The sequence below is a fragment of the Nocardioides marmoraquaticus genome (genome assembly GCF_054777915.1).
The window spans coordinates 1-56,611 of sequence record NZ_BAAHAA010000022.1 but is presented as its reverse complement, the minus strand read 5'-3'; the positions used below and the strand labels follow the sequence as shown (position 1 = coordinate 56,611).

Below are 56,611 nucleotides of genomic sequence, written 5' to 3'. Positions count from 1 at the left end.
GCCGTCCCGACGGTGTCGAGGGTGGCGACCACGTGGTGCCAGGCGCCGTCGTTGTAGGACGCCGTCGAGGTGGCGGTCCGCAGGGCGTTGGGGTAGACGCCGGCCACGAGCCGGCCGTTGTTGGTGAGGTAGACGTGTCGGTCGTACGACGTCGAGGCGGCCGCGGTGGTGGTGCCGTTGCCGAAGCCGACGAGCTTGCCGCCGGCTGTCGTCGTCGTGCGGAACCACACCTGCACCGAGAACACCTGAGGCCCGGTCGTCGGGCCGACGAGGGCGCCGGCCGGGCCGATCGCCGAGCCGGTGCTGCCGTTGAGGGTGATGGCGCGCGACGCGTCGCGCGGGCACGGCCCGGCCGCCGCGTAGGTGATCCCGGCCGTGCTGTAGGTCCCGCTGCGGCCGTTGCCGGAGACGTCGGTCACCGTCCCGAGCACCCCGCGGGACGTCTCGGCGAACGGGTAGGCGAGCCAGGCGCTGGTGCGGGTTGCTGCCGCGGTGCAGGAGAGCGGGTAGAGCCCCGTGGCCGCGGTGCTCGTCGTGTTGGTGATCCTGCCCGTGAGCACGCCGCTCGTGGTGGGGACTCCGACGATGCCGACCATCCCGAGCAGGAGCGCGAGGATCCCTGCGGCGAGCCTGGCCCGGGTCATCTGGTGTCCCCGTCGCGGTCCGGTCCGACGAGCAGCGAGAGGGCCATCGGCACCAGGCAGACGGCGACGAGCGCGGCCCAGCCCCACCACGCGAGGTCGAGGGCGGCGGTGACGGCGTACGCCCCGTCCGCCCGGTCGGCGAGGTGCATGGTGGCGAGCTCGCCGTCGCGCAGCCGGGCGGTCGCGCCCCCGTCGACCTGCTCGGCGCGCACCGGCAGCAGGCCGAGGGAGATGACGTCGACGAGCACACCGGGGCCACCGTCGTCCGGCGTGCGCTGGGCGACCTTCTCGAGGCCGACCCAGGGGGCGAGCAGCCAGTTGACGACGGCCAGGGTCACGCTCGCGCCGATCATCCGGGTGCCGCGACGGTGACGGCGGGCGAGCAGCAGGCTGACCAACCAGGTCGCCGCGCCGCCCACCACGAGCAGTGGCACGGCCTTCACCAGCCACCCGAGGCCTGGGGCGGACCAGGCCACGCGACCCACGAGGTCCGCGTCGCCGATGCTGCCGGAGTCGGAGGAGTCGTTGACGTCGCCCTTGGTCACCAACCGCGCGTCGTCGCCCTGCGACGCGACCCGCTCGACGACCCGGTGGGTGTAGACGGTGCCCGAGTCGGGAGCCCGGAAGGTCACGACGTCGCCCGCACCGACGTCGTCGGCCGTGGTGGGGGAGGTCAGGACGAGGGTGCCGACCGGCATCGCCGTGCCCATCGACGGCGTCTCGACGACGAACCAACGGCCCCCCTCCGAGCGCCACCAGAGCGCCGCCGCCAGGACGGCGACCACGCTCACGGCGATCGCCAGCGCGACGCCGATGCGTATCGCCGGGACCGGCGTCGCCGACGAGGGGTCGGGCAGCGCTGCCCGACCCCTCGTCAGCACCGACGTGTCGTCCACGGAAGTCGTCCGTCCGGCGCGTTACTGGCTGAAGTTCCACACCAGCGGCTGGCTGACCCGCTGGCCCTGCACCGCGGTCGTGGCGCTGCTGGGCAGGCTCACCACGAAGGTGTAGGCCTGCGAGGCGCTCTTGGCCAGCGCCCCCAGCTGGACGACGGAGGTGAAGCCGGCAGCGCTGCCGTTGTAGATCGGGGTGCCGGTGGCCGTGGCCGACTTGTAGACGGCGACGTTCAGGACCGAGCAGAGGTTGCTCGGGTCGGTGTTGGTCGCCGACGGGGTGACGGCACCGGTGACGCCGGTGCTCACCGCGGAGCACGCGCCGGGGGTCAGGTTGGAGGTGCCGACGTCGACCGACCCGGTGTTGGTGAAGGTGACCGTGGTCGTCTGCGAGCCGCCGGGCACCAGCGGCGTGGCGGTGCCGCCGTACTTGTTGATCGTGGCGCAGGTGCTGGTGCTGTCGTAGGTCCTGCAGGTCAGGTTGCCCGACGTCTCCTCGACGGCGAGGGCGGCGCTGGCCGCGTTGTTGGTGGAGTTGGTGATGGAGGCGGTGAAGCCCGAGAGGGTGGCGCCCATGGAGGCGGCGAGCGCGGCCGATCCGACGACACCGGTCGCCACGGTGGCGACGGTGACGCGGCTGGCACGAGGCGAGGCAGGACGAGGCATCAGAGGTGTCATCTTCCGAGGTGTTTGGCCGGATTTATGACACTAGTTTGAGCAAGATGTCCGTTTTGGACTAACGAATCGCCCAGTTCTGGAATTCGTGACTAGACCACTTGTGCGCCATCCGTGACACAACCGCGCCCACGGCGTTGACACTCGTTCGGGTTGCGCTCACAGGCCGACCCGGACCGGCTGCACGCGGGCCAGTCGCTCCAGGTCATCGGCGTCGAGGGCGAGGTCGCCGGCGGCGAGGTTCTCCTCCAGGTGCGCGACGGAGCCGGTGCCGGGGATGAGCAGCAGCCGCTCGTCCTGCGCCAGCAGCCATGCCAGGGCGACCTGGCTCGCGGTGGCACCGTGACGCTCGGCCACCGCCGCGATCTCGGGGTCGGCCGCGAGGGCGGTCGGCCCGCCGTTGAACGCCGAGCCGAGCGGGAAGAACGGCACGTAGGCGATCTCGAGGTCGGCGGCGACCTCCAGGGTCGGCCGGTCGCTCTGGTCGAGGATGCTGAAGGGGTTCTGCACCGAGACCACGCCGGCGTGCTCGACGGCGTGGCGCACCGTCTCGGGCCGGACGTTGGAGACGCCCACGTGGGCGACGAGGCCCTCCTCGCGCAGCGCGACAAGCGCGTCGAGCTGCTCCTCGACGGGGTGCTGGTCGCCCTCGGGGTGGTCGAGCTCGTAGCGGCGCAGGTTGACCATCGCCAGCTGCTCGACGTCGAGCGATCGGAGGTTGGCGTGCACCTGCTCGCGCAGCTCCTCCGGCGAGCCCGCCGGCAGCCAGGCGCCCTGGTCGTCCCGGCGGGCGCCGACCTTGGTCACCAGCCGCAGGCCCTCGGGGTAGGGGTGCAGCGCCTCGCGGAGCAGGTCGTTGACGACGTCGGAGCCGTAGAACTGGGCGGTGTCGACGTGGTCGACGCCGAGCTCGACCGCCCGCCGCAGCACCGCCCGGGCCGCGTCGGGGTCGCTCGGCGGGCCGAAGACACCCGGCCCGGCGAGCTGCATGGCGCCGAAGCCGACGCGTCGTACGGACAGGTCACCCAGGGTGGCGGTCTGGCTCATGCCTCCACGGTGCCCCGTGGGGCCGTGCTGCACCAGGTGGGGTCAGTGGTGGGAGCCGTGGTGGGCCGCGCGGTGCGCCGGCAGGTCGCGCATGACCAGGTGGAAGACGCCGAACCGCAGGGCGCCGGCGATCCCGTTGGCGAGGAGCAGGACCAGCACCTCGAGCGTCGTCGACGCCCCGGGGGCCGCGACGTGCAGCAGGGCCAGGGACCCGGAGGTGATCGCGAGCCCCGCCCCCAGGAGGGCGAGCCCGAGGGCCTGGTGGCCGAGGTGCAACAGCCGCGAGCGGCTCTGCACGTCGAAGGTGAGACCGCGGTGGGAGTCGGTGCTGCCGATGGTGGTCAGCACGAGCGAGACGGCGTTGGCGAGCTGGGCGCCCAGGGGGTCGCGGAGCACGGCGTACAGCACGAGGTACAGCAGGGTCCAGGCGCCACCGACGACGACGAACGTCGGCGCTCGGTGCCACCACGGCGCCTCGGGCGCGGGGTGGAGCACCCGGCGCCCGGTGTCGACGACGTCGTGGAGGGTGGGCATGGTTCCAGGATGCCCGCTCTCGCCGTGGGCCAACCCTGTCGTGGCTGTCCCCTTCCTGTGTGCGCCGACACCGCGCCCGAGACTGCGGTCGGTACATCGTCGACTGTACTCTCGCGGGCATGACGCTCCAGGCCGAGCTCACGCTCGACGCCCTCGCCCGCTTCGGGCACGCCCTGTCCGACCCGACGCGCGCCCGGGTGCTGATGCGGCTCCGCGAGGCCCCGGCCTACCCGGCCGACCTCGCCGCCGACCTCGGCACCAGCCGGCAGTCGATGAGCAACCACCTCGCGTGCCTGCGCGGCTGCGGCCTCGTCGTGACCGTCGCGGAGGGGCGGCGCACGCGCTACGAGCTGGCCGACCCCCGGGTGGCCCACGCCCTGGGCGACCTGCACGCCGTCGTGCTCGCCGTCGACCCCGACGTCTGCGGCCCCACGGCTGCCGAGGATCCCTGCTGATGGGCGCGGGGCACGGGCACTCCCACGGCCACTCCCACGGGCACTCCCACGGGCACGCGGGTGCCCGGCACCGGTGGCGGCTGGTGCTGGCCTTCGGCATGGTCGGCGTCTTCTTCGTCGTCGAGCTCGTCGCCGGCCTGGTCTCGGGCTCGCTCGCGCTGGTCTCCGACGCGGGGCACATGGCGGCCGACGTCGTCGCGCTCGGTGCGGCGCTCGTGGCGACCCGCGTCGCCACGCGCCCCGACACGACCGGCCGGCGCTCCTACGGCTCCTACCGGGCCGAGGTGTTCGCCTCCGGGCTGACGGTGCTCATCATGCTCGGGGTGTCGGCGTACGTCGTGGTGGAGGCGGTCGGGCGCATCGGCGAGCCGGTCGTCGTCGAGACCGGGCTGATGCTCCTCGTCGGTGGCCTCGGGCTGCTGGTCAACCTCGTCAGCATCCTGGTGCTGCGCAGCGGCGCCGCCGAGTCGATCAACGTCAAGGGCGCCTACTACGAGGTCGTCGCCGACGCCGCCGGCAGCGTCGGGGTGATCGCCGCCGGGCTGCTCGTCGTGGTGTCGGGCTCCACGGTCTGGGACACCGTGGTCGCCCTGGCCATCGGTGCCTTCGTCGCGGTGCGGGCGGTCGTGCTCGGACGACAGGTGCTTGCCGTGCTCGGCCAGCACGTGCCCGAGGAGGTCGAGCTCGCCTCGGTCGTCACCGACCTCGAGGCCGTCGACGGCGTCGCCGACGTGCACGACCTGCACGTGTGGATGCTGACGTCGGGCATGAACGTCGCCACCGCCCACCTCGTGGTCGCCGACGGCGCCGACGCCCAGGCGGTGCTGGTGCGCGCCCAGGAGGTGCTCCGCGCCGACCACCACGTCGAGCACGCCACCCTGCAGGTGGAGTCGCGCCCGACCCAGCAGTGCCACGAGGTCGACTGGTAGGTCCGGACGTCATCACCTCCGGTCGCCCGAGCGACCAGGACGCATGACGTCCCGCACGCGCCCGCGTCAGCCCAGGACGCCCGCGCCCTCGAGCACCAGCAGCACGCCGAACAGCGCGAAGAGCGCGGCGGCGCCGTACCTGATGACGTTCTCGGGCAGCTTCTTGCCGAGCACGGCGCCCACGACGATGGCGAGCGCGTCGGCGGCGACCATGCCGATGGTGGAGCCGATCCACACGCCGAACCAGTCCTCCTGGGTGGCCAGGGTGATGGTGGCGAGCATCGTCTTGTCGCCCAGCTCGGCCAGGAAGAAGGCCGTGCCGACCGCGACGATCGAGAAGCCGGTGGCGTTGCGTGCCTTGTCGGCCTCGGCGTCGGTGAGCTCGTCGCCGCGGAGGGTCCAGGCGGCGAAGCCCAGGAAGGCGAGGCCCGCGACGATCGCGATCGGGCCCTGGTAGTCGGCGAACGCGTCGCCGATGAAGAAGCCGATGCCGACGGAGGCGAGGTGCACGATCGCGGTGGCGACGGTGATGCCGACGAGCACGTCGCGGGCGCGGTAGCGCGTCGCGAAGGTCATCGCCATCAGCTGCGACTTGTCGCCGAGCTCGGCGACGAAGATGACCGCGGTGGACAGCAGGAAGGCGTAGATCACGAAGGACTCTCTCCCGCACCCGGTCTCGGCTGCGTGGACGCACCCTCGACCAGGCGCGTGACGACAGGGACACGGCTACTGGTCGAGAGTCTCGTCCGCCACCTCGCGGTGGCCTGCCGCACCGGACCCGCGGAGTCGCTGCGGCGTCAGTGTGTCGATGCGGCCGTTGGGGACTACTCCCTCTCGGCGTGCACGACCTTAGGGCACAGGGCGCGCTCGACCAACCGGACGCGGCGCGAGGTGCGTCACGCGGGGTCGAGCGGCACCAGCTCGGCGCCGGTGCGCACGCCGCTCCACCGACCGACCTCGGCGGCGAGGTCGAGCCGCTCCGTGGTGGCCGACTCGGCCATCTCGCCCCAGGCCTCCCGGGGCAGCATCCACATCACCTCGAGCTCGTTGCCGTCGGGGTCGGCGGCGTACAGGCTCTTGGTGGCGCCGTGGGAGGACTCGCCCCGCAGGGCGCCCAGCTCGGCGAGGGTCCGGCGCACCTCGACGAGGTCGTCGACGGTGTCGACCTGCCAGGCGAGGTGGTAGAGCCCGATCGAGCCCTGGGGGCGGGGCGGCTGCGCACCCACCCCGAAGAGGCCGAGGTCGTGGTGGTTGCCCGAGCGGGTCAGCCGCAGGAAGGCGGCCTGGGGCGCGGCGGGCGGGCCGACCTGCGTGACGACCTCCATGCCGAGCGCGGCCTCGTAGAAGGCGACCGCCCGTGCGACGTCGGCGACGAAGAGGACAGCGTGGTTGAGGCGGACGGCTGAGACGGGCATCGGCGCTCCAGAACTTGTAGGTACAAGCACATTCTAGGTCGATCAGTTCAACTGTCAACCATTCGGCGTAGGATGGGGGCATGGAACCGCGATGGCTCGACGACCGGGAGCGCGCCGCGTGGCTGCGCCTGGTCGCCGTCACCGAGCTGCTCCCCAGCGCGCTCGACACCCAGCTGCGCCGGGCGGCGGAGCTGACTCACTACGACTACTTCGTGCTCGCGATGCTCTCCGAGACCGACGACCGCACGCTGACCATGTCGACGCTGGCGCACCGCACCAACGCGACGCTGCCCCGCCTGTCGCACGTCGTACGACGGCTCGAGGCGCGCGGGCTGGTGGAGCGCTCGACCGACCCGGCCGACCGCCGCGTCACCCGGGCCCGGCTGACCGACGCCGGCATGGACCTCGTCGTCGAGGTCGCCCCCACCCACGTCGAGCACGTGCGCGAGCACGTGCTCGACGCGCTCACCCCCGAGCAGGTCGACCAGCTCGCCGACATCGCCGACGGCCTGGTCGCGCGGCTCGACCCGGAGGGCCGGATGTCGTCGCTGCTCGACTCGGCCCCGCGTCCGGGCGCGGGTCAGGCGGGGGAGACCACCTCGTCGACGAAGTAGCGGTGCACCCGCAGGTCACCGGTCAGCTCGGGGTGGAAGGCGGTCGCCAGCAGCCGCTGCTGCCGCACCATCACGGCGTGGCCGTCGACGGCGGCGAGCACCTCGACGCCCGGCCCGGCCTCCTCGACCCACGGGGCCCGGATGAAGACGGCGTGCAGGGGCTCGTCGAACGCCGTCACCTCCACGGCGCGCTCGCCCGAGTCGAGCTGGCGGCCGAAGGCGTTGCGTCGCACCAGCACGTCGAGGCCGCCGAGGGTGCGCTGGCCCTCGACGCCGTCGACGATGCGGTCGGCGAGCAGGATCATCCCCGCGCACGAGCCGTACGCCGGCAGCCCCTCGGCCAGGGCGGCGCGCAGGGGCTGGTGCAGCTCGAAGACCCGCAGCAGCCGGTCCATCGTCGTCGACTCGCCGCCCGGGAGCACCAGGCCGTCGAGCCCGGCGAGCTCGTCGGGGCGGCGTACGGCGACCGCGTGCGCGCCGACCGCCTCGAGCGCGAGCAGGTGCTCGCGCACGGCGCCCTGGAGCGCGAGGACGCCGACCCTCGGGGCGGCTACCAACCGCGCTCGGCGAGGCGGTGGGCGACGGGCAGGTCGGCGACGTTGATGCCGACCATGGCCTCGCCGAGCCCACGCGAGACCTTCGCGACGACGTCGGGGTCGTCGAAGAACGTCGTCGCCTTGACGACGGCCGCGGCCCGCTCGGCGGGGTTGCCGGACTTGAAGATGCCGGAGCCCACGAAGACCCCGTCGGCGCCGAGCTGCATCATCATCGCGGCGTCGGCCGGGGTCGCGATGCCGCCGGCGGTGAAGAGCACCACGGGCAGCGTGCCGGTCTCGGCGACCTCCTTGACGAGGTCGTAGGGCGCCTGCAGCTCCTTGGCGGCGACGTACAGCTCGTCGGTCGACATCGAGCGCAGCCGGTTGATCTCGGCGCGCATCGTGCGCATGTGGGTGGTGGCGTTGGAGACGTCGCCGGTGCCGGCCTCGCCCTTGGAGCGGATCATGGCCGCGCCCTCGGTGAGGCGGCGCAGCGCCTCGCCGAGGTTGGTGGCTCCGCACACGAACGGCACCTGGAACTGCCACTTGTCGATGTGGTGGGCGTAGTCGGCCGGGGTCAGCACCTCGGACTCGTCGATGTAGTCGACGCCCAGCGACTGCAGCACCTGCGCCTCGACGAAGTGGCCGATCCGGGCCTTGGCCATCACGGGGATCGACACCGCCTCGACGATGCCGTCGATCATGTCGGGGTCGCTCATCCGGGCCACGCCGCCCTGGGCGCGGATGTCGGCGGGCACCCGCTCGAGGGCCATGACGGCGACGGCGCCGGCGTCCTCGGCGATCTTGGCCTGCTCGGGGGTGACGACGTCCATGATGACGCCGCCCTTGAGCATCTCGGCGAGGCCGCGCTTGACGCGGGTGGTCCCGGTGACGGGCGTCTGCTCGCCCTGGTGCTGCGTGGTCATGCCCCCAGTTTCCCACCCGCGCCCCGTCGCCTGACCTCGCGGGGTGAGACCGCGAACCACCGACGGCAGGCCCGGGTCAGGGCCGACTGCTCCGAGAGCCCCAGCAGCCCCGCGATCTGCCCCATCGGGGCGTCGGTGGTCGTCAGGTAGCGCTCGGCCTCCGCCCGCCGCACGTCGTCGAGCACGTCGGCGAACCGGGAGCCCTCGTCGGCCAGCCGGCGCTGGAGGGTGCGGGGGTGCAGGTCGAGCAGCCGGGCCACCGCCGGCAGGTCGGGCGCGCCGGTGCCGAGCAGCTGCACCAGCGCACCTCGCACCCGCGAGGTCCAGAGCAGGCGCTCGTCGGCCGGTTGCTGCTGCGCCAGGAAGTCGAGGGCCAGGCGGCGCACGGCCTCGTCGCGACCGGCCAGCGGCAGCCGGCCGAGGTCGGCGGGCAGCCGCAGCGTCGCCACCGGCCGCCCGAAGCGCACGGCGACCCCGAAGAACGCCTCGTACGTCGCCACGGGTGCGAGCGGGCGCCCGGGCAGGTCGACGCTGCGCAGGCCGTAGTGACCGCCGACGAGGGCCACGACCGCCCGGTGCAGGGAGCCGAGGCTGAGGTCGACCCCCTGCCGGGGGACCGGGGTGCCGGGCTCCGCGACCTGGTACTCCAGGGCGGCCACCCCGTCGGCACCCTCGGGGTCGGGCACCAGGCGGATGCTCATCGCGGGGGCGTGCACGAACAGGTAGCGCTCGGTGCACTCCAGCGCCGCCGCGACGGTGGGGGAGTTCTCGATCGCCAGGGCCAGCGGACCCAGCAACGAGAGGTCCTGGCGGGCCGCGACCCGCAGGCCCAGGTCGGGGCAGCCGAGGTCGTGCGCGGCGAGCTCGAGCACGGCCGCCATCGCGACGTCGGGCACCAGCACGTCGTCGGCCCCGAGCGCGGCCGGGTCGAGGCGCGCCCGGCGGGCCAGGTCGACCGGGTCGCCGCCGAGCTCGGCCACCACCTCGCGAAAGCCCCGCAGGCCCGCCGACCGGATCACCGACATGTCGTCCAGGGTCAAGTAGTTGTCGTCCATGGTCAAGTGCGGAGCGCGGCCCCACGTCAGGCTGGAGGCATGAGCACGACCGCGGAGACCCGCCCCCAGCCCCTGCCCGACCACGTCGACGTCGTCGTCGTGGGTGCCGGCCTCTCCGGTGTCGGCGCGGGCTACCGGCTGCAGACCGAGGTGCCCGACCGCGACTACGTCATCCTCGAGGCGCGCGAGGCGATGGGCGGCACCTGGGACCTGTTCCGCTACCCGGGCGTGCGGTCCGACTCCGACATGTTCACCCTCGGCTACCAGTTCCGCCCCTGGCGCGGGGGCAAGGCGATCGCCGACGGCGCCGACATCCTGTCCTACATCCAGCAGACCGCCGCCGACTTCGGGATCGACGAGAAGATCCGCTACGGCGCCAAGGTGGTCGCCGCCGACTGGAGCAGCGCCGAGGCCCGCTGGAGGCTCACGGTCGAGCGCGACGGCAGCGAGCACGTGCTGACCTGTGACTTCGTCTACTCGTGCGCGGGCTACTACGACTACGAGAACCCCTACCGGCCCGAGCTGCCCGGCCTGGAGGACTTCGCCGGCGAGGTGCTGCACCCGCAGTTCTGGCCGGAGGAGGACGCCGACGCGCGCTACGCCGGCACGAAGGTCGTCGTGATCGGCTCCGGAGCCACCGCGGTCACCCTGGTGCCCAACATGGTCCGGGGCGAGGGCCGCGCCGAGCACGTGACCATGCTGCAGCGCAGCCCCACCTGGATCTCGGCGGTGCCGAGCCGCGACCGGAAGGCCGACTGGCTGCGCGCCCACCTGCCCGCGCAGGTCGCGCACACCGTCGTGCGCGCGAAGAACGTCGCCTTCGGCACCGCCGTCTACCAGTTCTGCCAGCGCTTCCCCGAGCGTGCCCGCAAGGTCCTGACCGACAACACCACGCGCATCCTCGGCGACCGCGAGATGGTCGCCGAGCACTTCACGCCGTCGTACGACCCCTGGGACCAGCGGCTCTGCGCGGCCCCCGGAGCGGACTTCTTCAAGGCCATCAAGGCCGGCGACGCGAGCGTCGTCACCGACACCATCGAGACCTTCGAGCCCGGCGGGATCCGGCTGTCGTCGGGCGCGCTGCTCGAGGCCGACGTCGTGGTGACCGCGACCGGCCTGCAGCTGCTCGCCTTCGGTGGCATCGCACCGTCGGTCGACGGCGAGGAGGTCGAGCTGTCGGAGCAGTTCGTGTGGCAGGGCACGATGATCACCGGCGTGCCGAACTTCGCCGTGTGCATCGGCTACACCAACGCCTCGTGGACCCTGCGGGCCGACCTCTCGCACCGGCTCGTGTGCAAGGTGCTGCGGCTGACCGAGCGCGAGGGCGCCGCCGCCGCGGTGCCGCAGCCCGACCGCGACCTCGCGGAGCGACCGCTGCTCGACCTCGCCAGCGGCTACGTGCAGCGCTCGATCGGCGCCTTCCCTCGCCAGGGGGACTCCGGTCCGTGGCGGGTGCGGCAGGACTACGTGCTCGACTCGCTGCTGACGCTGCGTCGAGACCTGCGCCGCACGCTGCGCTTCGTCCCCCGTCCCGAGGTGCGCCGCCCTGCCGCGGCGCCCGCCGAGAAGGTCCCGGCCTAGCGCCCGTCCGCCGGGACGGGTGAGACCCTGGGGCGGTGAGCGACGACCGCACCCCCGCCCGCCGCGGGGACAGGCGACAGCGGCACCTGCTCGACCCCGACGACCTGCGTCCGCCGCCGGTGCGGCCGGGCACTGAGATGTCGCTCGACAGCGTGCAGAAGTGGGTGCTCAGCGCCATCACCGTGATCCTGGCGATGGCGCTGGCCGGCGGTGCCTCGCTGATCGGCTACGTCGCCGAGCCCGACCGCCTCGACGCGCGCATCGGCGCCAACGTCATCGCTGGCCTGATCGGCGTGGCGGGCGTCGCGGCCGGCCGGCTCATCCACCAGTGGCACCCGGTCTCGGCCTGGGTGCTGCTGGGGGCGCTGCCGGGCGTCGTCGGGGCCGCGCTGACCTTCGGCTGGGTCTAGGCGGCCGCCCTCAGGCGGCGCCCGGCTCCTGGCCGCTGGCCTGGTCGAACATCCACGCCACGCCGAAGCGGTCGGTGACCTGGCCGAACCAGTCGCCCCACATCTGCTGCTCGAACGGCACGTCGACGGTGCCGTCGGCGGCGAACGCGTCCCACCAGCGCTTGAGGGTCTCGGCGTCCTCGGGGTCGGCGGTCAGCGCCACCGCGAAGTCGTTGCCGCGTCGGACGGGCTCGCCCGGGGCGCCGTCGGAGGCGAAGATGCGGAAGCCGTCGGCCGTGACGAGCCGGGCGTGCATCACGCCGTCGGCGGGCGGGCCGTCGTCACCCGTGGCACCCATGTCGCCGAAGGTCATCACGTCGAGCTCGCCGCCCAGCACGGACCGGTAGTGCTCCATGGCCTGGCGGGCGTCGCCGTCGAAGATCAGGTAGGTGGTCAGGTAGGTGCTCATGGTGTCTCCTCCTCGGGGGTCGTGCCGATCTGACCACCGACCTCCGACAAACTCATCGGGTGAGCTGGCAGATGCAGGGCGTGGGGTTGTTCATGAGGGCGACGCGCAAGCGGCGCTACCTGCGCGAGGACGGTGCGCAGGAGCTGCTCACCCGGGCGAAGGGCGACGCGACGCCGCCGCGGCGGGTGCGCGAGGCGGTCGACGTCACCACCGAGACGGTGCGCGGGCACGCCGTGCACGTCCTGCGGCGGGCCGGGTCACCCGCCGGTGACCGGCCGGTGGTCGTCTACGTGCACGGTGGCGCCTACGTCAACGAGGTCGTGCGCCAGCACTGGGACTTCGTGGTCGAGCTCGCGGCGGAGGTCGACGTCGAGGTCTGGCTGCCGGTCTACGGGCTCGCCCCGCAGCACGACGCCGCCCAGGCCCGCGCGCTGCTCGCCGAGCTGCTCGACCGGCTGCGGCGCGAGGGCCGGCCCTGCTGGCTGGCGGGCGACTCGGCCGGCGCGGCCCTGGCGCTGGTGGCGGCGCAGCAGCAGGTCGACGAGGGCTCCACGGTGCGCGGGCTCACCCTGATGGCGCCGTGGCTCGACCTGACGATGGTCAACCCCGACCTCGACGCGGCCGAGCGCGCCGACCCGTGGCTGGCCCGGGCGGCCCTGCGCGAGGTCGCGCGCACCTGGGCGGCCGGCACGCCCCTCGACGACGGCGCCGTGAGCCCGCTCTTCGGGCGCTTCGCGGGGCTGCCGCCCACCCACGTGCTGGTCGGCACGCGCGACCTGACCCACCCCGACTGCCGGCTGCTGGTGGAGCGGCTGCGCGAGGCCGGGGTCGAGACGACGTACGACGAGCTCCCGGGCGCCATCCACGTCTACCCCCTGCTGCCGGTGCCCGAGGGGCGTCGGGCGGCGGCCGGGATCCGGCGACGGATCGCCGCCGGGCTCGGCGTCGCGGCGCCGCGCGAGGACGGCACCGTGCTGTGGCTCCGGCACGCCCGCACCTTCGCGCTGCCGGTCGACGCGGCGTACGACGCAGTGCTGGCGGCTCCGCTCGAGCGCGTCTTCGACCGGCGCCACCTGCTCATCGCGCCCATCACCCGCACGGAGGGCCAGCAGGGGGAGTGGGGCCGGGTCGGGCAGACCCGCACGATCGTGCTGGGCGACGGCTCGACGATGCGCGAGGAGCTGGTCGACGTCGTTCCCGGTGAGTGCTTCGACTACCACCTCGACCGGGTCACCGGGCTGCTGCGCCCGCTGCTGAGCGAGGTCGACGGCCGGTGGAGCTTCGCGCCCGACGGCGACGGCACCCGGGTCACGTGGTCGTGGCGGGTCACGCTCGTCGGGCCCCAGGCACCCGTGGTGGCGCCGGTGCTCGCGCGGCTGTGGCAGGGGTTCGCGGACCGTGGGTTCGACCGGCTCGACGGCCTGCTGCGGGGCGGTCGCTGAGGCGGAAAGTGCGCCACGGCGGGGGCGCGTCGCGCGCCGGAGCCGGTTTTCATGGCAGAGTCCGCCGGGATGCGCGGCCCTGACGGGCTGCGTGAGGCCTGCCGACCCACCGACGGGACGGGTCGCCACCTATCCGTCAGCACCCCCGATCGACAAAGGAGCACAGCATGAACAAGAAGGAGCTCGTGGAGCAGGTCGCCAGCGCGACCGGCACCTCGCAGTCCGCCGCCGGCGACGCCGTCGACGCCGTCGTGGCCGCCGTGACCGGCGCCCTGAAGAGCGGTGACAGCGTCACCCTTCCCGGCTTCGGCACCTTCGAGGTGCGCGAGCGCTCGGCGCGCGAGGGCCGCAACCCGCAGACCGGCGAGAGCATCTCGATCGCCGCGAGCAAGGCCCCGGCGTTCAAGGCCGGCGCGGCGCTCAAGCGCACCGTCAACGGCGAGTGACCCCGGCGCCGCGCACCGCGCGGCGCCACCCGCAGGGCGGGCCCCCCACACCCGGGGTGCCCGCCCTGTGTCGTCCCCGGCCCGATCGGCCCGACCTGAGCCGCCCGACCTGAGCCGCCCGACATGACCTGGCCTGCCGGACCCACGGGGTCCGCCTGCCTAGGCTCGCCCCGTGATCACCCCCCGACCGGTCGTCCAGGGCGTCCTCGCCGCGCTGCCCGGGCTCGCCCTGATGGTGGCGGGCTACTTCCACCCGCAGAGCCTCACCGAGGACACCGCCCACCGGTGGTGGACGCTCCACGTGCCGGGCATGCTCGCCTTCCCGCTGGTCGGGGTGGCGCTGGTCGCGCTCTACCGCCGTCGGTTCCCGCGCCGCGACGACCCCCTGGCCTGGCTGGTGGTGCTGGCGTCGTTCGGCTACGCGATCTTCTACAACGCCCTCGACATCCTCAGCGGGATCGGTGCCGGCTGGGTCACCTCGCGGCTGCCGTCCGGGGCGGAGCGCCCCGACGAGGTGCGCTCGATCTTCGCGATCGGCACCCCGATCGGCGAGGTCGGGTCGTGGTGCCTCGTCGCGGCCGCGGTGCTCGTCACCGTCGACCTCGTACGCCGCTGGGGCGCGGCCGGCGCGCCGGCCGTCCTGCTCGTGCCCGGTGCGCTGGCGGTGCACGTCGACCACATCTACTGGCCGCTCGGGGCCCTCGGCATGGGGCTGATCGGCGTCACGACCGGGTACCTGGCGTGGATCCTGGCCCGACGAGACGACGCCCCGGCCAACCCGCGGTCCACCCGTTTGTCAAGTTCGTAGGTCGGAGCGGGCCTTCGTGATCTAGTCCAGACGGACTATGTCCGATTTCTCCTGGGTGCTCTACTGTCGTGAGTGACGCCAGCCACACCCCTCGGCGCACAGGAGGCCACCATGCAGGCAGTCGCACCGCTCTCGGTCCTGCTCGTCGGACTGCTCGGCGTGCTCGTGGTCCTCGTCGGGGTGGCCCGCATCGCTCTCGCCGAGCACCGGCTCTCCACTGCCCGCGTGGTCGTGCCGGCGCTGGTGCCGCCCGTCCCGCCGGTCACCGGCGAGGGCATCGCCGCCTGAGCGTCGTCTCCGCCGGATCCGTCGCCAGGTCTCTCGCGCCCGCCGGGCCGGGGGACCTGCTGCGTCCGCGGGTGGGGGCGGACCTCAGATCCAGCGGCGGAACCACATCCGCTGCAGCCACTCGGCGTTGGTGAGCAGCCCGTCGGTCCAGATCGGGTAGAACCACGCGAACGCCAGCACCGTCAGGCCCAGCACCGCGCCGGCGACGACGGCCGCCACCAGCCGTCGCCGGCGCGAGCGCCCGTCGCCCGCGAGCTGGCCGACCAGCAGGGTCGTCGCCAGGATCAGGAAGGGCAGTGACAGCGAGGCGTAGTAGCTGAAGATCGGCCGGTCGCTGTAGCGGAACCACGGCAGCCAGGTCGACGCCACCGCTACCAGCACGAGCAGGTGGCGCCAGTCGCGCCGCGTCACGCCGGCGACGAGGCTCCACAGCAGCGCGAGCGACCCGGTCCACCACACGACCGGGTTGCCGAGCAGGAGCACCTGCCGCAGGCACGTCGACCCCTCGGCGGCCTGGCAGCCCTGGACCCCGGGCTGGATGTCGAGCTCGGTGGCCACGCCGACGGGGCGGTTGAGCAGGAACCAGCCCCACGGGCTCGACTGGTAGGTGTGCGTGCTGTCGTTGAGAAAGTTGGTGTGGAACGAGTAGACGTCGTGGTGGTAGTGCCACAGCGAGCGCAGCGACTGCCCCAGCTCGGGCAGGAAGCCGGTGGCGTCGGTCTCGAGGTAGCTGCCCCAGTAGGGGCCGTACTGGGTGTCGGAGAGCGCCCGCTCGTACTCCGCGGCGTTCAGCAGCCACCCGGTCCAGCTGAAGACGTAGAGCACGAGCGGCAGCAGCACGACGTAGCCGAGGGCGGGCAGGGCGTCGATCAGCACCGACTTCGCCACCGCCCAGCGCACGCCGAAGCTGCGCCGGGCGCCGGCGTCCCACAGCCACATCAGCAGGCCGAACGCGGCCAGGGCGAACAGCGCGGTCCACTTCGTCGACACCGCCGCACCCCACATCACCCCGGCGGCCAGGCGCCACGGACGCCACCACAGCCGCGGGCCCCAGCTGCGGGGTGACAGCCGGGCGTCGCCGAGGCGGGCGGCGAGCCGGGCCCGCCCCCAGTCGCGGTCGGCGACCTGGCAGCTCACCGCGCACAGCACGAACAGCGCCAGGAAGATGTCGAGCAGCGCGAGCCGGGAGAGCACGAAGTGCTGGCCCTCGAAGGTGAGCAGCAGTCCCGCGAAGAGCCCCAGCGCCGTCGACCGGGTCAGTCGACGTGCCAGCCGGATCAGCACCAGCACCATGACGGCGCCGGCGACGGCGGAGGCGATCCGCCAGCCGAAGGGGTCCATGCCGAAGCCGCGCTCGCCGAGCGCGATCAGCCACTTGCCGAGCTCGGGGTGCACCACCATCGACGGCTCACCGGTCCACTGCCCGGTGGTCTGCCCGCCGAGGATGGCCTCGTCGGCCCCGTCGACGTAGCCCTGGACGTAGCCGAAGCGGAGCAGCGACCACGCGTCCTTGGCGTAGTAGGTCTCGTCGAAGGCGAACACCCGGGGCGTGCCGAGGTCCTTGACCCGCAGGAAGAACGCCAGCGCCGTGACGAGCAGGGTGCCGGCCCAGGCCAGCATCGGGTCCTTGTCGCGGGGCAGCGCACGGGCGCGCTCGTGGGCAGGTGGCCGGCCCCCCGACGGGTGGCGCGGCGTACGTCGCACCAGCTCGGCCGTGGTCACGTCGCCCAGGCTACGGGTCGCAGGTGGTGTCGGGAGCCGAGCGCGACGGGTCGGGCATCATCGGAGCCATGTCCGAACCGAGCACAGGGTCCCACGCGACCCCCGGTGGGGTGCTGGTGCTGGCGGCCACGCCGATCGGCCGCCCCGAGGACGCCTCGCCGCGCCTGGCCGCCGAGCTGGCCGGCGCCGACCTCGTCGCCGCGGAGGACACCCGTCGGCTGCGTCGCCTGGCCGACGACCTGGGCGTCACGCTGACCGGGCGGGTGCAGTCGTACTTCGAGGGCAACGAGCACGTCCGCACCGAGGCGCTGCTCGACGCGCTGCGGGCGGGCGAGCGCGTCGTGCTCGTCACCGACGCGGGCATGCCGAGCGTGTCCGACCCCGGCTACCGGCTGGTCAGCGCCGCCGTGGCGCACGACGTGCCCGTGACCTGCGTGCCGGGGCCGTCGGCGGTGCTCGCCGCCCTGGCCGTCTCCGGGCTGCCGGTCGACCGCTTCTGCTTCGAGGGGTTCCTGCCCCGCAAGGCCGGCGAGCGCGACCGACGCCTGGCCGAGCTGGCGGAGGAGCCGCGCACGCTCGTGCTGTTCGAGGCGCCGCACCGCACGGCGGCGGCCCTCGACTCGCTGGCCGGCGCCTTCGGGGGCGAGCGGCGCGCGGTGGTGTGCCGCGAGCTGACCAAGACCCACGAGGAGGTGCGTCGCGGCACCGTCGCCGAGCTCGCGGCCTGGGCCGCCGGCGGCGTGCGCGGCGAGGTCACGATCGTGGTCGAGGGTGCCCCGCCCCCCGAGGCCGTCACCGACCCGGCGACCCTCGCCGCCCTCGTGGCCGCGCAGGAGCAGGTCGGGGTGCCGCGCAAGCAGGCGATCCCCGACGTGGCGAAGCGGGCCGGTGTCCCCAAGCGGGTCGTCTACGACGCCGTGCACAAGCCCGGGGCCCAGAGGGGTGAGGGGGCGTGAGCGCGCGGCCCGAGGTCCCGGAGCCGCTGCCGCACCCGGTCGTCGACAACCACTGCCACCTCGACGTCTCCCGCGGCGACGAGCAGCCGCTCGAGGTCGAGGAGGCGCTGCGGCTCTCCGCCGCGGTCGGGGTGCCGCGGGTCGTGCAGGTCGGTTGCGACCTGCCCGGCGCCCGCTGGGCCGTCGCGACCGCCGAGGCCCACGACGCCGTGGTCGCCGCCGTGGCCCTGCACCCCAACGAGGCTCCCCGGCTCGCCGCCGAGGGCACCCTCGAGGCCGCGCTGGCCGAGGTGGAGGAGCTCGCCGCGCACCCGCGGGTGCGCGCGGTCGGCGAGACCGGGCTCGACTACTTCCGCACCGGCCCCGACGGCGTGGCCGCGCAGCACGAGTCCTTCCGCGCCCACGTGCGCCTCGCCCGGCGTCTCGACCGCACCCTCGTCATCCACGACCGCGACGCCCACGACGACGTGCTGCGCCTGCTCGACGAGGTGGGGACGCCCGAGCGCTGGGTGATGCACTGCTTCTCCGGCGACGCCGCCTTCGCTCTCGCCTGCCTCGAGCGCGGGGCGCACCTGTCCTTCGCCGGCACGGTCACCTTCACGAACGCCGACCCGCTCCGGGAGGCGCTGCGCGCGACGCCCCAGGAGCGGCTGCTCGTCGAGACCGACGCCCCCTACCTCACGCCGGTCCCGCACCGCGGCCGCACCAACGCGTCGTACCTCGTGCCGCTGACCGTGCGGGCCATGGCCGAGACCCGCGGCGAGGACCTCGCCGAGCTCTGCCGCGCCCTCGAGGCCAACACCTTCACCGCCTTCGGCGGCGCCTGGTGACCCGGCTCGCGGTCGTGTCGATGTCAGGATCGCGTCATCCGAGGGGCGGTCGGCCGACCCGGACCTGACATCGAGGTGCTGAGTTTCCGGCTGGCCGGAAAATCAGCGCCCCGGTGACAGGATCCGGTCGTGGCAGGCGGCCGACGCGGACCGAGACCGGACGCCGATGGGATGTGACACGGCCCACGTCGGTTTGCCAGGCTCGCGACGACCTGCTTATGGTCGTGCGCTGTTGGCCGGGAGCGGTACGCGGAGCAGTGGCGAGACGTCGCAGCGCGCACGACCCTGGCGGGCGCCTGTGGGGGGAGCTCGCGCGCAGTGTCGCGACGCGGGGAGGCGACGCCGGACCGTGGCCCGGGACCCCTGAACCCAGGAGAGACGTGCGCGCACGCCTTCAGTCCTTCAGTCGTCACCAGATCATCGCCCTCGGCCTCGTGGCCGCGCTGCTCGTCGTCCTCGCCGGCACCTCCGCCTACGCGGCCATGAGCCGCACCGTCACCCTCGTGGTCGACGGCAAGCCCACCGAGGTCCGCACCTTCGGCGCCACCGTCGGCGACGCCCTCGCCGACGCCGGTCTCGAGACCGGCTCGCGCGACCAGGTCGTGCCCGCGCCCGACACCCGGGTCGAGGACGGCTCCGAGGTCTCCGTGCGGTTCGCCCGCCCCCTCGCCATGACCATCGACGGCGAGGAGCAGGGCTTCTGGACCACCGCGACCGACGTCGACGCCGCCCTCACCGACATCGGCATGCGCTTCGTCGGCGCCAGCCTGTCCGTCAGCCGCGGTGCCGAGATCGACCGCTCCGGCATGGCCATCGAGGTCGTGACCCCCAAGGAGGTCACCCTCAAGGTCGGCGCCACGAAGGCCCGCACCGTGACCGAGCCGGTGCTGACCGTGCGCGAGCTGCTCGACGAGCGGGGCGTGGACGTCGACTCCGACGACAAGGTCCGCCCGGGCCTGAACCGTGAGGTCACCGACGGCCAGGAGGTCGTCGTCACCAAGTTCCGCACGGCCGAGAACCGCGTGGCCCGCGAGGCGGTGCCGAACCGCACCGAGGAGCGCGAGACCGACGACCTCGCCGCCGGCGAGACCCGCGTGGTGACCGAGGGCCGCGACGGCCTGCGCGACGTCACCTACCGCACCGTCTTCCGCAACGGCGAGAAGGTCCGCACCACCGAGACCGCGGTGCGCACGCTGCGCGCTCCCGTGACCCGCGTCGTCGAGGTCGGCACGCAGCCGGCGACCCCGTCGTCGACGGCCAACGCGGGCGTCTGGGACGCGATCGCGGCGTGCGAGTCGGGCGGCAACTGGGCCACCAACACCGGCAACGGCTACTACGGCGGGCTGCAGTTCTCGCTCGGCACGTGGCAGGCGTACGGCGGCTCCGGCATGCCGCACGAGAACAGCCGCGAGCAGCAGATCGCCGTCGCCGAGCGCGTCCGCGCCGCCGAGGGCGGGTACGGCGCCTGGCCTCACTGCGGGGCCGGTCACTGACGCCCCCTAGCCTTGCGCGCGTGACCTCCTCCGACGCCGCACCGACGCAGCCCCCGGGCTTGCTCGGTGCGGCGTCGGTGCGTCGGCTGGCAGCCGAGCTCGACCTGCGGCCGACCAAGCAGCGCGGCCAGAACTTCGTCATCGACGCCAACACCGTGCGGCGTATCGTGCGTGAGGCCGAGGTCGGTGCCGACGACGTCGTGGTGGAGGTCGGCCCCGGCCTCGGCTCCCTCACGCTGGCCCTGCTCGCGGTGTGCCGGCGGGTGGTGGCGGTCGAGGTCGACCCCGTGCTCGCGGGCCGGCTGCCGGCGACGATCGCCGAGCTCGCGCCCGGCCAGGCCGACCGGTTCGAGGTCGTGCTCGCCGACGCGCTGCGCGTCAGCGAGCTGCCCGGCCCGCCGCCCACCGCGCTGGTCGCCAACCTGCCCTACAACGTCTCGGTGCCGGTGCTGCTGCACCTGATGGGGCTGCTGCCGACCCTGGAGCGTGGCCTGGTCATGGTGCAGCTCGAGGTGGCCGACCGGCTGGCCGCCAAGCCCGGCGCCAAGATCTACGGCGTGCCGTCGGTCAAGGCCGCATGGTTCGGCGAGCTGCGTCGGGTCGGCACCGTCGGGCGCACCGTCTTCTGGCCGGCGCCCAACGTCGACTCCGGCCTCGTCGGCTGGACCCGCCGCGAGCCGCCTGAGACATCGGTGCCACGCGAGCGGGTCTTCGCCGTGGTCGACGCCGCCTTCGCCCAGCGCCGCAAGGTGCTGCGTCAGGCGCTTCGTCCGCTCGTCGGCAGCGCCGAGCGGGCCGAGTCGGCCGTGGCCGCGGCGGGCCTGCCGCCCACCGCGCGTGGCGAGGAGCTCGACCTGACCGCCTTCGTGCGCCTGGCCGAGGCGCTGGAGGAGGTCGCGTGAGCCTCACCGTCCGCGCGCCCGCCAAGGTCAACCTCCGCCTCGACGTCGGCCCGCCCCGTGCCGACGGCTTCCACCCGCTCTCGACCGTCTACCAGGCCGTCGGGCTCTACGACGATGTCACGGCGACCGAGGCCGAGAGCTGGTCGGTCACCGTCGAGGCGGCCGGCGAGGTCGACGTGCGCGAGGTGCCCCTCGACGCCGGCAACCTCGCCGTTCGGGCCGGCCAGGCGCTGGTCGCCCACCACGGGCTCGACCGCGCCGCGCGGCTGCACGTGCACAAGGGCATCCCCGTGGCCGGGGGGCTGGCCGGTGGCAGCGCCGACGCGGCCGCCACGCTGGTCGCCGTCGACCGGCTGTGGGACCTCGGCACCCCCGACGACGACCTGCTCGCGGTCGCGGCCGGGCTGGGCAGCGACGTGCCCTTCGCCCTGGTCGGCGGCACGGCCTGGGGCACCGGTCGCGGCGAGCTGGTCGAGCCCGTCGCCGACGCCGGTGCCTGGTGGTGGGTGGTGCTGCCCGACGTCCAGGGGCTCTCCACGCCGCAGGTGTACGCCGCCCACGACGACCTCGGGCTCGGTCGCGAGCTCGACCGGCCCGACGCCCTGCTGGCCGCCCTGTCGACCGGCGACCCCGACGCCCTCGCCGCGGCGCTGGGCAACGACCTGCAGGCGCCTGCGCTGCACCTGCGGCCCGCGCTGACGGCGACCCGTGACGCCGTGCTCGGCGCCGGTGCGGTGGCCGCGCTGCTCTCCGGCTCCGGTCCCACCTGGCTGGGCCTGTGCCGCGACGCGGCCCACGCCCGCGCGGTCGCCGAGCCGCTGCGCGCCGAGGGGCGCACCGTCCTGCTCGCCCCCGGCCCCGTCGCCGGCTCCCACCCGGTGGTGCACGCCTGATGGCCGTACAGAGGGCCAACCTGGTCAACCTCGAGCGCGTCTCGAAGTCGTTCGGCGTGCGGATCCTGCTCGACGAGGTCAGCCTCGGCGTCGGCGAGGGCGACCACATCGGGGTCGTCGGCCGCAACGGCGACGGCAAGACGACGCTGCTCGACCTCATCGCGGGGCGCACGCAGCCCGACTCCGGCCGGGTCTCGCGCACCGGCGGCACCACTGTCGGCTACCTCGCCCAGCGCGACGACCTCGACGAGGCCAGCACCGTGCGCGAGGCCGTGCTCGGCGGGCGCGCCGACCACGAGTGGGCGGGCGACGCCACCTCGCGCGAGGTGGTCGCCGAGCTGCTCGCCGACGTCTCGCTCGACCGCACCGTCGACGGGCTGTCCGGAGGTGAGCGGCGTCGCTGCTCGCTCGCCCGGCTGCTGCTCGGCCACGACGACCTGCTGCTCCTCGACGAGCCGACCAACCACCTCGACGTCGAGGCGGTCGATTGGCTGGCGCGCTTCCTGCGCTCGCGCGCGCAGCAGCGGCGTACCTCCGCGATGGTGGTGGTCACCCACGACCGCTGGTTCCTCGACGCGGTGTGCGAGCAGACCTGGGAGGTGCACCCGGCGAGCAACGGCGCGGGGGTCGTCGACGCCTACGACGGCGGGTACGCCGCGTTCGTGCTGGCCCGCGCCGAGCGGCAGCGCCAGGCCCAGGCCTCCGAGGCGCGCCGGCAGAACCTCGTGCGCAAGGAGCTGGCGTGGCTGCGCCGAGGCGCCCCGGCCCGCACCTCGAAGCCGAAGTTCCGCATCGACGCGGCCAACGAGCTCATCGAGGACGTGCCGCCGCCGCGCGACCGCCTCGAGCTGCAGCGCTTCGCCGCGTCGCGGCTCGGCAAGGACGTCGTCGACCTCGAGGACGTCGACGTCGCGCGTGGAGGGCGGTCGCTGTTGTCGCAGGCCACCTGGCGCCTCGGCCCCGGCGACCGGGTCGCCCTGATCGGCGTCAACGGCGCCGGCAAGAGCACCGTGCTGCGGCTGCTCGCCGGCGAGCTCGAGCCCGACGTCGGCCGGGTGCGCACCGGGCGCACCGTGTCGCTGGCCCACCTGAGCCAGCAGGTGCCCGACCTGCCCGTCGACGCGCGGGTCCTCGACACCGTCGAGGGAGTGCGCCGCATCACCCGCACCGCGGAGGGCAAGGAGCTCTCCGCCACCGCGCTGCTCGAGCGGTTCGGCTTCACCGGCGACCGGCTGACGGCGCGGGTCGGTGACCTGTCGGGCGGCGAGCGGCGGCGCTTCCAGCTGCTGCGCCTGCTGCTCGACGAGCCCAACGTGCTGCTCCTCGACGAGCCCACCAACGACCTCGACATCGAGACGCTCACCGTGCTCGAGGACTTCCTCGACTCCTGGCCCGGCACCCTCGTCGTGGTCTCCCACGACCGCTACTTCCTCGAGCGCACCACCGACGCGACCTGGGCGCTGCTCGGCGACGGACAGGTCTCGCAGCTGCCCGGCGGGGTCGAGGAGTACCTGGAGCGCCGCCGCTCCTGGGGGTCCGCCGCCTCGACCTCCTCGGCGGTCGTCCCTGTCGAGACCACCGCGGCTGACCCCGCCGCCCAGCGGGCCGCCCGCAAGACGCTCGAGCGGGTCGAGCGCCAGCTGGCCCGGCTCACCGAGCAGGAGACCGCCCTGCACGCCACCATGGCGGCCGCGGCGTCCGACGTGCCCCGCCTAACGCAGCTCTCCACCGAGCTCGACGACCTCACCGCCCGCCGGGAGGAGCTCGAGCTCGAGTGGCTCGAGGCCGCCGAGGTCGCCGGCTGATCGGTGGCCGCCGGCCGCGTGGTCTCGCAGCTCGACGTCGAGAAAGTCACTGGTTAACCAGTGACTTTGCCGCTGAGCCACGATTGCTTGCCGCGCTCAGCGTCAGACTTCTTGGCGCAGTGGAGCCGGTGGCTCTCGAGGCGTCGACGGGCCAGTGATCAGAGACGCCCTGCACGCAATCTGGGGTGGGCAGCCGGCGGACTTCCTGGGCCAGTGGGACGGTCTGGTCGAAGTCACTGGTCAACCAGTGACTTTGCCGCTGAGCCACGATTGCTTGCCGCGCTCAGCGTCAGACTTCGTGGCTCAGTCGCCGGCAGGGCGCTGCCGTGTCGGTGGGACGTGCTGTGATCGGGTGCGACGAGAGGAGCCACCGTGAGCGAGGGGCCGTACGCCGCACTGCTCGCCGAGGAGCGGCTGCACGCATCGCGGGCCGTGGCGTCGCTGGGCGCTGACCTCGAGGGGATCGTGGCGGGAGCCGACCTGACGGCGACCGACGACGAGCACGACCCCGAGGGGCACACCATCGCCTTCGAGCGGTCCCAGACCTCGGCCCTGCTCGCGGGTGCGCGGCAGCGGCTGGCCGAGGTCGACGCGGCGCTGGCGCGGCTGGGCGACGGCACCTACGGCCGCTGCGAGCGGTGCGGCGAGCCGATCCCGGAGGCGCGACTGCTGGCTCGCCCGTCGGCGCGCACCTGCGTGCCGTGCGCGGCGAGGTGAGGGTTCAGCCCAACGACTGCATCAGTCCGCGCAGCAGGGTGGCGAGCCGGTCGCGCTCCGTCGCCGGGAGGTCGCCGAGCAGCGAGCGCTCCTCCTCCACGAGCGAGTCGAAGGCCGCGTCGACGCGCTCGCGTCCGGCGTCGGTGAGCCGCACCAGGATGCCGCGGCGGTCGTGCGGGTCGGGCGAGCGCTCGACCAGCCCGCGCTCGACGAGCCGGTCGACGCGGTTGGTCATCGTGCCGCTGGTGACGAGCGTCTGGTGCAGCAGCGCGCCGGGGGAGAGCTGGTACGGCGCCCCGGCCCGCCGCAGTGCGGCGAGCACGTCGAACTCCCACGGCTCGACGTCGTGCGCGGCGAAAGCCTGGCGTCGCACTCCGTCGAGCTGCCGGGCCAGGCGGGTGAGCCGGCTGAAGACCTCGACGGGCGCCAGGTCGAGGTCGGCGCGCTCGCGGCGCCAGGCCGCGACGATCTCGTCGACCTCGTCTCCTGGCGCCCGCTCCACACCGGAACTGTAGCGACCAAAGATTCTCGACGTCGAGATAACCTCAGCGGCATGGCCGTCACCTGGGACCCCGACCGCTACCTGCAGTTCGGCGACCACCGGTCGCGACCGTTCCTCGACCTGCTCGCCCGGGTGGGTGCCGTCGAGCCGGCAACGGTCGTCGACCTCGGCTGCGGCCCCGGGACCCTCACCCGGCTGCTGGCCGAGCGGTGGCCGGCGGCGCAGGTGCTCGGCGTCGACTCGAGCCCCGAGATGGTCGCCCGGGCGGAGCCGACGTCGCGACTCGCCTTCGAGGTCGGCGACCTGCGCGACTGGGAGCCCGACGCCCCGGTCGACGTGCTCCTGACGAACGCCACGCTCCAGTGGGTGCCCGACCACCTCGACCTGCTGCCACGGCTGCTCGACCGCGTCGCTCCCGGGGGCTGGTTCGCGATGCAGGTCCCGGGCAACTTCGCGGCGCCCAGCCACGCCCTGCTGCACCAGCTCGCGGCCGAGGCGCCGTACGACGCCCACGTGCGGGAGGTGGAGCGGCCCTCGAGCCACGACCCGGCGACCTACCTCCGTACGCTGCGCGACCTCGGCTGCGAGGTGGACGCGTGGGAGACGACCTACCTGCACGTGCTCCCGGCCGCCGACGACCCCGACCCGGTCTTCGGCTGGGTCAGCGGCACGGGTGCGCGGCCGGTGCTGCAGGCGCTCCCCGACGACCTGCGGCCGGGGTTCGAGGCGACGTACCGTGCCCGGCTCCGGGCGGCGTACCCGGAGCGCGACGGTGTCGTGGTGCTGCCGTTCCGGCGGGTGTTCGCGGTCGCGCGGCGCCCCTGAGCCCGTGGCCGGGGCGCCGCGCGAGGCGTGCGGTCAGGCCGCGGGGCGGACCCCCGAGCGCACCCACGCGTCGCGGGCGCGGACGCCGATGTCGGGGTTGTCGGTGAAGTAGCCGTCGACACCCGCGTCGAGGAAGGCCCGGGCCTCGGCGACCATGTCGCCGACGGCGTTCGGGTCGGCGCCCTGGCGGAAGTCGGTCGCCATGAACTGGTTCTCCCGGCGCAGCGTGAAGACGTGCACGAGCAGCCCGACCCGGTGGGCGTCGCGCACCACGGGGGTGGGGGCCAGCAGCGAGCCGTCCGCGGCCTGCGGCAGCACCAGGGTCTTGTTGGGGCCGATGCCGTCGGCGTAGCGGGCGATCTTGCGCAGCTCGGCCGGCTTGGTCAGGTCGGCATAGGTGCGGTCGTCGCCCCGCGCGACCAGGTCGTACGGCGCCCCCGTGGAGTCCATGAGCTGGACGATCGGCAGCTTCGTGCGACGGTCGAGGTACTTCAGGTTCGTCGTCTCGAAGCTCTGCAGGAAGACCTTGGCGCGCGGCTTGTCGAGCCCCGCCTCGCGCAGGTCGCGCAGCAGCCGGTTCTCGAGCGGAAGCCCGATCGACTGGAAGTACGTCGGGTGCTTGGTCTCGGGGTAGACACCGATGTCGTCCTTGACGCCGGGTCGCCGGGCGTTGGTGCGGTTGACGACGGCGAGCACCTCGACGAAGGTCGGGACGTCGTAGCGACCGTCGTACGCCGTGTTCTGCGGCCTCACCTGCGGCAGCCGCTCCTTCGCGCGCAGCGTCCTGAGCTCAGCGAGCGTGAAGTCCTCGGTGAACCACCCGGTCACGGGCTTGCCGTCGATGGTCTTGGTCTGCTTGCGCGCCGCGAACTCCGGCCGCGCGCTGACGTCGGTGGTGCCACCGATCTCGTTCTCGTGACGCGCGACCAGCACGCCGTCCTTGGTCGGCACCAGGTCGGGCTCGATGTAGTCGGCGCCCTGCCGGATCGCGAGGCGGTACGCCGCCAGGGTGTGCTCGGGGCGGTACCCGGACGCTCCCCGGTGCCCGATCACCAGCGGCTCGGCCTGGGGCTTCGGCCCCGGACGGGCGCTCTGGGCCTGGGCGTCGGACGGCGCCGGCTGCGTCGGTACGGCGGTCGCGGTCACCGGCAGCGCGAGCGCGAGGCCGCCGCCGACGAGCAGGGTGAGGGCGCGGGGGAGCGCGCGGGTCTTCCCGAGTGATGTCATGCCGCTCACCCCACCCCGTCCCGGTGACAGCAGGCAACCCCCAGGTGTCGTGGAGGTGACGGTCCGCGCGCTGCTGGCCCGAGGTCGGCGCGTGCTCGCGGGGTCTCGAGGCTCGGGCCTGGCGGCCCTCGCACCTCGACCAGCGATGGAAGGCCGGGCTGGTCGAGGTGCCCCGAGCCCCGTGCACCCGAGGTCGGAGCGCAGGTCACCGCGGCCCCGCCGGCTGCGGGCGTTACCGTTCGCAGAGCAATCCCCGGTTGGTCTGCCGGCAGGGCCCGCCTGACTTTGAATCAGGACAAGCGACGTAGGTTCGACTCCTACCCGGGGAGCCCGAGACGTACGACGCCCCGGCCCCCGCGGGGCGGGAACCGGGGCGTCCTTCGAGACGGTTGCTGCGCAACCTCCTCAGGAACCGGGGCGTCGAGCCTCAGCCCTGCCGGACGTCGTAGCGGTCGAGCATCATCACCTTGTCCCAGACGGCCACGAAGTCGCGCACGAAGCGCGCCTCGCCGTCGGAGGCGGCGTACACCTCGGAGATGGCGCGCAGCTGCGAGTTGACCCCGAAGAGCAGGTCGTTGCGGGAGGCGTCGTACTTCTTCTCGCCGGTCGCGCGGTCGTCGACGGTGAAGGCGTAGCCGTCGTCGTCGACCTTGGACCAGGCGTAGTCCATCGAGGTGACCACGTCGAAGAAGTCGGTGGTCAGCTCGCCGACACGGTCGGTGAAGATGCCGGTGGCGGAGCCGTCGTGGTTGCACCCCAGCGCCCGGAGGCCGCCGGTCAGCGCGACCCACTCGGGCGCCGTGAGGCCGAGCAGCCCGGCCTTGTCGAGGAACATCTCCTCGGGCGCCACCTTCGAGACCGACGAGAACTCCGGCAGCACGTAGTTGCGGAAGCCGTCGACCACGGGGGCGAGCCACTCGATCTGCTCGGGGTCGGTCTGCTCGTCGGTGGCGTCGGTGCGGCCGGGGGTGAAGGGCACCGCCACGTCGTGGCCGGCGGCCTTGGCCGCCTGCTCGACCGCGACGCACCCGCCGAGCACGATGAGGTCGGCGAGGCTGACGTTCGCCGCGCTCTCGGACCTGACCTGGGCGAGCCGGTCGAGCACCTCGCCGCAGCGGGCGTTGACCTTCCAGTCCTTCTGGGGCGCGAGCGCGATCCGGGCGCCGTTGGCGCCGCCGCGCTTGTCGCTGTCGCGGTAGGTCACCGCGGAGGAGAAGGCGGTGTAGGCGAGGTCGGAGACCGACAGGCCGGTGTCGAGGATGGCCTGCTTGAGCGTCGCGACCTCGGCGTCACCGACGACGGGGCCCTCGTGGACGGGCACGGGGTCCTGCCACAGGAAGTCCTTCTCGGCGACCTCGGGGCCGAGGTAGCGCGACTTCGGACCCATGTCGCGGTGGGTCAGCTTGTACCAGGCCTCGGAGAAGGCCTTGGTGAAGTAGTCGAAGTCGGCGAGGAACCGCTCGCAGATCTCGCGGTAGACCGGGTCGACCTTGAGCGCGATGTCGGAGGTCATCATCATCAGCTCGTGGGTCTCGCCCTCGAGGTGCGCGTCGGGGGTGCGGGGCGCGTCGGGGTCCTTGGGCTTCCACTGGGTGGCCCCGGTGTCGGGGTTCTCGATCTTCTCCCAGTCGTACCTGAACAGGTTGGTCAGGTAGTCGTTGTCCCAGACCGTCGGGTTCGGCGTCCAGGAGCCCTCGATGCCGTTGGTCATGGTGTGCTCGGCGTTGCCCGAGCCCTGCGGGTTGCTCCAGCCGAGGCCCTGCTGCTCCATCGGGGCGATCTCGGGCGGGGGGCCGATCCGGTCGGTCGACACCTTGCCGTGGCTCTTGCCGAAGGCGTGGCCGCCGGCGATCAGCGCGACCGTCTCCTCGTCGTTCATGGCCATGCGGCCGAAGGTGATGCGGATGTCGACGGCCGACTCGGCGGGGTCGCCGTTCTCGTTCGGCCCCTCGGGGTTGACGTAGATCAGCGACTGGTGCGACGCGGCCAGCGGCTGCTCGAGCTCGTAGTCGGCGTCGCCGGGCTCGCCGGTCCAGCGCTGGTCGCGGAAGACCATGTCGTCCTGCGCGGAGGGGTGGGAGTTGTCGATCCACTCCGGGCCCCAGTACGTCGCGTCGTCGGCCTCCCACGCGTCGCGGCGGCCGCCGCCGAACCCGGTGGTGGGGAAGCCCATGATCTCGAGCGCGCAGTTGCCGGTGAGGACCATCAGGTCGGCCCAGGACAGCGCGTTGCCGTACTTCTTCTTGATCGGCCACAGCAGCCGGCGCGACTTGTCGGTGTTGCCGTTGTCCCACCACGAGCTGACCGGCGCGAAGCGCTGCATGCCGCGGCTCGCCCCGCCGCGGCCGTCGGCGATGCGGTAGGTGCCGGCGGAGTGCCACGCCATCCGGATCATCTGCGGGCCGTAGTTGCCGTAGTCGCTGGGCCACCAGTCGACCGAGGTGGTGAGGAAGGTCTTGATCTCGCCCTTGAGCGCGTCGAGGTCGATCGCGCCGAACGCCGCCTCGTAGTCCTGGTCGGACAGCGGGTTGGCCGCTGCGCCGTCGGTGTGCAGCTGCTCGACGCGGAGCCGGTCGGGATACCAGTCGGAGAGCGTCGGCTTGGAGGTGAACGCGCCGCCCACGCGGTTGCCGCCGAAGGGGCACTGTCCTTCGAGCACCTCGCTGTACTCGGTGTACTCCGCCATGACGATTCGGGTCCTTCCGGTGGGGAATGGGGGCTGGTCCGCAGTCGGCGCCGTCGGCGCCGTCTGGCTAGTTCCCCGTGCGACCCGGATCACCCCGCCGTCTCGACGAACCGTCCTCCCGCCATCACCCGCGCCACCGCAAGGTCCCGGTCGAGCACCACGAGGTCGGCCGCCGCGCCCGGCTCGAGCCGGCCCGCGGCGAGGCCGACGGCCTCCGCCGGCGTCGTCGTGGCGGCCCGTACGGCGTCGGCCAGGGGCAGGCCCGCCACCTGCGTCGAGAAGCGGACGGCGTCGGCGAGCACGAGGGTGGAGCCCGCGATCGCCCCGCTGTCGCTGAGGCGCGCCACCCCCTGGCGCACCTCGACGTCGAGCGCCCCGAGCCGGTAGTCGCCGTCGGGTGCGCCCGCCGCCGCCATGGCGTCGCTGACCAGCGCGAAGCGGCCCGCCGCGGAGCGCGCAGCCAGGGCGAGCACCTGGGGGTGCAGGTGCACGCCGTCGGCGACGAGCTCGACCACGACCCCGTCGTCGCCGAGCAGCGCCCCGACCGGGCCGGGGTCGCGGTGGTGCAGCCCGGGCATGGTGTTGAACAGGTGCGTGCCGACGCTCGCGCCGGCGTCGATCGCGGCACGGGTCTCCTCGTAGGAGGCGTCGGTGTGGCCGACCGCGACGGTCACGCCTGCGGCGACGAGGCGGCGTACGGCGTCGAGCGCGCCGGGCAGCTCCGGGGCCAGGGTGACCATGCGGATGGTGCCGCGCCCGGCCTCGAGCAGCGCGTCGACCTCGGCCGGGTCGGGCGCGCGCAGCTGCGCGACCTCGTGGGCGCCCGCGCGCCGGGGGCTGAGCCACGGTCCCTCGAGGTGGGTGCCGCCGACGGCCCGCGCGTCGGTCAGCGAGGCGAGCTCGCGGACCGAGCGCAGCAGGTCGTCGGGCGCGGCGGTGACCAGGCTGGCGAGCACCGTGGTGGTGCCGGCCGCGCGGTGGGTCGCGACGGCGGCCTCGACCTCTTCCGGCGGGCCGGTGAAAGAGGCCCCGCCGCCGCCGTGGACGTGCACGTCGACGAGGCCGGGGGCGACGGTCGCCGCGCCGAGGTCGAGGTCGGCGGGCCTCGGTGGGGTGCCCTCGCCGAGGGCGGCCACCTGCCCGCCGGAGACCTCGACCCAGCCGGGGGAGAGGTCACCGGTGCCCGTCAGCACCCGGTCGGCGCTCAGCAGCAGCGCGCTCACAGGCCCTGCCACGCCGGCTTCGCGCGGTAGGTGTCGCGGTAGTAGCCCGCCAGCTGCAGCCGGCTCGCCGCCGCCTCGTCGAGCAGCACCGTGACGTGCGGGTGGTGCTGCAGCACGGTGGCCGGCCACATCGCGCTGACCGGGCCCTCGACCAGCTGGTGCACCGCCTCGGCCTTGCCCCGCCCGCTCGCGAGCAGCACCACGTGGCGCGCGGCCATGATCGTGCCCAGGCCCTGGGTCAGGCAGTGCGTCGGCACCGCGTCGAGGTCGTCGTCGAAGAAGCGCGCGTTGTCGAGCCGGGTCTGACGCGTCAGCGTCTTGATGCGCGTGCGCGAGGCCAGCGACGACCCCGGCTCGTTGAATCCGACGTGGCCGTCGGTGCCGATGCCGAGCACCTGCAGGTCGATCCCGCCGGCGTCCGCGATCGCCTGCTCGTACGCCGCGCACGCCGCCGGCACGTCGTCGGCCAGGCCGTCGGGCCCCGCGACGGCGCCCTCGGGGAGGTCGACGCGGGAGACGAGCTCGGTGTCGATGACGTTGCGGTAGCGCTGCGGGTGCTCGGGGGGCAGGCCGACGTACTCGTCGAGGGTGTAGCCGCGCGCCCGGGCGAACGACACCTCGCCCGCGTCGCAGCGCCGGGCCAGCTCGTCGTACAGCGGGAGCGGGGAGGAGCCGGTGGCCAGGCCCAGCACCGCGTCCGGCGTACGACGCAGCAGCTCGCCCACCGCGTCGGCGGCCAGGGCCCCGGCCGCCTCGGGGCTGTCGCAGACCACGACCTCCACGGCTACCGCCCCGCCCCGGCGCCGACGGCCAGCAGCTGGCCGAGCGCCTCGACGTCGCCGCCCTGGGCGGTCACCTCGACGGTCGCCTTCTTGTCCATCACGACCACGGGCACGACAGGGTCGAGCCCGGCGGCCACCACGTCGGGCACGTCGTAGCGGATCACGGCCTGCCCGGCGACGACGGCGTCGCCCTCGGAGACGAGCACCTCGAAGCCGGCACCGCCCCGGCGGACCGTGTCGAGACCGAGGTGGACGAGCACACCGGCGCCGTCCTCGGTCACGACCACGAAGGCGTGGGGCTTCAGCGCCCGCACCGTGCCGCTGACCGGCGCCTTGGCGTAGACGACCTCCTGCGGCGGGGTGACGGCGGCCCCCTGCCCGACCACGCCGCCGGCGAAGGTCGGGTCGGCGACGTCCTCGAGCGCGACGAGCCGGCCCGGGACGGGGGAGAGGACCTGCAGTCCGGCCGTCGTGGTGGTGGCGGTGGTCGGGGCCGGCTCGGCAGGTGCCTCGGGCACCTCGCCGCCGTCGAGCCAGGTCTGCATGTCGGAGCGCAGGGCGTCGGCGCGCGGGCCGAAGACGGCCTGCACGTTGTTGCCGACCTCCATCACGCCAGCCGCGCCGAGCGCCCGCAGCCGGGCCTTGTCGACGCCCGCCTTGTCGGCGACCTCGACGCGCAGCCGGGTGATGCACGCGTCGACGGCGACGAGGTTGTCGCGCCCGCCGAAGGCGGCGACCAGGTCGGCGGCCTGCTGACGGCGGTCGGCGCTCGGAGCGGCCGCGCCGTCGTCGGCCGTCGCCAGCTCGTCGTCGGGCTCCCGGCCCGGGGTGCGCATGTTCCACCGCACGATCGCGAAGCGGAACAGCACGTAGTAGAGGACGAAGAAGATCGCGCCCATGGCGATGAGCAGCGGGATGTTCTTGGCCGCCGGCGCCGTGCCGTAGAGCAGCAGGTCGATGAGCCCGGCCGAGAACGAGAAGCCGAGGTGGATGTCGAGCAGGTAGGCGATGGCCATCGACAGGCCGGTGAGCAGCGCGTGGACGACGTACAGCGGGAAGGCCACGAACATGAAGGCGAACTCGAGCGGCTCGGTGATGCCGGTGACGAACGCCGTCAGGGCGGCCGCGGAGAGGATGCCGACCGCGACCTTCTTCTGCGACGCCTTGGCCACGTGCATCATCGCCAGCGCCGCGCCGGGCAGGCCGAACATCAGGATCGGGTAGAAGCCCGCGGTCAGGTGGCCCGCCGTCGGGTCGCCGGCGGCGAAGCGGGTCAGCTCGCCGGAGACCACGCCGTTCGGGCCGTCGTAGTCGCCGTAGATGAACCAGATGTAGGTGTTGAGGATGTGGTGCAGCCCGAGCGGGATCAGCATCCGGTTGGAGAAGCCGTAGAGGAACGCCCCCAGCGCGCCCGAGCCGCCGATGAACGCGCCGACCGAGGTCAGCCCGGCCTGGAACAGCGGGTAGATCCAGCTCAGCGCGAAGCCGAGCACCAGCGTCGTCAGCGAGACCACGATCGGCACGAACCGGCGGCCGCCGAAGAAGCCGAGGTACGCCGGCAGCTCGATGGTGTGGTAGCGGTCGAAGAGGTACGCCGTCACCAGGCCGACGGCGATGCCGCCGAAGACGCTGTAGTTGATCATCAGCTGCTCCCCGGCCGCGTCGGTCTCGCCCGCGAGCACGATGGGCGACATCGCCTCGAAGACCGCGGCGATGACGAGGTAGCCCGCGACCGCCGACAGTGCGGTCGACCCGTCGGACCTCCGGCTCATCCCGATGGCGACGCCGACGGCGAAGAGCAGCGGGAGGTTGTCGAAGACGGCCCCGCCCGCCGCGCTCATGGCGTCGAAGAACGCGCCGATGCCGGGGGTGTCGATCCCGCCGAGCAGGTCGTCCTGGCCCAGGCGGAGCAGGATGCCGGCGGCGGGCAGCAGCGCGATCGGCAGCATCAGGCTCTTGCCGAAGCGCTGCAGGCCCGCGAAGCCGGGAAGCCGACGGCGCGGGCGAGCCGGGGCCGCGGACCCGCGGTCGGTGGTGGCGGTGGTCATGTGGTCTTCTCCCCAGGATCGGGCCGGGACGTGGTTCTCGACAACTGGTACAGTACCTGTCTGTACCGCTACTCTGTCAATGGTCCTATCGCGACGACCTGGGAGCCCACGTGGAGGTGTCGACACCGCTGGTCGAGGGCGGAGCCGTGCCCAAGCACGCCCAGCTGCGCGAGTGGCTGCTCGGCCAAGCAGCAGCGCTCGACGCGGGCGACCCGGTGCCGTCGGAGCGCACGCTGATGCAGCGCTTCGACGTCAGCCGCGGCACCGTGCGCAAGGCGGTCGACGGGCTGATCGACGACGGCGTGCTCTCGCGCAGCCCCGGCCGCGGCACGTACGTCGCCGCCCCGGCGGCCCAGCCCCGGCTCGTCACCGACGTGCACCTCGCGTCGTTCACCCGCGACATGGCGGCCCGCGGCCTGCGGCCGGAGTCCGAGCTGCTGGGCCTGGCCAAGGTGAGCGCCCCGGCGGCCGCGCGCGGCCACCTCGGCGTGGGCGCCTGCTGGCACCTGGTGCGGCTGCGGCGGGCCGACGGCGAGCCGATGGCCTACGAGGAGAGCCACCTGCGAGCCGACCTGCTGCCCGACCTCGACACCACCTTCGCCGCCGGCGGCTCGGTCTACGACCTGCTGGCCCAGCACTACGACGTGCCGGTCGACGCCGCCGAGCAGGTCGTCTGGGCGGAGGGGGCCGACGAGCGCGTCGCCGGGCTGCTCGGCGTGGCCCCCGGCGCGCCCCTGATGGTCTTCGAGCGCCGCTCCACCAGCCGCGGTCGCCCGGTCGAGGTCGCGACCAGCTGGTACCGCGCCGACCGCTACTCCCTGCAGATGCACCTCGCGGCGGTCTGACCTGCCGCGACCTCGGGCCACGACCTAGAGTCCCCTCCCGTGACCTCCGACCTGACTGTCATCGTCCTCGCCGCCGGTGGGGGCACCCGGATGAAGAGCAGCACCGCGAAGGTGCTGCACCGCGTCGGCGGACGCAGCATGGTCGGCCACGTGCTGGCCGCCGTGCGCCGCCTGGAGCCGCGTCGCGTGGTCGTGGTCGTGGGGCACCAGCGCGAGCAGGTCGGCCCCCACGTGCAGGAGCTGCTGCCCGACGCGACCGTCGTGGTGCAGGAGGTGCAGGACGGCACCGGGCACGCCGTCCGGGTCGCCGTCGACGCCCTGCCCGAGGGCGAGCGCGACGGCACCGTGCTGGTGGCGTACGCCGACACCCCGCTGCTGCGGGCCGAGAGCCTGCAGGCCCTGCTCGACGACCACGCCGGCGCCTCGCGGGCGGTCAGCATCCTGTCGGGCGTCGTGTCCGACCCGTCCGGCTATGGGCGCGTGGTGCGCGACCCCTCGGGCGTCGTGACCGGCATCGTCGAGCACAAGGACGCCAGCGAGGAGGAGCGCAGGGTCGCCGAGATCAACAGCGGGATCCTGGCCCTCGACGCGGCCTTCCTGGGCGGGGCGCTGCCGCGGCTGCGCAACGACAACGCCGCGGGGGAGTACTACCTCACCGACACCGTGGCGATCGCCCGTGCCGACGGCCTCCCCGTGGGGGCGCACGTGCTCGACGACGTGCAGCAGACCGAGGGTGCCAACGACCGGGTCCAGCTCGCCGCGCTCGGCCGCGAGCTGAACCGTCGGGTCGTCGAGGGCTGGATGCGCGAGGGCGTCTCGGTGATGGACCCCGCGACGACCTGGGTCGACGCCGACGTCGTGCTGCACCGAGACGTGACGCTGCTGCCCGGGACGCAGCTGCTCGGCGCCACGGTGGTCGGCGAGGAGGCCGTGGTCGGGCCCGACACCACGCTCGAGGACGTCGAGGTCGGCGCCCGGGCCCGCGTCGTGCGCACCCACGCCCAGCTCGCGGTCGTGGGCGAGGCCGCCCAGGTCGGCCCGTTCGCCTACCTGCGGCCGGGCACCGAGCTGGCCGCGGGGGCCAAGGCGGGCACCTTCGTGGAGGTCAAGAACTCGCAACTGGGCCCCGGCGCCAAGGTCCCGCACCTGTCGTACGTCGGCGACGCCGACGTCGGCGAGGGGGCCAACCTCGGCGCGGGCACCGTGGTCGCCAACTACGACGGGGTCGCCAAGCACCGGACCCGTATCGGCCGGTTCGCCCGCGGCGCCTCGAACACCACCTTCGTCGCCCCGGTGACGCTCGGCGACGGCGCGTCGACGGGCGCGGGCGCCGTCGTCCGCGAGGACGTGCCCGCCGGCGCGCTGGCGGTCAGCGCCGGCCCGCAGCGCACCCTGCTCGGGTGGGTGCTCCGCAGGCGGGGCGGCACCGCGCAGGCCGTGGCCGCTGAGGAGGCCGGGGCCCCGGCGGGGGAGTGAACGGCGCATGAGCACCGGGCGTCGCACCCGGCTCGCGCCGGTCGTGGGTCGTGGGACAGAATCGAGCGGTCTGGAGGCCCCCAGCCCCGAGGAGCGCCGCACGTGAGCGGAATGAAGCGCACCACCGAGAAGAACCTCATGGTCTTCACGGGCCGCGCCCACCCCCACCTCGCCGAGGAGGTGGCCGCCGGCCTCGGCACCGGGCTCGTCCCGACCTCGGCCTACGAGTTCGCCAACTCGGAGATCTACGTGCGCTACGAGGAGTCGGTGCGCGGCTCCGACGCCTTCGTGATCCAGAGCCACACGGCTCCGGTCAACGAGTGGATCATGGAGCACCTGATCATGGTCGACGCGCTCAAGCGGGCCTCGGCCAAGCGCATCACCGTGGTGCTGCCGTTCTACGGCTACGCCCGCCAGGACAAGAAGCACCGCGGCCGCGAACCGATCTCGGCGCGCCTCATGGCCGACCTGTTCAAGACCGCCGGCGCCGACCGCCTCATCGCCGTCGACCTGCACGCCGACCAGATCCAGGGCTTCTTCGACGGCCCCGTCGACCACCTGATGGCGCTGCCGATCCTGTGCGACTACGTCCAGGAGAAGTACGGCGACCAGCGCCTCGCCGTGGTCTCGCCCGACGCCGGCCGCATCAAGGTCGCCGAGCGCTGGTCGGCGCGCCTGGGCGGCGTACCGCTGGCGTTCATCCACAAGACCCGCCGCGAGGACCGCCCCAACGAGACCGTCGCCAACCGCGTGGTCGGCAAGGTCGAGGGCCGCATCTGCATCCTCACCGACGACATGATCGACACCGGCGGCACCATCGTGAAGGCCGCGGAGGCGCTCGTCGAGGACGGCGCCGCGGGTGTCGTCATCGCCGCGACCCACGCGATCCTCTCCGACCCCGCGGTCGACCGGCTGAAGAACTCCGCCGCCGTCGAGGTCGTCGTCACCAACACCCTCCCGATCCCGGCCGAGCGCCACTTCGACAAGCTCACCGTCCTCTCGATCGCCCCCCTGATCTCCCGGGCGATCAAGGAGGTCTTCGAGGACGGCTCCGTCACCTCGATGTTCGACGGCCACGCCTGACCCGCCCACGCCGGTCGAGCGCTTCGCTGGTCGAGCCTTCGCTGGTCGAGCCTGTCGAGACCACTGGCCTCCACGCTGGTCGAGCCTGTCGAGACCACCGGCCGCGCCCTTCGTGACGCCCGCTCGTCCCTCGCGGGCTCCTCAGGGAGCGGCATCTGCCCCCGCTCCCGGAGGTGCGAGCGGAGCGGGTGCATGTCGCCCCCCAAAGGTGCGAGCGAGCGAGCGCTTGCCGCTCCCTGAGGCGCGAGCGGAGCGAGCGCTTGCCGCTCCCTGAGGCGCGAGTCCAGCGAGTGCATGCCGCTCCCTGAGGTGCGAGCGGAGCGAGCCACGAAGGGCGGCCCCGATTTCACCTCGCCGCCGCACGTTCGTTAACCTTGCGCAGTTGCCTCGGCGAGGGAGCACCGGTGAGACCCCGGCTCCGTGATCGACGTGGTCCGGTCCCATGCACCGTGCCGCGTCGGCGCGCGGTGCATGTGTCGTCTCCGGGCCCCGACCACGAGGCACCCAGACCCCCCTGACGCACGTCCCGAGGAGAGCAAAGACATGGCTGGCAACGACCGCATCCAGGCAGAGGCCCGCACCGAGTTCGGCAAGGGCGCCGCCCGCCGCATCCGCCGCGCCGACAAGGTCCCCGCCGTCATCTACGGCTCCGACAACCAGCCCGTGCACATCACGCTGCCGGGCCACGACGCCATGATGGCGCTGAAGAAGGGTGGCGCCAACGCGCTGCTCGACGTGCAGCTCGAGGGCAAGAGCTACCTCGCGCTGACCAAGCAGGTGCAGAGCGACCCGATCAAGGGCTTCCTCGAGCACATCGACTTCGTCCAGGTGAAGAAGGGCGAGAAGGTCACCGTCGACATCCCCGTCCACGTCGAGGGCGAGGCCAAGAGCGAGGCGCTGGTCGTCACCGAGCTCAACACCGTGAGCGTCGAGGCCGAGGCCACGAACATCCCCGAGCAGGTCACCGTCTCCGTCGAGGACGCCGAGCCCGGCTTCCAGGTCTTCGCCAAGGACCTCGACCTGCCCAGCGGCTCGACCGTGCTCACCGACGACGAGCAGCTCGTCGTCAACGTCATCCACGCGCCGACCGCCGAGGAGGTCGAGGCCGAGCTGGAGGAGGCCGAGGCCGAGGCCGGCATCGAGCGCGACGAGTCCGAGGACGAGGCCGCCGAGGGCGACGTCGCTACCGAGGGCGAGGGCGACTCCGAGGCCGCCGAGGGCGAGTCCTCCGACGAGTCCTGAGTGGCTGACGTCTGGCTGGTCGTCGGCCTCGGCAACCCGGGGCCGACGTACGCCGCGACGCGTCACAACATCGGCTACCTGGTGGCCGACGAGCTCGTGACGCGGGTCGGCGGGTCGTGGAAGCGCCACAAGTCCGGGCGCGCCGAGGTGGTGGAAGGCCGCCTCGGTGCGCCCGGCACCGACGCACCGCGCGTCGTGCTGGCGCGTCCGTCGTGCTACATGAACGAGACGGGCGGGCCGGTCAAGGCGCTCGCCTCCTTCTACGACGTCGACGTCGAGCACGTCGTCGCGATCCACGACGAGCTCGACATCGGCTTCGACACCCTGCGCGCCAAGAAGGGTGGCGGCGACAACGGCCACAACGGCCTGAAGTCGATGCGCTCCTCCTTCGGCAGCGGTGACTTCCACCGGGTGCGCGTCGGCATCGGCCGGCCCCCGGGGCGCCAGGACCCCGCAGACTTCGTGCTGTCCACGTGGTCGAAGCCCGAGCGCGCCACGCTGCCCTTCCTCGTCGACACCGCCGCCGACGCGGTCGAGTCGCTGGTGCGCGACGGCCTCGAGGCCACCCAGCAGCGCTTCAACTCCTGACGCGGGGGCGTCGCGCTGTCAGAGCGGCTCACTAGGCTGGCGCCGTGATCGCGCTGGAGACGCTGCCCGACCCCACCGACGACCACGCCCTCGCGGCGTGGTTGGCCACGCAGGCCGGTGAGGTGCTGCTGCGGGTCCGGGGCCAGGGCCTCGAGGGTCGTGAGCTCAAGGACGCCGGCGACCTCGCCGCCCACGAGCTCTTGATGCGGCTGCTGGCCGAGCACCGGCCCGACGACGCCGTGCTGTCGGAGGAGGAGCACCGCGGCACGGTCTCGCGCCACGACCGCCTCACCTCCGACCGGGTCTGGATCATCGACCCGCTCGACGGCACCCGTGAGTTCTCGGAGCCGCCGCGCGACGACTGGGCGGTCCACGTCGCGCTGTGGCAGCGCTCGGCCGCCGGGGAGGGTGAGCTGGTCGCCGGGGCGGTCGCCCAGCCTGGGCTCGGCACCACCTTCCACACCGGGCAGCCGCCCGTCGTGCCGCCGTCCTCGGCCGGCCATCCCCGCATCATCGCCAGCCGCAGCCGCCCGCCCGCGTTCGTGAAGGCGCTCGTCGACCACCTCGGCGGTGAGCTGGTGCCGATGGGCTCCGCCGGTGCCAAGGTGATGGCGGTGACCCGTGACGTGGCCGACGCCTACGTCCACGCGGGCGGTCAGTACGAGTGGGACTCCGCGGCGCCGGTCGCCGTCGCGCGCGCTGCCGGGCTCTTCACGAGCCGGGTCGACGGCAGCCCGCTGCGCTACAACCAGGACGACGTGCTTCTGCCCGACCTGGTGGTGTGCCGCCCCGAGCTCGCCGAGCCGATCCTCGCCTTCGTCGCCGAGCACGGCACCGACTAGGCCCTGCTCGTGGCGTCGAAGAGCCCCAGCGTCGAGATCGAGGTCGACGACAAGGTCGTGAGGATCTCCAATCCCGACCGGGTCTACTTCCCGGCGCGGGGCGAGACCAAGCTCGACCTCGTCGAGTACTACCTCTCGGTCGGCGACGGCATCGTCAACGCCCTGCGCGAGCGGCCGTGCATGCTGCACCGCTTCCCGACGGGGGTGACGGGGGAGAAGGTCCACCAGAAGCGGCTGCCCCACGGCGCCCCGCCGTGGATGGAGACCGTGCGGGTCCACTTCCCGCGCTGGAACCGCACGGCCGACGAGCTCTGCGTCACCGAGATCGCCCAGGTCGTGTGGGCGGTGCAGATGAGCACGGTGGAGCTCCATCCGTGGAACAGCCGCCGCGACCACGTCGAGCAGCCCGACGAGTGGCGCATCGACCTCGACCCCGGACCCGACTGCCCCTGGTCGACGGTCCAGCGGGTCACCCACGTCGTCCACGAGGTGCTCGACGAGCTCGGGGCCACCGGCTTCCCGAAGACCAGTGGCGGCCGCGGGCTGCACGTCTACGTCCGCATCCCGCCCGACCACGGCTTCAAGGACGTACGCCGCGCGGCGCTGGCGTTCGCGCGCGAGGTCGAGCGGCGCAGCGACGACGTCACCACCACGTGGTGGCGCAAGGACCGCGACCCCGCCGACCTCTTCGTCGACTACAACCAGAACGCCCGCGACCACACCATCGCGGCGGCATACTCCGTGCGCGGCAACGAGGTCGGCACGGTCAGCACCCCGGTCCGCTGGGACGAGGTCGACGACTGCGAGCCCGACGACTTCACCATCGCCACCGTGCCGGCGCGCTACGCCCAGCTCGGCGACCTGCACGCCGGCATCGATGACGAGGTCTTCGACCTCGCTCCGCTGCTGGAGTGGGCCGAGCGGAACGAGGCGGGTGGGGCCGAGCCGCCGGCCGAGCCGGACTAGCCGACCCCGCCACGTCGCATGAACCGGTAGCCGTCGCGGATCCCGCGCAGCACCGGCCACACGGTGCGAGAGGGACGCCGCAGCTGCCTGCGCCCTCCCTGCAGCAGCAACCGGTAGCCGGCACCGGGAGAGGTGCGGAGCCACCGCCGCTGGTCGGTGGGAGAGAGGTGCTTGCTCGCGAAGACGAGACGGTTGCGGGCGTTCCAGTAGTAGTACGTCGGGGACTTCTCGCGGGTGGATGTCTGCTCGCGGTGGGTCGCGCCCTGGTCGTGCACCACGCTCGCGGTCTGGAGGAGCTCGAGACGGCCGCCCGCGGCCAGCACCTGGCGGGACAGGTCGACGTCCTCCCAGTAGAGGAAGTAGTCGTCGTCGAAGCCGCCGGCGCGATCCCACAGCGCGCGCGACATCGCGAGGCACGCGCCGCTCAGCCAGGGCTGGTACGACGCGGGGTCGGCGTCAACGGGTCGTCTGTGGGACCCACGCATCTCGCCGGTGGCGAGCACGACGTCGGAGCCGTGGGCGACTCGCGTTCCGTCCGGTCGCACGAGTCGAGGTGCCACGAGCTCGTCCGGGTGGCTGAGTGCGCGAGCAACGAGCCGGTGCAGGTCGCCCGGTGTCAGGCTCGCGTCGGGGTTCAGCAGGACGACGACGTCCTCGTCGGGCGAGCGACGCAGCGCGAGGTTGACCCCGGCGCCGAAGCCGAGGTTGCCGTCCGGTGCCAGGAGGTCCCACCCGTGGCGCGACGCCAGCCGCGAGACGGCCTCGCGCTCGGCAGCAGTGCTGAGGTTGTCGACGACACTGGTCCGCAGTCCGGGTGTGTCCTCCGTGAGCGGGCCAAGGTTGCGTTCGAGGAGGCGGTGCGAGCCGTAGTTGACGACGACCAGTCGGACGCGAGCGGCACTGCTGGCAGGCAGCGGACCGACGTCGCCCTCAGCTGGCGTGGGCACCGGTGATGTGCGCGCGCAGGATCGTGCTGGAGGTGTGCAAGGTGTAGGGGAAGTAGACGACCTCGACCCCGAGCGGAGCCATCGAGCTCTCCAGGCGGCTGCCCTTGGCAGTGCCCTTCCAGTCGTCACCCTTGAAGATGACGTCGAAGGGGCGCTGGCGGTGGGCCTCGGTCTTGTCCTCCGAGTGGTCGGCGATGACCTCGTCGACCATGCGCAGCGATGCCACGATCTCGAGACGCTCGGCGAAGGGCACGACCGGCAACCGGCCCTTCAGCTGCTCGACGTACTCGTCGGTGCCTACTCCGACCACCAGGCGGTCGCACCGCTCGGCCGCGCGGCGCAGGATGTTGAGGTGTCCGACATGGAACATGTCGAAGACGCCGCTCGCATAGCCAATGACGTGGACTTCTTCGGTCTCGGACAAGGCCTGACCCCCCGGGGTATGTCGCTCGACGCTTGAGTATGTCGGCTCGTCCAGGTCCCTCGCACATCGAACGCACACTCCGGCCCAGACCAGTGACGGGTGCCTGTGCCCGTTGACGGGTGGTGCGGCACCATTCTCGGAGAAGTGGGTCGTTTTCAGGCTAGGTCGCCCCTCAACCCGGACACGGAGGAGACCGATGCCATCGGGTCGTCGAGCGAGGGAGTGCGTGGTAGGTGCTTGACGAGTGCAGGCGGTGGGCGGCCTTCTTGGTCCGGGACACCCGTCCGAGGCGGGAGAAGGTCCTGGTCACGTGCCTGTACCTCCGATATCTCGCGACCAACCTCCTCTCGCGCCGGCAGGTGACCGGCAGTGCGGACGTCGACGTGTCGATGACAACGTACGGCGTGCGGACGCGCACGTCCTGGGTGACGGTCGAGTCGATCGCGCGGGGGAGTGCACGGCCTCGCCGGCTCATCCTTTGGCTGGACGACCCAGAGCACCTCAGCAGGCCGCCTCGACGACTCCGCCGACTCGTGGCCCGGGGGCTCGAGATCAGAGCGACCGAAGACTTCGGGCCACACAAGAAGCAGTATCCCTTTGCGCGTGAGAATCCGGCTCCGCTCCGCCCGCTCGCCGTCGCCGACGACGACGTCATCTATCCGCGCTGGTGGTTGGAACGGCTCGTCTCCGCGCACTCGGCCAGGCCCGACGACCTGGCTGCCTTCCGCGCCCACTCAATCACCTTGACGTCGTCCGGTGTCGCTCCCTATGCGCAGTGGGAGGCACGACGAGGCACGGCCTCAGCCCTCGGTGTCATGGCGACTGGCGTCTCTGGTGTCATCTACCCACCGCGGCTCGTTACCGCGCTGCACCAGGCGGGCCCGGGATTCTTGGATGTCGCACCCACCGCGGACGACGTCTGGGTGTGCGCCGTTGCGATTGCCTCCGGCATCAAGACGTGGCAGGTCTGCGACGAGCAGCAGGACTTCTTCAACGTGCCCGGCACCCAGGTCGCCACCTTGAACGGGACCAACGTCGCCGGGGGCGGCAACGACCGACAGATCGCTGCGACGTTCGGGAATCGCATCCTTAGCCGTCTGCGTGAGGAAGTCGGGACGAGCGAGGGCCCTGCACGATGACGAAGGTTGTCAAGCCCGGCCAACACTCGCGCAACATGACCACGGCGATGATCGGGCACGCCGTGCCCGCGTTCATCGCACTCCTCACGGGACCGGTGCTCGCCCAGTCCCTCGGAGTGGAGGGCAGGGGCGAGGTCGCCGCGGCGTCGGCTCCGATGACACTGGCCGTCACGGTAGCGACGTTCGGGATACCCGAGGCGGTCACGTATGCCGTTGCCCGCTCTCCGCGCGCACTTCGCCACGCTGCAGCCAGGGGCACTGCGCTGCTGACGGTCGCGGGCCTTCTCGCCATGGCCGCAGTGGTGGCAGGCGCGCCTGCACTGAGCGATGGCGACGCCGATGTGGAGACACTGCTTCTCATCGCCAGCCTCGCTATCGTTCCTAACCTCTTGGTGGGTGTCCTGAGGGGGATGGCGTCAGCCCTGCAGCGATGGGACCTGGTGACCGCTGAACGGGTGCTGGCGGCCTGCTTACGACTCGGTGTTCTCGTGCCCTTCTGGCTCACTGACACCCTCACGCCGCTCATCGCGGTCCTGGCGGTGGCGTGCACGCCGATCGCAGGAGCCCTGGTGTACACCCGCGTCCTGGTACTCGCTGCCCGCAACCCTGCCGAGCTGACACCCGATGCGCAGGTCCGTGCACTAGCGGGCTACGGAGGCCGGGTGTGGATCGGGTCCTTGTCAGGGATCTTGCTGTCACGGGTCGATCAGACCTTGATGACCCCGCTGGGTGGCACCGTTCAGCTGGGTCTCTATGTCGTTGCCGTGAGCATCAGCGAGCTGCCGCTCATCATCAACACGTCGGTTCGCGAGGTGACGTTCGTGACCGACGCTCGTGACTCGGCTGACGACCGTCTCACTGCTTCGGCGCGAGTGTCCACGCTCCTCAGCGCCATCGTGGGGGTGGGGGTGGGGGTGACGATGGTGGCCTGGGTCCCCTTCCTCTTCGGGCGGGACTTCGCTGCGGCCCTCCCTGTCGCGGCCATCCTTCTCGTCGCTGTCGTCCTCGGAACCCCTGGCTCCATCGGCGGTTCCGGCCTGAGCGCTCGCGGACGCCCCGAGCTGCGCAGCTGGTCCCTGGTCATCGCCTGCGTGGTCAACGTCGTCTTGCTGGTGCTCCTGGTGCCGCGCTGGGGTGCGGTCGGCGCAGCGGTGGCCACCCTCGTCGGCAACATCACCGCCAGCAACCTCAACCTGATGTTCGTCTCCCGGGTCCTTGGTGTACCGGTGCGCCAGTTCTACGGCTTCCGTCGAAGTGATGTCGTCACCGTCGTCAGGTTCGGCGGCCGGTTGCTCGACGCCCTGCCCGGGTTCGGCAAGGCAAGGAGGAGGTGAGGCTCTTGCGGCGCGCGATGAAGACATCAGTCCGCAGATCACGGAATCCGGAACGGCTGTGCGTGGCGATGCTGGGCACGCGGGGTGTCCCGGCGGCCTATGGGGGATTCGAGACCGCCGTGGAAGAGATCGGCCGTCGTCTGGTCGAACGCGGCCACACGGTGGTCGTGTACTCGCGCGACGAGCGCGGGCTTCAGGAGCACCTCGGGATGCATCGGGTGTGGCTCCCCTCGTTGAGGCGCAAGCAGCTCGAGACGCTCAGCCACAGCGCGCTCTCCGTGCTGCACGCCTCTGCCAGGAACGCGCCGGACGTGGCCTTCGTCTTCAACGCGGCCAACTCGCCGTTCCTGCCGGTCCTGCGCGCACGGCGCGTGCCGACGGCCCTGCACATGGACGGCCTGGAGTGGCAGCGAGCCAAGTGGGGTCGTGCGGGGCGTTCCTACTACCGCTGGGCGGAGCAGCATGGTGTGCGGTGGGCAGATCGGCTGATCGCCGACGCCCCGGGCATCGCTGACTACTACACCGACGAGTTCGGGGTGCCGACCGAGCTGCTGCGGTACGGCGCGCCCATCCTCGGCGACCTCCCGGCAACTGGGGTGGAGGAGCTGGGCCTCGAGCCGGGCGGGTACCACCTCGTGGTGGCGCGCTTCGAGCCGGAGAATCACGTGCTCGAGATCGTGAGCGGGTACCGGCGGAGCGCGGCGAGCCTCCCGCTGGTGGTGGTGGGCGGCGCCCCCTACGCCGAGGGATACACCGCGAAGATCCACGACGCGGCGGCCGGCGACGACCGGGTCCGGATGCTCGGGCCCGTCTATGACCAGGACCTCCTGGACGCCCTCTACCTCCACGCCGCGACCTATCTGCACGGCCACTCCGTGGGCGGGACGAATCCGTCGCTGCTGCGCGCCATGGGTGCGGGGACAGCGGTCATCGCGCATGACAACGTCTTCAATCGTGAGATCTTGGGGCGCGAGGGTTGGTACTTCGGTGACGACGGGCAGGTCGCCCTCGCTGTGGAGCGGGCCGAGGTCGACGGCGCGGAGCGATCGAGGCGCAGCGCCGCAGTGCTTACCCGAGCGAGCGAGGAGTTCACCTGGGAGTCGGTGACCGACGGCTACGAGCGGCTCGCGGTCGACCTGGCGTCGGCTGGCGTCGGCCCGCGGCGGCGTCGTGCGCGGCGGCGCGACGGTCGACCGGCGTGGTCTTAGCGAGGGAGCGAGCCGCCCTGCGCATCCTGCGCTGTCGACGACCTGACGTCGTGGTGGCTGAGTACCCGGAGGCGGGCGACGCCGTCTGCCAGGTCCCGCGACGCTGAGCCGATCGTGTCGAGCACCGGCTTGTGACGGCGCTCCTGCCCCTGGTGCACGTCGCCGATGTCGAGCTGGGCCCGTCTGGTGCGACCCCAGGACCGTCGCGAGAAGTGGGCCGGGCCCGTGCTGATCGACAGCGTTCCGCGCTGCTCATGGAGCAAATCGACGACTGTCGGCAACAGGTCAGCGGCCGACGTCGCGATCGGCAGCGCGGACCCGTCGGCGGGTAGCCCGCGGGCCATCATCATCGCCGCCTCACACAGAGTGAAGGTGCGACGTCGCGCCTCCGGGCTCAACACCGCCACCGCCGCTCGCTCGTCCTGCGAAGCGAGGAGGATGAGTCCCGCCTCGGCCACCAGGTGCTGGGTCAGGGCCTGCGAGCGGTGCGCGGCGACGAAGTCGTTTCCGCCCGGGAGGCGTCCTGCCGCCTTGGCGGCGTGACGGCACATCGCCTGGCCCGGTCGGGCGTCGACGCCGGCGCTCGTCACCCGCCACGCGACACCCGGCGCCGCGCGGTCGAGGTTGTCGCTCAGGCGCAGTTGCATGCTGGGCGACCGGCACACGTTGGCCGAGCACACGACGAGGACCGTCGCGTCCGGGCGGGACCCGACCTCGACCTGGTGACCTCGGTCCATGGTGCTCATCATGGACAAATTACCGGAGTCGGGCGCCGAGCGAAGGGGAATCCGCCCGTGCGGCACGCCTGCACTGCAGTGACTGCGTAGCATGCAGGTGCCCGCAGCCCGAAGTGGCCGTGCGGTCGACCCGAACGCACGTCTGCGAAAGGACCTGGGTGAGCCTCGCCGAGTACGTCGCGCTGCTGCGCCGGAACTGGCTCGTCATCGCCGCTCTGGGTGTCCTCGGAGGCGTTCTCGGCGCGACCTACGGGATGACCAGCACGCCGGTCTATCGCGCGACCACCAGCACGCTCGTGACGACCGACGTCGGCGAGAATGCCGGAGAGCTCTTGCAGGGTTCGACGTACGCCGAGTCGCTGGTCGCCTCCTATGTCCGGCTCGCCACCTCCGAAGCCGTCCTGCAACCCGTGATCGACGCCGAGGGCCTGGACAGCACGTCTCGCCAGCTCGCACGCAGGGTGACGGCGGAGGCGCCGTTGAACACGCTGGTGATCGACATCGCCGTCACCGGCTCCGACCGCCAGGAGGTCGCCGAGACCGCCGACGCGATCTCGGAGAGCCTCGCGGAAGCGGTGCAAGAGGTGTCGCCGCAGGTCGACGGGACGCCGTCGATCCGGCTGACCCGGATCGAGTCGGCAGCAGTCCCGCTCTTCCCCATCGCACCCAACACACGTTTGCTCGGTCTCGCGGGGGGCGTCGCGGGGCTGGTCGCCGGGGTGCTGCTCGCCCTGGTCCGCTTCCTGCTCGGCTCGTCGCTCAGGAGCGCCGAGGAGATCGCCCGCTTCACCGACGTGCCGGTCATCGGTCGCATTGTCGAGGCGAGACGCGACAAGCGCCTCTCCGCCATGGTGATCGAGCACCCGATGGGGCCCGAGGCCGAGTCTCTGCGTGGGCTCGTCGCCAACCTCGGCTTCGTCTCCGCGGCTGGCGGGCTGCGCTCGGTCGTTGTGACATCGGCCTCGCCGGCGGAGTCGAAGAGCTCGGTGGCGAGCGCGCTCGCCTTGGTCCTGACCGAGGCGTCGCGCCGCGTCCTGCTGGTCGACGCCGATCTGCGCGCGCCAACGCTGCACGCCGTGACCAATCTCGACAACTCTCTTGGGCTGTCGACTGTGCTCATCGGCGAGGACGCGCTTGACGTGGCGGCCCAGTCCTGGGGGCGTCACGAAGGGCTAGACGTGCTCACGAGCGGGCCGACCCCCCCGAACCCGGGGCAGCTCCTGCGCAGCGAGGCGATGAGGGCCCTGCTGGCCGAGGCGGAGAACCAGTACGACTACGTCGTCATCGACACCCCGCCTGTGGGCTCGGTCGTCGACGCGGTCTGGATCGGCCAGCTGACGTCAGGCGCGATCATGGTCGCCCGCCGTGGGAAGACGAAGCCGCGGCACCTCGTGCGCGCCATCGAGGCCATGAACGCGGCCAGCGTCACGGTGGTCGGCGTGGTGTTGAGCCGCATGCCCCGACCTTCGCGCGCCCACTACGGATACGGCTACGGCCAGCAGCAGCCGAAGCGGCGGCGGCGCGACCGCCGCGTCCGTACCTCGCAGTGACGGCAGCGCCGGGAGCGCCAGCCGGCGCCGGTCAGGGGCGCCTTCCCTGATCCCTGTGTACTAGGACCTTCTAGTCCGAACGGGTCATCTCGGCGCGGGCTAGACCGTCTCCCAGTGCAAAACGGACATTCCGCCCTAAAGTTACGGAACCCCCGTAACGAAGAGGTTCGTCATGTTCCGTACAGCCCGCACGCTGCTCGTCGGCATCGTCGCCGCGCTCATGCTGGTCTCTCTGGTCTCCCCGTCGGCCAGCGCCGCTCCCCGCCTCGGGAAGGTTGCGAATGTCACGAAGTCGGCGGCGAGCACAGTCGACGGCAAGGTCCGGCTGGCCTGGTCACCGGTCAGGCGCGCGTCGGCCTACCAGGTGCGGTTCGCGGCGGAGGACGTCGCCCTGAGCAAGGTCCGTCCCGCTAAGGTCAGGTCTCGGTCCTGGTGGACCCCGCGGTTGACCGAGGGCTCGGCCTACCTGGCCCAGGTCCGTGCCCTCAGGGGAAAGCGGGTCGGCGCCTGGTCGACGCCGGTGACGGTCCGACTCGCTGCTGGCGTCTCCACCCCGGAACGGAGTGCGTTCCTCGCCTCGGACGGCTTCGACCGTCGCCTTAGCGGCTCGTGGGGCAACGCCGTGACCGGCGGTGCCTGGACCCTGACCGGTTACCCCAAGGGCGTTTCGATCGACGGTGACAACGGCAAGATCGAGCTGCAGGCCCCCATGTCGACCCAAGCCGGCCTGCAGTCGGTGTCCAGTACCCGCACCCGCGCGACCGCCGAGTTCTCGGTGGACAAGCTCTACCGCGGATCCGGTGAGGGCTACTACGTGGCCGTCAACGCTCGGCAGCGAGGCTCCGAGGCGTACACGGGGCGCATCGTCGTGCGGGCTGACGGAACCGCTCGCCTGCTGCTGCTCCGCAACTACCAGAACCTCGCGACCTCGGTGGTGCCCAATGTCGCGATCAAGCCCGGGGCCAAGTACAAGCTCAGCGTCCAGGCCACGGGTACCTCGCCCACACGGGTGTCCGCCAAGCTGTGGGAGAGCTCCGCTCCGGAGCCGGCCGGCTGGCAGATCAGCGGTACCGACAACCTCCCGTCGATGCAGCGCGCTGGCTATCCCGGGCTCTTCGCATTCCTGCCGAGCTCGGCGTCCATCGCCCCGCTCACGGTGACGGTCCACGCGTTCAACGCCGTCGACCCCGACTCGGCGACCCCGACCTCGGAGCCGACCCCGACCCCGGAGCCGACCCCGACCCCGGAGCCGACCCCGACCTCGGAGCCGACCCCGACGCCGACCCCGACCCCGGAGCCGACCCCGACCCCGGAGCCGACCCCGACGCCGACCCCGACCCCGGAGCCGACCCCGACCCCGGAGCCGACCCCGACCCCGGAGCCGACCCCGACCCCGGAGCCGACCCCGACGCCGACGCCGACGCCGACGCCGACGCCGACTCCGACGCCGACTCCGACGCCGACTCCGACGCCGACTCCGACGCCGACTCCGACGCCGACCCCCGACGCGAGCTCGGTGCCGGTCATGGGTCCGGTCTCCTTCCCCTCCGTCGAGGCGATGAAGGCCTCGGGCATGTACCGGATCCCGTCCGACGCCAACCTCGTCCCCTGGACCTTCGGCGACAAGACGCTCGAAGAGGTCTTCATGACGCTCGGGTCCAACGACATCCTGGTGCTCCCCGAGCGCAAGGACCCCTACCTCATCGACTCCGCCGACGGCTTTCGCGCCGCGGGTGTCGGGGCCGTGCTCGGCGAGGGCGGCAAGCGCATCCCGATCGTGTCCACCTACAAGGGCAAGCCGGCGCGCACCTGGTTCGCGATGGCTCGCGCTCAGCGGGGCGTGATCGGTCTCGGTCCCGGCGCCGTGATCGAGACCACCAACTCCGGGTTCACCCAGGAGGCTCAGATCGAGGACAAGGGTAGCCCCCTTCCCGGTGGTGGCACCTCTCCCGGTCGCTTCTGGTACAACACCGCCGGCGTCCAGCAGTCCGAGCTCGTCGGCTCTCAGGAAAAGGTGCTCGAGGCCGCCAACCCGAACGCCTACATGGCCAACTTCACCATGCGCGGCCGAGACTTCGGCGGCGTCGCCTACACCGCCATCTCGATGCGGGGTGGCACCGCAGAGCGCCTGAATCTCAACGGCGCGTGGCGCGGCTTCTCAGGCGTGCCCAACGGAGAGACCGCTGCCGTCAGCGTCAGCCGAGGCTCCTACCTCATCTCGCGAGTGATGACCGGCACGCTGGACGGGCAGGGTCGCCGGGTCGGCACCTCGCCCATCATGATCAACTCCAGCCCCGGTGGCCGTTGGGAGTACGGCGACGCATCCCAGGCCCGCAAGGGCATGCCGACCATCTGGAACTCCTCCGGCCGCCACGAGTGGTTCAACGTGACCTCGCGGTGGAGCGATGGTCCCGGGGTCAATCTGGAGCAGGTGGCGGACGGCTTCGAGTTCGTCTGGAAGTCCGGCCGGCTCTGGTCGAACCGTGGCGGCAACGGCGGCTACCCCTCGCCCGACAAGATCCACGGAAACAGTCTCCACATCTCGTTGAACGCCTTGGGGCGAGCCACCATCAAGCTCAGCGACGTGAGCATCGACAACAACGTGCAGGCGGGCAAGCTCTGCGTCCAGCTGTACGGAAAGTCAGACCCCGCGAACCTGAACATGTCGCTGGTCAACGACGGCAAGTCCGTTCCGATCGCCGCGTTTGGCAAGACGGTGACCTACATGGGCTGAGCAAGATGGCCCGAAGGCCCCGGGGACGATTGTTCTCCGGGGCCTTCGGTCTCGAGTCAGGCGATTCGCGTCGGTTCGAGATCTTGTGCGAAGGTGCTGCACGGGTAGAGGTCGCGACGCGACCCAGGGGGGTTGACCTTGTCAACGTCACCCGCAAGGACCTGAATGCGCTCCCGTCTCGCCGCTCCTCGTCTCTGTGCCCTCGTGCTGCTCCTCCTGGGGCCGTTCTGCACTCTTCCTTCCGGAGTCGCTGCAGCGACCAGACTCCCCGCGGCTGATCAGGCCGCCAACACGCTGGTTGCCGACTCTTTCGACCGGACGGTCCGCACTGGGTGGGGCGGTGCCGCGACTGGCGGCGCGTGGGCCATCTCGGGCGCCGGTGCTTCGGTCGCGGGTGGTGCGGGGTTCCTCTCGCAGGCCCCGTCCAGCTCCGTGGAAGCGACTGTTGGCGCCAGGTCGACGAGCGCGGTCGTGACGACCGCCTTCTCCGTCGACAAGCTGTACAGAGGCAGCGGGAACAGCTACAAGATCAACGTCGTGGCACGGCGCGTCGGCCGCGACGTCTACTCCGCCCGTCTCGACGTCGGACCGGACGGCGGCGGTCGGCTGTTCCTGCTGCGGAACTACGTCGAGGTCGCGTCGGCGGCCGACGTCCGCACGCCACTCCAGCCCGGGCGCACCTATCGCATCAGCGTGCGGGCCGAGGGCACCAGTCCGACCATGCTGAGCGCCAAGGTATGGGCCGACGGGCAGGCTGAGCCCGACTGGCAGCTCCGCGGGCAGGACAGCCTGGCCGGGCTGCAGTCGGCCGGGGTCGTCGGAGTCGGCCTCTTCGTCCCCGGTTCCACCACCAACGCGCCCGTCACGATGGCGGTGGAGGACTTCAGGGCCACGACGACCTCAGCAGCTCCAGCTCCTGCTCCAGCTCCTGTACCGGCTCCGGCTCCGGCGCCTGACAGCGGCCTCGGTCCCGTCTCGTACCCCTCTGTCGAGGCCATGCGCCGCTCGGGTCGGTTCCGCATCCCCTCGGACGCCAACCTGGTGATGTGGCGCTTCGGCGATCAGAGCCTCGAAGAAGTCTTCATGTCGCTCGCCAGCAACGACATCCTGGTGCTGCCGGAGCGGGCCCAGCCCTACCGCATCGACTCCTCGGGCGGGTTCCGCGCGGCGGACGTGAGCGCTGTTCTGGGGCAGGGCGGCAGACGTCTGCCCGTCGAGTCGACATTCCGAGGACGGCCCGCGCGGACTTGGTTCGCCATGGCCCGCGCGCAGCGGGGTGTGATCGGGCTCGGCCCCGGAGCCGTCATCGAGCCGACGGCTTCGGGTTTCCGGCAGGAGCCCCAGATCGAGGACAAGGGCAGCCCCATCCCCGGCGGCGGATCCTCACCCGGGCGCTACTGGTTCGACCTCCAAGGCCAGCGACGGACCGAGCTGGTCGGTGCACAGGAGAAGCTGCTCGAGTCCGGTCGCTCCGACGCCTACTTCGGGAACTTCACGCTCCGCGGACGGGACTTCGGCGGCGTCGCCTACTCCGGCATCGGCTCCCGCGGTGGCACCTTCGAGCGGCTCGGCCTGGACGGCGCTTGGCGTGGTTTCTCCGGTGTGCCCAACGGGGAGACCGCCGCTCTCAGCGTGAACCGTGGCCGGTACCTCATCTCTCGGGTGTCCATGAAGCCGCTCGACGCCGGGGGGCGCCGCATCGGTACGTCCCCTGTGATGATCAACTCCAGTCCCGGTGGTCGCTGGGAGCACGGCGACGTCTCGCAGGCTCGGTTCGGCATGCCCACACTGTGGGGTGCGTCGGGCCGCCATGACTTCGTCGACGTCACTTCGCGGTGGGGGGCCGGCCCCGGGGTCAACGTCGAGCAGGCCCGCGAGGGCTTCGAGCTGGTGTGGACGGGCGGACGGATCTGGCCCAACCGCGGCAATGCGGGGGGGCACCCTGCTCCAGACGGGATCTACGGCAACAGCCTCCACGTGGGGTTCAACGCGACGGGGCGGGCGTCAATACGGCTCGTCGACGTCGACCTCGACAGGAGCGTCCAGCAGGGCAAGCTGTGCATCCAGCTCTACGGCATGCGCGACACGAGCCTCGTGAGCGCTCGCGCCACTCAGAACGGTCGAGCCGTTCCGGTGGTGGGGTACGGCCCATCCGGTCCCGTGCCGATGGGGTGAGACGGTCCTCCACCGGTTCTCGCGAGGCCGTGCTCGCGCGCGGTCGGATCAGGTCACCTTCGTATGGCTGTGAGGTCGCACACTGCTGCGGAGACGATGCATCGGTGGATTGTGCGCCGCCTGAGACGGGCATACCGGGCTAGACAGCCTGAACACGACGGTCGGCGGTTGCGGGGTCCCCGACCTACGATCGTGACAGTCCGAGCCGGACAGAGCGACGCAACGCAATGCTGTAGTCGAGTGCGGTGACAGGGGGACAGGGCGCCTGCGCCCGTGGATAGCGTCGTCCGACGCATGACCGGCAGCCCGTGCCGGGAAGAGGAACCAGAATGGCAGCCTTCCACCGGAAGCTCTCGACCGCATTGGTCGCGGCGCTCATCACCTCGGGGACGCTCGTCCTGGCCCCCACAGCGACTGCCGCGGACGAGCCAGAAGCGGCGGCCGAGCCCGCGCCCGCGCTGCCAGAGACGGTGACCGCCGACGCTCTGCCCACCGTCCAGATCAACGGTGTCGTCTGGGACCAGGTCGTGGTGGGCAACCGGGTCTTCGTGGGTGGCGAGTTCACCAACGCGAGGCCCGCCGGCGCGGCGCCTGGGGTCAACACGACCCCTCGGTCGCACCTCCTGGCGTACGACATTCGCACCGGGGTGCTCGACACCAGCTTCGCGCCGACCCTCAACGGCAAGGTCAACGACCTCGCGGCGAGCCCGGACGGTACCAAGCTGGTCGCGGGCGGCACCTTCACGAACGTCAACGGCCAGAGCCGCAACCGGGTCGCGGTGTTCAATCTGCCCTCCGGCGCACTGAGCTCCATCAACACCGGAACCGATGCCTCGGTCCAGTCCGTGGCGGCCTCCAACAGCGCCATCTACGTGGGTGGCATCTTCAGTCGCCTGGGCAGTACCGCGCGCAGCCGCATCGGCGCCTTCAGCAGCACGAGCGGGACGGTGACCGGGTTCGCGGTGCCCGTCGACAACGGTCGGGTCCACTCGATCGTCGTGTCCCCCGACGCCTCTCAGGTCGTCCTCTCGGGCAACTTCACCAGCGTCGGCGGCTCTGACAACCCCGGGTACGGTCTCTACCGCGCTGACGCTGCCACCGGCGCCGGGCTTCCCCTCCCCGTCAACTCACAGGTGCGCGACGCCGGCGCCGAGTCCGCCATCCTCAAGCTGGCCTCTGACAGCACCAGCTTCTACGGGGTGGGCTACCACTTCGGGCGAGCGGGCAACACCGAAGGTATGTTCCAGGCGAGCTGGGCCGACGGCTCGCTGGTCAACATGGAGGACTGCCACGGCGACACCTATGATGTCGCCGCGGTGGGCGACGTCGTTTACAGCGCAAGCCACAAGCACTACTGCGGCAACAGCGGCGGTTTCCCGCAGACCGATCCCTGGACCTTCTGGCACTCCACCGCGTGGACCAAGGACACGAGGGGCGTGAACTCGCCTGACATCTACGGTTATCCCGACCACCCGGGTACTCCGCGGCCCGAGCTGCTGACCTGGTACCCCCAGACCGACGTCGGCACCTACACCGGCAAGAGCCAGGCGACGTGGTCGGTCGCAGGCAACTCGCAGTACGTCGTCTACGGCGGCGAGTTCCCGCGGGTCAACGGGCAGCAGCAGCAGGGTCTGGTGCGTTACGCGCTGCGGTCCATCGCCCCGAAGAAGCAGGGGCCGCGAGCCGTCACGCAGTCATGGACGCCCTCGGTTCAGAGCTTCCGACGGGGGCAGGTCAAGGTCACGTGGCCCAACCTCTGGGACTACGACAGCCGTGAGCTGACGTACCGGGTGTGGCGTCAGACCGCCGGAAACGTCGTGCACGAGGTGGTGGACAACGGCCGTCCCTGGGACGGGACCGCCCTGTCGTTCACCGATAAGGATCTTGCCCCCGGCTCGAGCACGCGATACCTCATCCAGGCGAGCGACCCCGATGGCAACACCTTCGGCAGCGGGTGGATCAACGCGACGGTGGCGAGCGAGGACAAGATCTCGCCCTTCGGCGCGGCGGTGATCGACGATGGCGCAAGCCTGTACTGGCCACTGAACGAGCCGGCTGGTAGCACCACGGTCACCGACTACGCGGGCACCGCGAACACGACGTCGGGTGCAGGCGTGACGCGAGGGGTCAACGGTGCGATGACCAACTCCCCGGACGCTGCGGTCAGCACGAACGGAGCCGACGACGGCAGGGTGCTGAGCCCGAAGGTCGTCAAGGGTCCCGACACCTTCTCGCAGGAGCTGTGGTTCAAGACAACCTCGTCGTCGGGTGGCAAGCTCGCTGGCTTCGGCAACGCCAAGACCGGCAACTCCGGCTCCTACGACCGGCACATCTACATGGAGCGCGACGGACGCGTGGTCTTCGGTGTCTACCCCAACCAGGTTCGCACCATCAGTTCCAAGCCGGGACTGAACGACGGCCAGTGGCACCAGGTCGTCGCCACGCTCGGGCCCGACGGGATGGTCCTCTACGTCGACGGCCGTCGAGCCGCCTCGCGCGCCGACACCACGAACGGTCAGGACTACTCCGGCTCCTGGCGAATTGGTGGAGACAACCTCGGCGGCTGGAGCGACGCGAGCTACAACTTCGCGGGATCGATCGACGACTACGCCGTGTTCCCGACGGCGCTCACCCCCGCCCAGGTCAACGCGCACTGGGTCGCGAGCGGGCGTGCCTCGGCCATCCCGCCCCGTCCCGCAGACGCCCTGGGCGCCGCCGTCTACGACAGCGGACCGGACCTCTACTGGCGTCTCGACGAGGCGTCCGGTGACACGGCAGCGGACACAGCAACGGGGGCCGCCACCGGAACCTACCGCGGTGCGGTCACGAAGGACCGTCCTGCGCTGCTCGGGCGCAAGGCGATCAGTCCCAGCGACAACCCCTGGGGCACGGTCACCGCAACGACCCCGGTGTCCAACCCGACGTCCTTCACCCAGGAGGTCTGGCTCAGGACGACGACCCAGCGGGGTGGCCGTATCTTCGGTCTGGGCGACAACGGCAACGGCGACTGGTCGGGCAACTACGACCGGATGATGTGGATGCTCAACGACGGCCGGGTCCGCTGGGGCATCTGGAGTGGTCAGACGAACACCATCGACACGACGAGGCCGCTGAACGACGGTGAGTGGCACCAGGTCGTGACGACTTTCAACCGGACCGAGGGCATGAAGCTCTACGTCGACGGCGAGCTCAACGGCACCAACGCCAACACCAACGCCCAGGACTACACAGGGTTCTGGCGTGTCGGTCCGGACAGCTTCTGGGGCGGCAGCGACGACACCGGCTTCACCGGCGACATCGACGAGGTCGCCGTCTTCCCACGGGCCATCACGCCTGCTGAGGCCCGCCGTCACTGGCAGGCCGGCACCGGCACCGTGACCAACTCGCCGCCGAGTGCGGCGTTCGTCTCTCAGGTCAGTGACCTCGAGGCCGGTTTCGACGCCGGCGGTTCGTCGGATCCCGAGGGTTCGAGCCTCACCTACGCGTGGGACTTCGGTGACGGCACGTCGGGAACGGGCCGGACGGCGCAGCACACGTACGCTGCTTCGGGGACGTACACGGTCA

At 72.3% G+C, this 56,611-nt stretch carries 53 protein-coding genes and 1 tRNA gene (1 of these 54 cut by a window edge); 32 read left to right on the top strand and 22 right to left on the bottom strand.

The window, feature by feature from the left end; genetic code table 11:
* From ACYU8I_RS15250 to ACYU8I_RS15230, 5 genes are all read right to left on the bottom strand, one after another.
* A protein-coding gene (locus tag ACYU8I_RS15250) for a LamG domain-containing protein (RefSeq protein ID WP_460842386.1) crosses the window boundary here: on the bottom strand, positions 1-644 show its 5' portion. The gene continues 229 nt to the left of window position 1, outside the view; the window shows 644 of its 873 coding nt (coding positions 1-644); it begins with the start codon at positions 642-644; the stop codon falls past the left edge of the window.
* Positions 641-1,540: a signal peptidase I gene (locus tag ACYU8I_RS15245; protein WP_460842383.1), complete on the bottom strand. Its 900-nt coding sequence runs from the start codon at positions 1,538-1,540 to the stop codon at positions 641-643. Before ACYU8I_RS15245 ends, ACYU8I_RS15250 begins: the two co-directional genes overlap by 4 nt.
* Before the next feature lie 21 nt (positions 1,541-1,561).
* Complete coding sequence (locus ACYU8I_RS15240; RefSeq protein ID WP_460842381.1) at positions 1,562-2,203, bottom strand: hypothetical protein; 642 nt, start codon at positions 2,201-2,203, stop codon at positions 1,562-1,564.
* 168 nt (positions 2,204-2,371) lie between these two features.
* Entirely contained in the window at positions 2,372-3,259 is an 888-nt protein-coding gene (locus ACYU8I_RS15235) for an oxidoreductase (RefSeq protein ID WP_460842379.1), read from the bottom strand.
* Between the two features lie 42 nt (positions 3,260-3,301).
* Positions 3,302-3,793, bottom strand: a complete 492-nt coding sequence (locus tag ACYU8I_RS15230) for a hypothetical protein (RefSeq protein ID WP_460842378.1) — start codon at positions 3,791-3,793, stop codon at positions 3,302-3,304.
* A 119-nt stretch (positions 3,794-3,912) separates the two neighbouring features.
* Between ACYU8I_RS15230 and ACYU8I_RS15225 the strand changes: the two genes are divergently transcribed.
* Together ACYU8I_RS15225 and ACYU8I_RS15220 are read left to right on the top strand one after the other, a co-directional pair.
* Positions 3,913-4,248, top strand: a complete 336-nt coding sequence (locus ACYU8I_RS15225) for an ArsR/SmtB family transcription factor (protein WP_460842376.1) — start codon at positions 3,913-3,915, stop codon at positions 4,246-4,248.
* Complete coding sequence (locus tag ACYU8I_RS15220; protein ID WP_460842374.1) at positions 4,248-5,177, top strand: cation diffusion facilitator family transporter; 930 nt, start codon at positions 4,248-4,250, stop codon at positions 5,175-5,177. Before ACYU8I_RS15225 ends, ACYU8I_RS15220 begins: the two co-directional genes overlap by 1 nt.
* A 66-nt stretch (positions 5,178-5,243) precedes the next feature.
* On the opposite strand, the gene ACYU8I_RS15215 is transcribed toward ACYU8I_RS15220, so the two are convergent.
* Entirely contained in the window at positions 5,244-5,828 is a 585-nt protein-coding gene (locus tag ACYU8I_RS15215) for a TMEM165/GDT1 family protein (RefSeq protein WP_460842372.1), read from the bottom strand.
* Between the two features lie 245 nt (positions 5,829-6,073).
* Positions 6,074-6,592 (bottom strand): VOC family protein, encoded by a 519-nt coding sequence (locus ACYU8I_RS15210; protein ID WP_460842370.1) that lies wholly within the window; start codon positions 6,590-6,592, stop codon positions 6,074-6,076.
* Between the two features lie 80 nt (positions 6,593-6,672).
* On the opposite strand from ACYU8I_RS15210, the gene ACYU8I_RS15205 reads away from it, so the two are divergent.
* Positions 6,673-7,206: a MarR family winged helix-turn-helix transcriptional regulator gene (locus ACYU8I_RS15205; protein ID WP_460842369.1), complete on the top strand. Its 534-nt coding sequence runs from the start codon at positions 6,673-6,675 to the stop codon at positions 7,204-7,206.
* Here the strand turns inward: ACYU8I_RS15205 and pdxT are convergent.
* From pdxT to ACYU8I_RS15190, 3 genes are read right to left on the bottom strand one after another with little or no spacing between them, the layout of a single operon-like run.
* Positions 7,173-7,763: a pyridoxal 5'-phosphate synthase glutaminase subunit PdxT gene (pdxT, locus tag ACYU8I_RS15200; protein WP_460842367.1), complete on the bottom strand. Its 591-nt coding sequence runs from the start codon at positions 7,761-7,763 to the stop codon at positions 7,173-7,175. The genes ACYU8I_RS15205 and pdxT overlap by 34 nt on opposite strands.
* Positions 7,757-8,668, bottom strand: coding sequence for a pyridoxal 5'-phosphate synthase lyase subunit PdxS (gene pdxS / locus ACYU8I_RS15195; RefSeq protein WP_460842364.1), 912 nt, complete (start codon positions 8,666-8,668; stop codon positions 7,757-7,759). The genes pdxT and pdxS overlap by 7 nt, the downstream gene beginning before the upstream one ends.
* Positions 8,665-9,693 carry an AraC family transcriptional regulator gene (locus tag ACYU8I_RS15190; protein WP_460842362.1) on the bottom strand — a complete coding sequence of 343 codons (1,029 nt, stop codon included), beginning with the start codon at positions 9,691-9,693 and terminating at the stop codon, positions 8,665-8,667. The genes pdxS and ACYU8I_RS15190 overlap by 4 nt, the downstream gene beginning before the upstream one ends.
* A 69-nt stretch (positions 9,694-9,762) precedes the next feature.
* On the opposite strand from ACYU8I_RS15190, the gene ACYU8I_RS15185 reads away from it, so the two are divergent.
* Positions 9,763-11,304: a flavin-containing monooxygenase gene (locus ACYU8I_RS15185; RefSeq protein WP_460842360.1), complete on the top strand. Its 1,542-nt coding sequence runs from the start codon at positions 9,763-9,765 to the stop codon at positions 11,302-11,304.
* Between the two features lie 35 nt (positions 11,305-11,339).
* Positions 11,340-11,714: a hypothetical protein gene (locus tag ACYU8I_RS15180; protein WP_460842358.1), complete on the top strand. Its 375-nt coding sequence runs from the start codon at positions 11,340-11,342 to the stop codon at positions 11,712-11,714.
* 10 nt (positions 11,715-11,724) lie between these two features.
* Here the strand turns inward: ACYU8I_RS15180 and ACYU8I_RS15175 are convergent, their stop codons facing one another.
* Positions 11,725-12,162, bottom strand: a complete 438-nt coding sequence (locus ACYU8I_RS15175) for a VOC family protein (RefSeq protein WP_460842355.1) — start codon at positions 12,160-12,162, stop codon at positions 11,725-11,727.
* Between the two features lie 59 nt (positions 12,163-12,221).
* On the opposite strand from ACYU8I_RS15175, the gene ACYU8I_RS15170 reads away from it, so the two are divergent.
* From ACYU8I_RS15170 to ACYU8I_RS15155, 4 genes are all read left to right on the top strand, one after another.
* Positions 12,222-13,604, top strand: a complete 1,383-nt coding sequence (locus tag ACYU8I_RS15170) for an alpha/beta hydrolase fold domain-containing protein (RefSeq protein ID WP_460842352.1) — start codon at positions 12,222-12,224, stop codon at positions 13,602-13,604.
* Between the two features lie 98 nt (positions 13,605-13,702).
* A complete protein-coding gene (locus tag ACYU8I_RS15165) occupies positions 13,703-14,050 on the top strand; it encodes an HU family DNA-binding protein (protein WP_460842402.1) in 348 nt (115 codons plus the stop codon).
* A gap of 172 nt (positions 14,051-14,222) precedes the next feature.
* The gene (locus ACYU8I_RS15160; RefSeq protein WP_460842349.1) at positions 14,223-14,858 is read left to right on the top strand and encodes a hypothetical protein; all 636 of its coding nucleotides are present in this window, start codon (positions 14,223-14,225) and stop codon (positions 14,856-14,858) included.
* A gap of 111 nt (positions 14,859-14,969) precedes the next feature.
* Positions 14,970-15,146, top strand: coding sequence for a hypothetical protein (locus ACYU8I_RS15155; protein ID WP_460842346.1), 177 nt, complete (start codon positions 14,970-14,972; stop codon positions 15,144-15,146).
* 84 nt (positions 15,147-15,230) lie between these two features.
* On the opposite strand, the gene ACYU8I_RS15150 is transcribed toward ACYU8I_RS15155, so the two are convergent.
* Complete coding sequence (locus ACYU8I_RS15150) at positions 15,231-16,868, bottom strand: dolichyl-phosphate-mannose--protein mannosyltransferase (RefSeq protein WP_460842343.1); 1,638 nt, start codon at positions 16,866-16,868, stop codon at positions 15,231-15,233.
* A gap of 68 nt (positions 16,869-16,936) precedes the next feature.
* On the opposite strand from ACYU8I_RS15150, the gene rsmI reads away from it, so the two are divergent.
* From rsmI to ACYU8I_RS15115, 7 genes are all read left to right on the top strand, one after another.
* Positions 16,937-17,824: a 16S rRNA (cytidine(1402)-2'-O)-methyltransferase gene (gene rsmI, locus ACYU8I_RS15145; RefSeq protein WP_460842341.1), complete on the top strand. Its 888-nt coding sequence runs from the start codon at positions 16,937-16,939 to the stop codon at positions 17,822-17,824.
* Positions 17,821-18,654: a TatD family hydrolase gene (locus tag ACYU8I_RS15140; RefSeq protein WP_460842339.1), complete on the top strand. Its 834-nt coding sequence runs from the start codon at positions 17,821-17,823 to the stop codon at positions 18,652-18,654. The genes rsmI and ACYU8I_RS15140 overlap by 4 nt, the downstream gene beginning before the upstream one ends.
* 380 nt (positions 18,655-19,034) lie before the next feature.
* Positions 19,035-20,147 (top strand): transglycosylase family protein, encoded by a 1,113-nt coding sequence (locus ACYU8I_RS15135; RefSeq protein ID WP_460842337.1) that lies wholly within the window; start codon positions 19,035-19,037, stop codon positions 20,145-20,147.
* A 20-nt stretch (positions 20,148-20,167) separates the two neighbouring features.
* Positions 20,168-21,049, top strand: coding sequence for a 16S rRNA (adenine(1518)-N(6)/adenine(1519)-N(6))-dimethyltransferase RsmA (gene rsmA / locus ACYU8I_RS15130; RefSeq protein ID WP_460842335.1), 882 nt, complete (start codon positions 20,168-20,170; stop codon positions 21,047-21,049).
* Positions 21,046-21,942, top strand: a complete 897-nt coding sequence (locus ACYU8I_RS15125; RefSeq protein ID WP_460842334.1) for a 4-(cytidine 5'-diphospho)-2-C-methyl-D-erythritol kinase — start codon at positions 21,046-21,048, stop codon at positions 21,940-21,942. Before rsmA ends, ACYU8I_RS15125 begins: the two co-directional genes overlap by 4 nt.
* Positions 21,942-23,747, top strand: coding sequence for an ABC-F family ATP-binding cassette domain-containing protein (locus ACYU8I_RS15120; protein ID WP_460842332.1), 1,806 nt, complete (start codon positions 21,942-21,944; stop codon positions 23,745-23,747). Before ACYU8I_RS15125 ends, ACYU8I_RS15120 begins: the two co-directional genes overlap by 1 nt.
* A gap of 372 nt (positions 23,748-24,119) precedes the next feature.
* Complete coding sequence (locus tag ACYU8I_RS15115; RefSeq protein WP_460842330.1) at positions 24,120-24,464, top strand: TraR/DksA family transcriptional regulator; 345 nt, start codon at positions 24,120-24,122, stop codon at positions 24,462-24,464.
* A gap of 4 nt (positions 24,465-24,468) precedes the next feature.
* On the opposite strand, the gene ACYU8I_RS15110 is transcribed toward ACYU8I_RS15115, so the two are convergent.
* Positions 24,469-24,966: a MarR family winged helix-turn-helix transcriptional regulator gene (locus tag ACYU8I_RS15110; RefSeq protein ID WP_460842329.1), complete on the bottom strand. Its 498-nt coding sequence runs from the start codon at positions 24,964-24,966 to the stop codon at positions 24,469-24,471.
* 51 nt (positions 24,967-25,017) lie between these two features.
* On the opposite strand from ACYU8I_RS15110, the gene ACYU8I_RS15105 reads away from it, so the two are divergent.
* A complete protein-coding gene (locus ACYU8I_RS15105) occupies positions 25,018-25,791 on the top strand; it encodes a trans-aconitate 2-methyltransferase (RefSeq protein ID WP_460842328.1) in 774 nt (257 codons plus the stop codon).
* 33 nt (positions 25,792-25,824) lie between these two features.
* On the opposite strand, the gene ACYU8I_RS15100 is transcribed toward ACYU8I_RS15105, so the two are convergent.
* Positions 25,825-27,018 (bottom strand): glycerophosphodiester phosphodiesterase, encoded by a 1,194-nt coding sequence (locus tag ACYU8I_RS15100; RefSeq protein WP_460842326.1) that lies wholly within the window; start codon positions 27,016-27,018, stop codon positions 25,825-25,827.
* 250 nt (positions 27,019-27,268) lie between these two features.
* Here ACYU8I_RS15100 and ACYU8I_RS15095 point away from each other — a divergent pair.
* Positions 27,269-27,347 (top strand) — tRNA-Gln (locus ACYU8I_RS15095).
* 98 nt (positions 27,348-27,445) lie between these two features.
* On the opposite strand, the gene katG is transcribed toward ACYU8I_RS15095, so the two are convergent.
* From katG to ACYU8I_RS15075, 4 genes are all read right to left on the bottom strand, one after another.
* Positions 27,446-29,704, bottom strand: coding sequence for a catalase/peroxidase HPI (katG, locus tag ACYU8I_RS15090; RefSeq protein ID WP_460842325.1), 2,259 nt, complete (start codon positions 29,702-29,704; stop codon positions 27,446-27,448).
* An 89-nt stretch (positions 29,705-29,793) separates the two neighbouring features.
* Complete coding sequence (nagA, locus tag ACYU8I_RS15085; RefSeq protein WP_460842323.1) at positions 29,794-30,927, bottom strand: N-acetylglucosamine-6-phosphate deacetylase; 1,134 nt, start codon at positions 30,925-30,927, stop codon at positions 29,794-29,796.
* On the bottom strand, positions 30,924-31,709 hold the full coding sequence (nagB, locus tag ACYU8I_RS15080) for a glucosamine-6-phosphate deaminase (protein WP_460842321.1): 786 nt from the start codon (positions 31,707-31,709) through the stop codon (positions 30,924-30,926). Before nagB ends, nagA begins: the two co-directional genes overlap by 4 nt.
* 2 nt (positions 31,710-31,711) lie before the next feature.
* Positions 31,712-33,757: a PTS transporter subunit EIIC gene (locus ACYU8I_RS15075; RefSeq protein ID WP_460842319.1), complete on the bottom strand. Its 2,046-nt coding sequence runs from the start codon at positions 33,755-33,757 to the stop codon at positions 31,712-31,714.
* A 110-nt stretch (positions 33,758-33,867) separates the two neighbouring features.
* Here ACYU8I_RS15075 and ACYU8I_RS15070 point away from each other — a divergent pair, with 110 nt between their 5' ends.
* The 7 genes from ACYU8I_RS15070 (at position 33,868) to ligD (ending at position 40,799) form a co-directional block, all read left to right on the top strand.
* Positions 33,868-34,602, top strand: coding sequence for a GntR family transcriptional regulator (locus ACYU8I_RS15070; RefSeq protein ID WP_460842317.1), 735 nt, complete (start codon positions 33,868-33,870; stop codon positions 34,600-34,602).
* 39 nt (positions 34,603-34,641) lie between these two features.
* The gene (gene glmU, locus ACYU8I_RS15065) at positions 34,642-36,078 is read left to right on the top strand and encodes a bifunctional UDP-N-acetylglucosamine diphosphorylase/glucosamine-1-phosphate N-acetyltransferase GlmU (protein ID WP_460842314.1); all 1,437 of its coding nucleotides are present in this window, start codon (positions 34,642-34,644) and stop codon (positions 36,076-36,078) included.
* A 111-nt stretch (positions 36,079-36,189) separates the two neighbouring features.
* Positions 36,190-37,161 carry a ribose-phosphate diphosphokinase gene (locus ACYU8I_RS15060; RefSeq protein WP_460842400.1) on the top strand — a complete coding sequence of 324 codons (972 nt, stop codon included), beginning with the start codon at positions 36,190-36,192 and terminating at the stop codon, positions 37,159-37,161.
* A 543-nt stretch (positions 37,162-37,704) separates the two neighbouring features.
* A complete protein-coding gene (locus tag ACYU8I_RS15055) occupies positions 37,705-38,403 on the top strand; it encodes a 50S ribosomal protein L25/general stress protein Ctc (protein ID WP_460842312.1) in 699 nt (232 codons plus the stop codon).
* Positions 38,404-38,991, top strand: a complete 588-nt coding sequence (gene pth, locus ACYU8I_RS15050; protein ID WP_460842310.1) for an aminoacyl-tRNA hydrolase — start codon at positions 38,404-38,406, stop codon at positions 38,989-38,991. It abuts the gene before it with no gap.
* Between the two features lie 44 nt (positions 38,992-39,035).
* Positions 39,036-39,833 carry a 3'(2'),5'-bisphosphate nucleotidase CysQ gene (locus ACYU8I_RS15045; RefSeq protein ID WP_460842307.1) on the top strand — a complete coding sequence of 266 codons (798 nt, stop codon included), beginning with the start codon at positions 39,036-39,038 and terminating at the stop codon, positions 39,831-39,833.
* A 9-nt stretch (positions 39,834-39,842) separates the two neighbouring features.
* Positions 39,843-40,799 (top strand): non-homologous end-joining DNA ligase, encoded by a 957-nt coding sequence (gene ligD, locus ACYU8I_RS15040; RefSeq protein ID WP_460842305.1) that lies wholly within the window; start codon positions 39,843-39,845, stop codon positions 40,797-40,799.
* On the opposite strand, the gene ACYU8I_RS15035 is transcribed toward ligD, so the two are convergent.
* Both ACYU8I_RS15035 and ACYU8I_RS15030 read right to left on the bottom strand, forming a co-directional pair.
* A complete protein-coding gene (locus tag ACYU8I_RS15035) occupies positions 40,796-41,746 on the bottom strand; it encodes a glycosyltransferase family 2 protein (RefSeq protein WP_460842303.1) in 951 nt (316 codons plus the stop codon). The two genes, ligD and ACYU8I_RS15035, sit on opposite strands and share 4 nt — an antisense overlap.
* The gene (locus tag ACYU8I_RS15030; protein WP_460842300.1) at positions 41,730-42,170 is read right to left on the bottom strand and encodes an adenylyltransferase/cytidyltransferase family protein; all 441 of its coding nucleotides are present in this window, start codon (positions 42,168-42,170) and stop codon (positions 41,730-41,732) included. Before ACYU8I_RS15030 ends, ACYU8I_RS15035 begins: the two co-directional genes overlap by 17 nt.
* 533 nt (positions 42,171-42,703) lie before the next feature.
* Between ACYU8I_RS15030 and ACYU8I_RS15025 the strand changes: the two genes are divergently transcribed.
* The 3 genes from ACYU8I_RS15025 to ACYU8I_RS15015 all read left to right on the top strand — a co-directional run bounded on the left by ACYU8I_RS15025 (position 42,704) and on the right by ACYU8I_RS15015 (position 45,851).
* Positions 42,704-43,309, top strand: coding sequence for a hypothetical protein (locus tag ACYU8I_RS15025; protein WP_460842298.1), 606 nt, complete (start codon positions 42,704-42,706; stop codon positions 43,307-43,309).
* A gap of 35 nt (positions 43,310-43,344) precedes the next feature.
* Entirely contained in the window at positions 43,345-44,643 is a 1,299-nt protein-coding gene (locus ACYU8I_RS15020; RefSeq protein ID WP_460842296.1) for an oligosaccharide flippase family protein, read from the top strand.
* 68 nt (positions 44,644-44,711) lie between these two features.
* Entirely contained in the window at positions 44,712-45,851 is a 1,140-nt protein-coding gene (locus tag ACYU8I_RS15015; RefSeq protein WP_460842397.1) for a DUF1972 domain-containing protein, read from the top strand.
* Here ACYU8I_RS15015 and ACYU8I_RS15010 read toward each other — a convergent pair.
* Positions 45,848-46,597 (bottom strand): arsenate reductase/protein-tyrosine-phosphatase family protein, encoded by a 750-nt coding sequence (locus tag ACYU8I_RS15010; protein WP_460842294.1) that lies wholly within the window; start codon positions 46,595-46,597, stop codon positions 45,848-45,850. The genes ACYU8I_RS15015 and ACYU8I_RS15010 overlap by 4 nt on opposite strands.
* A gap of 149 nt (positions 46,598-46,746) precedes the next feature.
* Between ACYU8I_RS15010 and ACYU8I_RS15005 the strand changes: the two genes are divergently transcribed.
* Positions 46,747-48,138 (top strand): tyrosine-protein kinase domain-containing protein, encoded by a 1,392-nt coding sequence (locus ACYU8I_RS15005; protein ID WP_460842292.1) that lies wholly within the window; start codon positions 46,747-46,749, stop codon positions 48,136-48,138.
* A 1,101-nt stretch (positions 48,139-49,239) separates the two neighbouring features.
* On the opposite strand, the gene ACYU8I_RS15000 is transcribed toward ACYU8I_RS15005, so the two are convergent.
* Complete coding sequence (locus ACYU8I_RS15000) at positions 49,240-49,665, bottom strand: hypothetical protein (protein WP_460842290.1); 426 nt, start codon at positions 49,663-49,665, stop codon at positions 49,240-49,242.
* On the opposite strand from ACYU8I_RS15000, the gene ACYU8I_RS14995 reads away from it, so the two are divergent.
* The 3 genes from ACYU8I_RS14995 to ACYU8I_RS14985 form a co-directional block, all read left to right on the top strand.
* The gene (locus ACYU8I_RS14995) at positions 49,655-50,872 is read left to right on the top strand and encodes a hypothetical protein (RefSeq protein ID WP_460842288.1); all 1,218 of its coding nucleotides are present in this window, start codon (positions 49,655-49,657) and stop codon (positions 50,870-50,872) included. The two genes, ACYU8I_RS15000 and ACYU8I_RS14995, sit on opposite strands and share 11 nt — an antisense overlap.
* Positions 50,873-51,343: 471 nt before the next feature.
* Entirely contained in the window at positions 51,344-53,047 is a 1,704-nt protein-coding gene (locus ACYU8I_RS14990) for a hypothetical protein (protein ID WP_460842286.1), read from the top strand.
* 329 nt (positions 53,048-53,376) lie between these two features.
* The coding region (locus tag ACYU8I_RS14985) for a LamG-like jellyroll fold domain-containing protein (RefSeq protein ID WP_460842283.1) at positions 53,377-56,611 on the top strand (3,235 nt) is incomplete at its 3' end.

Coding starts and splice junctions, on each gene's coding strand:
- ACYU8I_RS15185 (WP_460842360.1), top strand. CDS start 9,763: ATGAGCACGACCGCGGAGACCCGCCCCCAGCCCCTGCCCGACCACGTC.
- ACYU8I_RS15055 (WP_460842312.1), top strand. CDS start 37,705: ATGGCTGGCAACGACCGCATCCAGGCAGAGGCCCGCACCGAGTTCGGC.
- ACYU8I_RS15120 (WP_460842332.1), top strand. CDS start 21,942: ATGGCCGTACAGAGGGCCAACCTGGTCAACCTCGAGCGCGTCTCGAAG.
- ACYU8I_RS15010 (WP_460842294.1), bottom strand. CDS start 46,597: ATGAGCACCATGGACCGAGGTCACCAGGTCGAGGTCGGGTCCCGCCCG.
- ACYU8I_RS15015 (WP_460842397.1), top strand. CDS start 44,712: ATGCTGGGCACGCGGGGTGTCCCGGCGGCCTATGGGGGATTCGAGACC.
- katG (WP_460842325.1), bottom strand. CDS start 29,704: ATGGCGGAGTACACCGAGTACAGCGAGGTGCTCGAAGGACAGTGCCCC.
- ACYU8I_RS15240 (WP_460842381.1), bottom strand. CDS start 2,203: ATGCCTCGTCCTGCCTCGCCTCGTGCCAGCCGCGTCACCGTCGCCACC.
- pdxS (WP_460842364.1), bottom strand. CDS start 8,668: ATGACCACGCAGCACCAGGGCGAGCAGACGCCCGTCACCGGGACCACC.
- ACYU8I_RS15000 (WP_460842290.1), bottom strand. CDS start 49,665: ATGACCGGCACCGAGCTCGCGTCGGGGGTCGGCGTCGGAGTCGGCGTC.
- ACYU8I_RS15235 (WP_460842379.1), bottom strand. CDS start 3,259: ATGAGCCAGACCGCCACCCTGGGTGACCTGTCCGTACGACGCGTCGGC.
- ACYU8I_RS15060 (WP_460842400.1), top strand. CDS start 36,190: ATGAAGCGCACCACCGAGAAGAACCTCATGGTCTTCACGGGCCGCGCC.
- ACYU8I_RS15205 (WP_460842369.1), top strand. CDS start 6,673: ATGGAACCGCGATGGCTCGACGACCGGGAGCGCGCCGCGTGGCTGCGC.
- ACYU8I_RS15100 (WP_460842326.1), bottom strand. CDS start 27,018: ATGACATCACTCGGGAAGACCCGCGCGCTCCCCCGCGCCCTCACCCTG.
- rsmI (WP_460842341.1), top strand. CDS start 16,937: ATGTCCGAACCGAGCACAGGGTCCCACGCGACCCCCGGTGGGGTGCTG.
- ACYU8I_RS15175 (WP_460842355.1), bottom strand. CDS start 12,162: ATGAGCACCTACCTGACCACCTACCTGATCTTCGACGGCGACGCCCGC.
- ACYU8I_RS15105 (WP_460842328.1), top strand. CDS start 25,018: ATGGCCGTCACCTGGGACCCCGACCGCTACCTGCAGTTCGGCGACCAC.
- ACYU8I_RS15075 (WP_460842319.1), bottom strand. CDS start 33,757: ATGACCACCGCCACCACCGACCGCGGGTCCGCGGCCCCGGCTCGCCCG.
- ACYU8I_RS15020 (WP_460842296.1), top strand. CDS start 43,345: ATGACCACGGCGATGATCGGGCACGCCGTGCCCGCGTTCATCGCACTC.
- ACYU8I_RS15155 (WP_460842346.1), top strand. CDS start 14,970: ATGCAGGCAGTCGCACCGCTCTCGGTCCTGCTCGTCGGACTGCTCGGC.
- ACYU8I_RS15230 (WP_460842378.1), bottom strand. CDS start 3,793: ATGCCCACCCTCCACGACGTCGTCGACACCGGGCGCCGGGTGCTCCAC.
- ACYU8I_RS15225 (WP_460842376.1), top strand. CDS start 3,913: ATGACGCTCCAGGCCGAGCTCACGCTCGACGCCCTCGCCCGCTTCGGG.
- ACYU8I_RS15210 (WP_460842370.1), bottom strand. CDS start 6,592: ATGCCCGTCTCAGCCGTCCGCCTCAACCACGCTGTCCTCTTCGTCGCC.
- ACYU8I_RS15220 (WP_460842374.1), top strand. CDS start 4,248: ATGGGCGCGGGGCACGGGCACTCCCACGGCCACTCCCACGGGCACTCC.
- ACYU8I_RS15190 (WP_460842362.1), bottom strand. CDS start 9,693: ATGTCGGTGATCCGGTCGGCGGGCCTGCGGGGCTTTCGCGAGGTGGTG.